The sequence below is a fragment of the Actinoplanes subtropicus genome, assembly GCF_000721705.1.
In the GTDB taxonomy this organism is placed as follows: domain Bacteria; phylum Actinomycetota; class Actinomycetes; order Mycobacteriales; family Micromonosporaceae; genus Actinoplanes; species Actinoplanes subtropicus.
In genome coordinates, this window is the sequence record NZ_JOJL01000008.1 from 225,651 (window position 1) to 283,321 (window position 57,671).

Here is a 57,671-nt window from a genome sequence, read left to right on the forward strand (position 1 = left end):
CAAGGCCGCGTTCGCCAGCGAGGGCGTGCTCACCAAGGACTTCGGCGAGGCCCCGATCGGCAACGGCCCCTTCAAGATGAAGGGCAAGTGGCAGCACGACTCGCAGATCCAGGTGGAGAAGGTCGCCGACTTCAAGGGCACGGTTCCCAAGGTCGACGGCATCACCTGGAAGATCTACCAGGATCAGGGCGCCGAGTACGCCGACCTGGTGGCGGGCAACGTCGACGTGCAGACGAAGATCCCGATCGAGAGCCTGGCCTCGGCCTCCGGCGACCTCGGTGACCGCCTGCAGAAGAGCCCGAGCTCGAGCTTCTCGTTCGTCGGCTTCCCGATCTACGAGAAGGAGTTCGCGAACCGGGACGTGCGCCGGGCGCTGTCCATGGCGATCAACCGCGAGGACATGACCGACCAGATCTTCCTGGGCTCGGAGACCCCCGCGAAGTCGTTCGTCTCCCCGGTGGTCGAGGGCTACAAGCCGAACACCTGCGGCGAGAACTGCGAGTACAACCCGATCAAGGCCAAGCAGTTGTACACCGCGGCCGGCGGCCCCAAGGACATCAAGATCAGCTACAACGTCGACGGCGGCCACAAGGCCTGGGTCGACGCCATGTGCAACCAGATCAAGGGGTCGCTGGGCATCAACTGCACCGGCGTGGGCGAGCCGAAGTTCGCCGACCTGCTCAAGAAGGTCGAGAAGAAGGAGTCGGTCGGCCTGATCCGCCTCGGCTGGGTCATGGACTACCCGCTGATGGAGGACTACCTCGGCCCGCTGTACACGACCGACGGCTCCTCGAACTACTACGGCTACAGCAACCCGGCCTTCGACGACCTGGTCCGCCAGGGCGACGACGCGCCGACCACGGCCCAGGCCGAGAAGCTGTGGGGCCAGGCGGAGACGATCCTCGCGCAGGACATGCCGGTCATCCCGCTCCGCTTCGGCCAGAACGTGTTCGGCCACTCGGAGAAGGTCACCAACGTCAACATGGACCTGTTCCAGAAGGTCGACATTTACAAGATCGAGCTGGCCGAGTAGTCACTTCCGACCCCTAGCGGGTGGTGGCGCCGCGGTTGATCTGACACCGTGGCGCCACCGCATTTCTCGTCCCTGCACAAAGGCCTCACCACATGTTCCGCTTCATCGTGCGGCGTCTGCTGCAGATGGTCCTCACCTTCTTCGGCGCCACCTTCCTCGTGTACGCGCTGATGTTCGCCGCGCAGTCCGACCCGATCCAGGCGCTGGTCGGCGAACGCCCGATCACCGACAGCCAGCGGGCCGCGCTGACCGAGCGCTACCACCTGAACGACAGCTTCCTCCAGCAGTACTGGTACTACGTGAAGGGGCTGCTCACCGGCGACCTCGGCACGTCGCTGACCGGTCGCAGGATCTCCGACATGCTCGCCGACGCCTGGCCGGTCACCCTCCGGCTCTCGCTGATGGCGATCATCTTCGCGGCCACCATCGCGATCGTCGCCGGCGTCGTCTCCGGCATCCGGCGCGGCAGCATCTTCGACAACGCCACGCTGTTCGTCACGCTGATCGTGCTGGCGATGCCGATCGTCGTGCTCGCGCCGCTGGCCCAGCTGATCTTCGGCATCAAGCTCGGCTGGTTCCCGCCGACCGCCGGCCGGGACGCCACGCTGTACCAGTTGCTGCTGCCGGCGGCCGTGCTGGCCAGCCTGGTCGTCGCCACCGAGCTGCGGGTGACCCGCGCCTCGGTCGCCGAGAACATGCGGGCCGACTACGTGCGGACGGCGCGGGCCAAGGCGCTCACCCGGAGCCGGGTGATCGGCGTGCACGTGCTGCGCAACTCGCTCATCCCGGTGGTCACCCTGATCGGGGTCGATATCGGCGGCCTGATGTCCGGCGCGATCGTCACCGAGAAGGTCTTCAACATCCCCGGAGTCGGGTTCAACCTGTTTCGCGGCATCCGCACCGAGGACGGCCCGCTGGTGGTCGGCTTCGTCAGCTTCCTGGTGATCGTGTTCCTGGTCGTGAACCTGCTCGTCGACCTGCTCTACGCCGTACTCGATCCTCGGATTCGCTATGAGTGACATGAACGCCCTGGCCGCGGAGACGCCGGCCCCGCCGTCGCCGGCCGGCCGCAAGTCCCGCAGCCTCGCCGCCGACGCCTGGCACGACCTGCGGCGCAGCAAGATATTTTGGGCCGCGCTGGTGATCATCGTGGTGGTGCTGCTGATGGCGATCTGGCCGTCGCTGTTCACCTCGGCCGATCCGCACGACTGCGTGCTCAGCCGCCGGCACCGGGGCGCGAGCGGTGGCGCGATCTTCGGCTACGACTACCAGGGCTGCGACGTCTACGCCAAGACGGTGTACGGCGCCCGCTACTCGATTCTCGTCGGCGTCTGCAGCGTCCTTCTCGCCGGCGTCATCGGCCTGACCGTGGGCCTGGCGGCCGGCTACTTCGGCGGCTGGCTCGACGCGCTGCTGTCCCGCTTCGTCGACGTGATGCTCGGCGTGCCGTTCCTGCTCGGCGCCATCGTGCTGGGCAAGCGGCTGGCGGCCGAGCCGGGCAACAGCAACGGGGTGCTGGCCGTGACGCTCACCCTGGGCATCCTCGGCTGGACGACGGGCGCCCGGGTGATGCGCTCCTCGGTGATCGAGGCGAAGAACCAGGACTACGTGGCCGCGGCCCGGATGGTCGGTGCCGGGCCGGCCCGGCTGATCTTCCGGCACGTCCTGCCGAACGCGATGGCCCCGTTCACCGTGGTGCTGACCATCCTGCTCGGCATCAACATCGCGAGCGAGGCCACGCTGTCGTTCCTCGGCGTCGGGCTCAAGGGCGACGCGGTGAGCTGGGGCATCTCGATCTCCGAGGCCACCGGGTACGTCCGCGTCGCGCCCGGGCCGCTGATCTGGCCGTCGGTGTTCCTGGCCGCGACTGTGCTGGCCTTCATCATGCTGGGCGACGCCGTCCGCGACGCCTTCGACCCGAAGCTGCGGTGACCGGAGTGACAGACATCAGGGCGCAGATCGACGCGCTGCCGGGCCTCGACCCGAGGGCGCCGCTGCTGCACGTCGAGGACCTGCACGTCGAATTCCGTACGCGCGACGGAGTTGCCAAGGCGGTCAACGGCGCGAGCTTCCACCTGTCGGCGGGCGAGACGCTGGCGATCCTCGGCGAGTCGGGCTGCGGCAAGTCGGTGACCGCCCAGGCGGTGATGGGCATCCTGGACACGCCGCCCGCGCACATCACCAACGGAACGGTCCGCTACCGCGGCGTCGACCTGTTGGGCCTCTCCGAACAGGAGCGCCGCAAGGTGCGGGCCAACCGGATCGCGATGATCTTCCAGGACGCGCTCTCCGCGCTGAACCCCGTCTACACGGTGGGCTTCCAGCTCGGCGAACTGTTCCGCAAGCACCGCGGCCTCTCCCGCAAGGACGCCAAGCGGCGCGCCGTCGAGTCGCTCGACCAGGTCCGCATCCCGGCCGCCGGACAGCGGATCAACGACTACCCGCACCAGTTCTCCGGCGGCATGCGCCAGCGCGTCATGATCGCCATGGCGCTGGCCCTCGACCCCGAGGTGCTGATCGCCGACGAGCCCACCACCGCCCTCGACGTCACCGTCCAGGCACAGATCATGCGCCTGCTCGCCGAGCTCCAGCGCCAGCGCACCATGGGCCTGATCCTGATCACGCACGATATGGGCGTGGTCGCCGACGTCGCCGACCGGGTCTCGGTGATGTACGCCGGCAAGGTGGTCGAGGAGGCGCCGGTCTACGACATCTACGGGCGCCCGGCCCACCCGTACACCCAGGCACTGCTCGCCTCGATCCCGCGACTGGACCTCAAGGGCCGGCCGCTCAACGTCATCCGCGGCCTGCCGCCGGCGCTCACCGACATCCCGAGCGGGTGCGCGTTCCACCCGCGCTGCGGCTACGCCCGGGAGATCTGCCGGCAGGAACAGCCGCCCGCCTACCGGATCGCGCCGCACCGCGAGTCCCGCTGCCACTTCATCCGGGAGGTCCTCGGTGTCTGACGCGTCCGATCTGGTGCTCGAGACCCGCAACCTGGTCAAGCACTTCCCGATCACGCAGGGCGTCGTCTTCAAGAGCAAGGTCGGCGCGGTCCGCGCGGTCGACGGCGTGGATCTCCAGCTGCGCCGCGGCGAGACGCTGGGCATCGTCGGCGAGTCCGGCTGCGGCAAGTCCACCCTGGCCAAGCTGCTGGTCAGCCTCGAGAAGCCGACCAGCGGCGAGGTGATCGTCCGCGGCGAGAACATGGCCCGCCTGTCCGGCCAGAGCCTGCGCCGGGCGCGCCGCAACATCCAGATGGTGCTGCAGGACCCGTACACGTCGCTGAATCCCCGGATGACCGTGGGCGACATCATCGGCGAGCCCTTCGCGGTCCACCCGGACGCCGTCCCGCGGGCCGGCCGCGCCCGGGCCGTGCAGGAGCTGCTCGACCTGGTCGGCCTCAACCCCGACCACGTCAACCGCTACCCGCACCAGTTCTCCGGCGGCCAGCGCCAGCGCATCGGCATCGCCCGCGCGCTCGCCCTCCGCCCCGAGATCATCGTCTGCGACGAGCCGGTCTCCGCCCTGGACGTCTCGATCCAGGGCCAGGTGATCAACCTGCTCGAGAGCCTGCAACACGAGCTCGGCCTGTCCTACATCTTCATCGCCCACGACCTGTCGGTGGTCCGGCACATCTCCGACCGGGTCGCGGTGATGTACCTGGGCAAGATCGTGGAGAGCGGCTACCACCTGGCGATCTACGAGCAGCCGACCCACCCGTACACCCAGGCCCTGCTCTCCGCCGTCCCGGTGCCCGACCCTCGCCTGCGCGGCCGCCGCGACCTCATCGAGCTGGAGGGCGACGTGCCTTCCCCGGCCGACCCGCCGTCCGGCTGCCGCTTCCGCACCCGCTGCTGGAAGGCCCAGCCGTACTGCGCCGACCACGAGCCGCTGCTGCAGATCCGGCAGCGCTCACCGCACCCGAGCGCGTGCCACTACGCCGAGATCCGCGACGTCATCCGCTATTAAAAATCCCATATCGTACGTGTGGCGATGAGTGCCGCTTTCGGGGCTCCGGCTGGGTGCAACACCGGGCCGTACGCCAACGCTGCGGCCCGGCGGCCCTTCCGCTCGCCGCCGCACCGCCGTGCGCCCAGCCCCGCCCCGCTCTCGTGCTGTGCCCGCTCTCGTGCGGTGCCCGCTCTCGTGCGGTGCCCGCTCTCGTGCGGTGCCCGCCCCCCGTGCTGCGCCCGCCCCCCGTGCTGCGCCCGCCCCCCCCGTGCTGCGCCCCCCGTGCTGCGCCCGCTCCCGTGGTACGCCCCGGCTGCTTGTGACGCGCCCGTTCCCGCTGCTCGTGGTGCGCCCGCTGTCCGTGGTGCGCGCGCTGTCCGTGCCGCGCGCCCGCTCTATGACGCACCGCATCGGCCCACGCGCCGCTTGGCGCGCCCCGGCTTGGTGCGCGCCCGCCGTGGTGCGCCCGCGTCTTGGCGCGTGCTCGGGTCGTAGCGCGTGCTCGGGTCGTGGCGCGCGCTCGGCGGCGCGTCCGCTCTGTCGCGCATCCGCTTCGTGGCGCCTGTTCGCGCGTGAGCTCCGCCGATCGAGGAGAGTTCGTGCTCGTGGTGGGCACCAACTCTTCACGCTTGCGGGTGGCCAAGCCGATCTAGGGGAGTTCGCGTTGAGGCCAACGCCAAACCTTCACGCTTGCGAGTGCGTAGCGAGGGGCGGCGGGCATGGCGGGCGCCCGCGCGTGGTGCGGCGCGCGGGTGGGACGGCGTCGGCGTGTGCGCCGGGCGGGGTCAGAGGGGGCCGCGGCCGGCGCGGAGGATCATCAGGGCGATCTGGGTGCCGTCCGGGCCCAGGGCGGCGCGGAAGCGGTCGACGATCTCGCGCTCGCGGGACAGCACCAGGCGGGTGCCGCCGCTGGCCATGCGGGTCTTGCCGACCGCCTGGGAGAGGCGGGCCCGTTCCAGCCAGAGGTCGATGATGGCCTGGTCGATCTCGTCGATGCGCTCACGCATGGCGCGGATCTCGTCGGCGGCCAGGGGCTCGCCCGCGCCGGTCGTCTGGTCCACCAAGTCGGCGGTCATGTCGTGCTCCTCGGGTGCTCGCGCCCCGGTCGACCCGGCCCGGGCAGCATCAAGCCCCGGGCGGGGAAGCCCGGGGCTTGATGTAGGTCTGTCGTTCAGACGCGGCCTACGGTCGCCGGACTCCCGGTGCCGTAGTAAAAAATCGCGCCTGCTGGATCACGCAGCCGAGTATGCCCCTGTCCCGAACCCCACCGCAAGGAAACCGCCCGATCCGTGGGACGCGATCGATCAGCCCGTGGTCAGATGGCCGATGGTGTCGACGCAAGTCTTGCTGACGGTGGTGAATGGGCGGCCGAAGGCGCTGCGGGCCGCGTCGTCGAGTGATTCGCCCAGCCGGAGCCGCTGCCGGACGAACTCCATCGCGCGCGGCTCGCCGAACTGCGTGACCAGGCAGTCGACCGCGAAATGGCCGGCCGCGTAGAAGGCCGCGACCTCCTTGGCGCTCGCGCCGTCGCGCAGCGGTGGTGGGTTCAGCCGGGTGGGCCGGCGCAGGGCGATCTTGCTGTACGTGTCGGCAGCGCGCCGCGGTTGCATTCCGATGTACTCGGCGACCCCCTCGATCAGCCACATGTCCTCGTGCCGGGTGGTCACGCCGCTGATCGTGGCGACGTGCGCGAGCTCGTGCTGGATCACCTCGCGCAGGGCGGTCCGGGTGGGCAGCCGGCTCGGGTTGACCACCACGTCGGCGCCGGCCGGGCCGAGCGGCTGCATGTAGCCGACGGCCCACTCGGTGGCCTTGCCGCCGTACCAGGTGTGCCAGGTCTGGTCGGTGGCCAGGTAGAGGCGGTACCGGGCCTGGCGGTTGCCGGCGTACGCGGCGTAGCGGTCGTCGACCTGCGCGGCCTCGTCGGCGATTCGCACCACCTCGGCGAGTCTCGCCTTGAGGGCCTTCGGCGCTCCTACGGTCACCCGCTTGCCCTGGGCGAAGATCAGGTCGCCCTGCTGCCAGGGGGTCGGCTCGGGGCCGGGTGTGAAGGTGAGCGCAGTGATCTTGCCGCCGCTCGTCTTGAGGGATTGCCCGACTTTTGGGGAATTTTCCGGGCATTTCGCGGCGATGAAGCAGTAGGTCAGCTCGGCCTTGCCGTCCCGGCCGGCGCGATAGTCCACGGTGGCGTGCAGGGCGCGCAGCGTACGGAAGAGGTTCTGATAACGCGGCCGCAGCGGCGGCGTCACCGGGCCCAGCCACCCGCTCAGATCGCCCCGGTTCAGCGCCGCGGCCTGCTTCGTCAGCAACTGCTGAAGGGTGTCGGCCGCCTTCGGGCCCGGCGTGACGGCCCCGGCCGGAATCACCCGGGTGGGATCACCGGTCGAGGTGAACAGCTCCCCGATCGTGATCGCCAGGACGGTGGCCAGCACGAGCCCACCGACGTGCCGAGCCCTCGTGTAGCCCCGCACCGCGCCTCCTCGGCCGGACCGCCGTCGTGGGCCGATTGAAACACAGAGGGACCGCACAGGCGATGCTCAGCGGCGGGATGAGAAGCGGCCCGAAGGTGTAGCCATGACATCCCGCAGGCAGGTCCTCACCGCCGCAGCGCTGACCGCCTTCTCGCTCAGCGCATGCGCCAAAGCCGCCACCTCCAGCACCTCCGGCACCACGGCCACCAACGCGGCCGCCGCGGGCGGTGGGCCCGGGCAGCCGCCGGGCGGCGCCGGCGGCGGCAACTCGGGCACCCAGACCACCCCGACCGGCGCGTACCAGCTCACCAGCGGCAGCGCCACCAAGTCCGGCACCATCACCGCGAGCGGGAAGAACCAGTCCGGGGTGCTGGTGACCGGCGGCTCGCTGACCTTGGACAACGCCAAGGTGGTCACCAGCGGCGCCACCTCCAGCAGCGACGAGAGCAGCTTCTACGGCCTGAACGCCGGGGTGCTCGCGCACAACGGCGGCACCATCGCCGTCAAGGGCGGTTCGGTCACCACCTCCGGGGCCGGGGCCAACGGCGTTTTCGCGTACGGCAAGGGGGTGATCACCCTCAACGGCACCAGCATCAGGGCCACCGGGCAGTACGCGCACGGCATCATGGCCAGCGGCGGCGGCACCCTGACCGCCACGAACCTGACCGTGGACACCACCGGCGGCAGTTCGGCGCCGATCGCCACCGACCGGGGCGGCGGCACCATCACGGTGACCGGCGGGTCGTACACCTGCAGCGGCAACAACTCCCCGGCGATCTACTCCACCGGCGCCATCACCGCCACGGGCGGCACGTTCGCCTCGACGGGCTCGGAGATCGTGGTCGTCGAGGGCGCCAACTCGGTGACGCTCACCGACGCCACGCTGACCACGAGCAAGGCCGGCAAGTGGGGCGTGATGATCAACCAGTCGTTCTCCGGGGACGCCTCCGGCACCAAGGGCCTCTACACCCAGACCGGCGGCTCGCTGGCCAGCACGGCGAGCGACAGCCCGCTCTTCTTCGTCACCAACTCGACCGGCGTGATCAAGCTGTCCGGGGTGAAGGTCGCCGCGGCCGGCGGCGTCCTGATCAAGGCGGCCGCCGCGCAGTGGGGCACCAGCGGATCCAACGGCGGCCAGGTGGTGCTGACCGCGAAGGGCCAGGCGCTCGCCGGCGACGTGGTGGCCGACAAGGTCAGCTCGGTGACGCTCACGCTGACCAGCGGCTCCACGCTGACCGGCGCCGTCGACAACGCGGCCACCGCCAAGTCGGCCGCGCTGACGATGGACTCCTCCTGCGGCTGGACGGTGACCGCCGACTCGCACCTGTCCGCCCTGACCGGCGCCACGGTCAGCGGCAGCGCCGTCCGCAACATCAAGGGCAACGGCCACACCATCACGTACGACTCGAGCGCCGGCGCCAACAGCTACCTGAACGGCAAGACCTACACCCTCTCGGGCGGCGGCACCCTCAAGCCGGCGTGACGCGCGGCGGAATTCTTGTCGGTGGGTGGGCCTAGACTTGCCAGCGCGATGCGAGCTTCCTCTGAACCCCAGAACAATGCCCTCTTCACCATGCCCGCGGTGCGCGAGCCGGAGGAGCGGAAAAAGCGGCGACTCGACCCGGATTCGCTGCTCACGGGTCTCAATGGGCCGCAGCGTGACGCGGTCACCCACGCCGGGTCGCCGCTGCTGATCGTGGCCGGCGCCGGGTCGGGCAAGACCCGGGTGCTCACCCACCGGATCGCGTATCTGCTGGCCGCCCGCGACGTGCACCCTGGCCAGATCATCGCGATCACGTTCACCAACAAGGCCGCCGGTGAGATGAAGGAACGGGTGGCCGACCTGGTCGGGCCCCGGGCCCGGCTGATGTGGGTGTCCACCTTCCACTCCGCGTGCGTGCGCATCCTGCGGGCCGAGCACGACCACGCGGGGCTGAAGAGCACGTTCTCCATCTACGACGCCGACGACTCCCGCCGGCTCATGCAGCTGGTGATCCGCGAGCTCGACCTGGATCCCAAGCGGTACACGGCGCGGGGCCTGGCCGCCCAGGTGTCGAACCTGAAGAACGAGTTGGTCGAGCCGGAGGAGTACAAGAACAAGGCGAAGGGTCCGAACGAACGGGCGCTGGCCGAGGCGTACGAGATGTATCAGCGCCGCCTGCGCGAGGCGCACGCGCTGGATTTCGACGACATCATCATGGCCACGGTGCACCTGTTCCAGTCGCATCCGCACGTCGCCGAGGCCTACCGCCGCCGCTTCCGGCACGTCCTGGTCGACGAATACCAGGACACCAACCACGCCCAGTACACGCTGGTCAAGGAGCTGGTGGGGGAGAAGGGCGGCGAGGTGCCGCCGGCCGAGCTCTGCGTGGTGGGCGACGCCGACCAGTCCATCTACGCGTTCCGCGGCGCGACGATCCGGAACATCCTGGAGTTCGAGCGCGACTACTCCGACGCGCGCACGATCCTGCTCGAGCAGAATTACCGCTCGACCCAGACGATCCTCTCCGCGGCCAACGCGGTGATCGAGCGCAACCCGTCGCGCAAACCCAAGCGGCTCTGGAGCGACCAGGGCGCCGGCGAGCAGATCGTCGGCTACGTGGCCGACACCGAGCACGCCGAGGCCGACTGGGTGGCCCGCGAGATCGACCGGCTGCACGACCGGGCCGAGGTCCGCCCCGGCGACGTGGCGGTCTTCTACCGGACCAACGCGCAGTCCCGCGTCTTCGAGGAAGTGTTCATCCGCGTCGGCCTGCCGTACAAAGTGGTCGGTGGGGTTCGCTTCTACGAGCGCAAGGAGGTGCGCGACGCGCTCGCCTACCTGCGCGCGGTGGTCAACGACGACGACACGGTCAGCATCCGCCGGGTGCTCAACACCCCTAAACGCGGCATCGGCGAGCGGGCCGAGGCGTGCATCGAGGCGCTGTCCTCGCGCGACCGCATCTCGTTCGGGCAGGCCCTGCGGCACGCCAAGGACGCGCCCGGCATCGCCACCCGCGCGGTGAACAGCATCAACGACTTCGTCCAGCTGCTCGACGACCTGCGCGGGCTGTCCCGCACATCCCCGCCGGAGGAGGTGCTGGAGGCGGTGCTGCAGCGCTCCGGCCTGCTCAGCGAGCTGGAGGAGAGCATCGACCCGCAGGACCAGGGCCGGGTGGAAAACCTGCAGGAGCTGGTGAGCGTCGCCCGGGAGTACACCGAGCGGGTCGAGGCCCAGGCCGAGGAGGGTGAGGAGGCTCCGCCGACTGATAGTCCAGGCTTGGGTGGAGGCACAGCCGCCACCCTGGCCGGGTTCCTCGAGCAGGTGGCGCTCGTTGCCGACGCCGATCAGCTGCCCGACGACGACCCGGAAAACCAGGGCGTGGTCACGCTGATGACCCTGCACACGGCGAAGGGCCTGGAGTTCCCGGTGGTGTTCCTGACCGGGCTGGAGGACGGCGTCTTCCCGCACATGCGGGCGCTGGGCGACAACACCGAGCTGGAAGAGGAGCGCCGGCTGGCGTATGTCGGGATCACCCGCGCCCGGCAGCGGCTCTACCTGTCCCGGGCGGTGACCCGCGGCGCGTGGGGGCAGCCGCAGTACAACCCGCCGTCCCGGTTCACCGACGAGTTGCCGCCCGAGCTGATCCGCTGGGAGCGCACGGCCGGGTCGTACACGTCCTGGTCGGGCACCGGCGGCGGGGTGGGCGGCCGCGGCGGCGGGGATCGCTCCCGGGGCGGCGGCTTCGCCGGCGGCACACCGAAGGCGCAGCAGCTGGCCAGCCGGTTGGGCATCGACGCGAGCAAGCTCGCCACGGCCAGCGAGCTGCCGCAGGCGCCGAAGGTCGCGGTGGGCGACCGGGTCAACCATCAGCGGTACGGGTTGGGCCGGGTCCTCGCGGTCGAGGGGCAGGGCCCGGGCGCCCGCGCGCAGATCGACTTCGGCGACCAGGTGATGTGGCTCGTCATGCGGCACGCCCCGATCGAGAAGATCTAGCCTGGGGGTACGCGGGGCGTGGGTGACCTCGCGGCGGCCTTCGGCAGTTCACGGCCGGCATCGGTGCCCGTGCTGCGCCTCTGGCCGGGCGAGCTTCCGACGGGTTGGGGGAGCGGCAGGGCGAAAGCGCCGCGACGCCGTGATGAGGGCCCGGTGCGGGCCGTGCGGAACGCCTGCTGACGGCCGTGTTTGTTGGTTGAGGGCGGCCCGGGGAACTGGCTGGCCGGAACGATCAGGAGGCGGCGGCGGCCATGCCGGCGTACACCGACTCGACCTGAAGCTTGATGTCGACGCCGCGGTCGCGCAGGAACGGGATGGGGTCGGTGGGCTGGCCGTTGACGTGCACCTCGAGGTGCAGGTGCGTCCCGTACGAGGCGCCGGTGTTGCCGACCTCGCCGATGATCTGGCCGGCCTTGACCTGGTCGCCCACGTGCACCAGCAGGCGCCGGGAGTGGGCGTAGATGACCTCGGTGCCGTCCGCGTTCTTGACCGTGATCGTGTAGCCGTAGCCGCCGTAGTAGCCCGCCTGGGTCACCGTACCGGCGTGCACCGCCTTGTACGGCGTGCCCTCGGACGTGGCCAGGTCGACGCCGGCGTGCAGCTTGCCCCAGCGGACCCCGTACGCCGAAGTGAAGGTGTAGTCGTCCAGCGGCAGCAACCAGACGTCGTTCGCGGCCTCGTCGGCGTTGACCTTGGTCTTGCTGAGCGCTCCCCGGTCCTCGCCACGGGAGGCCGCGTTGTTGTTGTCGCGGGCGGCCAGGGCGTCCTGGGCGACGTGCGCGTTCTCCAGGCCCTGCAGAACCTCGGGGTTGACCGCCTTCTGATCCGGCAGGTTGGCGGCGGCGCCGATGGCGACCACTCCGGCGCCGAGGAAGGCGGCGGTGGTGACGACCGCGTAGCGGCTGCGGGGAGGGGTGGGTACGCGGCGTCGGCCGCGGTACCGGTCGGGCTCAGACGACAAGCGCTGGCGCACGAACAACCCTCCGTCGATGGCATTACGTCGGACCCTGCCGTTCCCCAGATAATTGCTGGTGACCGTCGATGGTCCGTGCTGTCGGATCGGCGTTAACCGGTTGACAGCCGGGAGCCACGGTAACGAAATGGCTGCCGGGTCACAAGTCGCAGCGCCAAATCGCTGACAGTTCCTGGTCCGTATTGGACGGCTAATGTCCGAATTGAGGGTTTCTCGGTACACGCTCGGTAATGGTGTGAGAAACGCACCGTCAGATCACTCTGAATGCATTTCCGGTCACCCAAGGTGATCTCGGTTGCCCGGAGTCGACTACCCCGGCACCGGGTTGCGGGTTACCGTTCGTTCAGGACGATGGGGTTCGCCGGACACGGAGGGTCGTTATGCAGGCACGGATCAGGGTGGTCGTGGCCAAGCCCGGACTGGACGGGCACGACCGGGGCGCCAAGGTGGTGGCCCGCGCCCTGCGTGACGCGGGTATGGAGGTCGTGTACACCGGTCTGCACCAGACTCCGGAGCAGATCGTCGAGACGGCCATTCAGGAGGACGCCGATGCGATCGGTTTGTCCGTTCTGTCCGGTGCGCACATGACCCTGTTCCGCCGCGTGATCGAGCTGCTGGCGGAGCGTGACGCAACCGACATCGTGGTATTCGGCGGAGGCATCATTCCGGCCGACGACATTGCCGAATTGGAGGCCCTGGGGGTCGCCAGGATTTTCACCCCGGGCGCGACCACCGCATCCATCATCGAATGGGTACGCGCCAATGTGCCGACGCCGGTCGCATAACGCAAGGGGAGAGGCCGGACGCACCCCTCACACGTCCGGCCTCTCTATGCACGATGCCCCGCCGCCACCCCTCGACCGACAGGGCATCGGCCGTCTCGCATTCGGTTCGCCGTAGCGCTCCGACACCACTCTCAACGACGCCTTACCTGGCCGGTTACGACCGTCGTCCGAGCTTTTTCCGCGAGGTGCGGCTGTGCCCCGCGGGGCCGGTGATGTGCGGTCTTGCACACCGCGTGCCCGTCGCTACACCTGTGGGCCCGCTGGTCGCTAGTCTGCGGATGACGGCCCCTCGGGCCGGACATTCTTCACGCTCGGCGACGCCGACAGGCCGCCGCGCACACAGGTCGGGACGCAATGGTGCGGCTTGCCGGCGCTTGGCGTCGCGAGCGAAAGGAGACACGTGGACCTGTTCGAGTATCAGGGGCGTGACCTGTTCGAACGGCACGGGCTGCCCGTGCTGGGCGGCGGTGTCGCCGAGACCCCGCAGGAGGCCCGCGCGATCGCGGAGCGGCTCGGCGGCAAGGTCGTCGTCAAGGCTCAGGTGAAGGTCGGCGGCCGCGGCAAGGCCGGCGGCGTGAAGCTGGCCGACGGCGCGGACGAGGCCGAGGCGCGCGCCACCGACATTCTGGGCATGGACATCAAGGGCCACACGGTCCACAAGGTGATGCTGGCCGAGACGGCCGACATCAAGGAGGAGTACTACCTCTCCTACCTGCTCGACCGCGCGAACCGTACGTTCCTCTGCATCGCCAGCGTGGCCGGCGGCATGGAGATCGAGACGGTCGCCGAGGAGCAGCCCGAGCGGGTAGCCAAGATCGCCATCGACGCCAGTAAGGGCGTGGACGAGGCGAAGGCCCGCGAGATCGTGGCCGCGGCCCAGTACCCGGCCGAGGTCGCCGAGCAGATCGTCGACATCGCGGTGAAGCTCTGGCAGGCCTTCGTGGCCGAGGACGCCACGCTGGTCGAGGTCAACCCCCTCGCGAAGGTCGGCGACGGCCGGGTGCTGCTGCTGGACGCCAAGATCACTCTGGACGAGAACGCGTCGTTCCGGCACCCCGACCACGATGCGCTGGTCGACCAGTCCGCGGTGGACCCGCTGGAGCAGGCCGCCAAGGCCAAGAACCTCAACTACGTCAAGCTGGACGGCGAGGTCGGCATCATCGGCAACGGCGCCGGCCTGGTCATGTCCACCCTCGACGTGGTGGCCTACGCGGGCGAGCGGCACGGCGGCGTCAAGCCGGCCAACTTCCTCGACATCGGCGGCGGCGCCAGCGCCCAGGTGATGGCGAACGGCCTGGAGATCGTGCTCGGCGATCCGGCGGTCAAGTCGGTCTTCGTGAACGTCTTCGGCGGCATCACCGCCTGCGACGCGGTCGCCAACGGCATCGTCCAGGCCCTCGCCCTGCTCGCCGAGCGCGGCGAGACGGTCACCAAGCCGCTCGTGGTGCGCCTCGACGGCAACAACGCCGAGGCTGGCCGTGCCATCCTCGACGGCGCGAACAACTCGCTGGTCGAGCGGGTGGACACGATGGACGGAGCGGCCGAGCGCGCCGCCGAGCTCGCGGCTGCGGGGAAGTGACGTAATGGCGATCTGGCTCACCAAGGACTCGAAGGTCATCGTCCAGGGCATCACCGGCTCGGAGGGCTCGAAGCACACCCGCCGGATGCTCGCCGCGGGCACGAACGTGGTCGGCGGCACCAACCCGCGCAAGGCCGGCACCACTGTCGACTTCGACGGCACCTCGCTGCCGGTCTTCGCGACCGTCGCCGAGGCGATGAAGGAGACCGGGGCGGACGTCACGGTCATCTTCGTGCCGCCGGCCGGCACCAAGTCGGCGGTCGTCGAGGCGATCGACGCCGAGATCCCGCTGGCCGTGGTGATCACCGAGGGCGTGCCGGTGCAGGACTCGGCCGCGTTCTGGGCGTACAACCTCGACAAGGGGGCAAAGACGCGGATCATCGGGCCGAACTGCCCGGGCATCGCGTCGCCGGGCGCCTCGAACGCCGGCATCATCCCGGCCGACATCACCCCGCAGGGGCGCATCGGCCTGGTCAGCAAGAGCGGCACGCTGACCTACCAGATGATGTACGAGCTGCGGGACATCGGCTTCTCGACCTGCGTCGGCATCGGCGGCGACCCGATCATCGGCACCACCCACATCGACGCGCTCAAGGCGTTCCAGGACGACCCGGACACCGACGCGATCGTGATGATCGGTGAGATCGGCGGCGACGCCGAGGAGCGGGCGGCCGAGTTCATCAAGGCGAACGTCACCAAGCCGGTGGTCGGCTACATCGCCGGCTTCACCGCCCCGCCCGGCAAGACCATGGGCCACGCCGGCGCGATCATCTCGGGCTCGGCCGGCACCGCCGACGCCAAGAAGGCGGCCCTCGAGGCCGTCGGCGTCAAGGTCGGCAAGACCCCGAGCGAGACCGCCCGGCTCATGCGCGAGGTCATGAGCTGATTTACGTACGTGTGAGGTCGGCGCGCCGCCACTCGTTTGGCGGCGCGCCGTCGTATCTGCGTCGCCGCTCGCCGGTCGGCGTGGAAAAGTAGGCGGCGATGCCGATCCCAGCCGACCGTCCCGACGGCTCGGACGACCCGTTCGCGGTCGCCGAGGCGACCCGTGACGTCCGGGAGACGGTGCCGGTCGAGCGGGAGACGGTGCCGGTCGAGCGGAAGACCGAGCCGCTCGACCGGAAGACCGAGCCCCTTGAGCGGAAGACCGAGCCGGTCCAGGTCGAGGACCGCCCGACCGTGCTGGTCGACGACAAGACACTCGGCGAGCGCCCCACGGTCAAGGTGCCCGGCCAGCGCCGCCCGCCGGCTCGCGCCAAACGGGCCCCGCTGCCGGTCGCCGTCGCCTTCGCCACCACCTGGGCCGCGGTCCTCTGCTACCTGCCGGTGGCCGCCGTGATCGGCCTGGCCCGCACCCTCGAGGGGGAGGGCGGGCTCGGCGGCGCCGCGCACGCCGGGCTGGCCGGCTGGCTGCTCGGCCACGGCGTGCCGATCGGCACCTCGATCGGCCCGCTCGGGCTGCCGCCGTTGCTGCTCACCATGCTGATCGTGTGGCGGCTCAACCGGGCCGGCCTGCATGTCACCCGGGCGATCGGGGCCCGGCGCTCCGGCAAGATCGGCGACACGCTGCTGGTGGCGTTCGGCATCGCGCTGACCTATTCGCTGCTCGGCTCCGTGGCCGCGCTCGCCGTCGACGGCAAGGGCACCGAGGTCACCCCGGCCCGCGCGGCGATCAACTTCTTCGTCCTCGGCCTGATCGGCGCGCTCGCCGGGGCGCTGCGCGGCACCGACGCGCTGAGCGTGCTCGCCCGGCACACCCCGGGCATGCTGCGGGCGGGCCTGCGGACCGGGGCCATGGCCGCGCTGTTCGTGCTGGCCGCCGGCGCCGCGATGACCGGGCTGTCGGTGGCGCTCGGCGGCGGGCAGGCGGCGGAGACGATCTCGGCGTACCGGACCGGGGTCGCCGGGCAGGCCGGGATCACCCTGCTCAGCCTGGCGTACGGGGCGAACGCCGCGGTGTGGGCCGCGGCGTACCTGCTTGGCCCCGGCTTCGCGCTGGGCACCGGCTCGGCGATCCGGCTCACCGAGGTGACCGCCGGGCCGCTGCCGACGCTGCCGCTGCTGGCCGGCCTGCCGAACGGCCCGATGGGCGCGGCCGGGGCGGCGCTGCTCGCGGTGCCGGTGGTGGCCGGGGCGGCGGCCGGCTGGCTGCTGACGCTGCGGCTGAACCGGGCCGGCGACAAGAACGGTCCGCCGTGGTCGCTGGTGCTCGGCGGCGGGCTGCTCGCCGGGCCGGCCGCCGGCCTGGTGCTCGCGGCGCTGAGCCGGGCGTCGAGCGGGCCGCTGGGCGACGGCCGGCTCGCCACGATCGGGCCCGACCCGTGGCAGGTCGGGCTGCTCGCGACGGTCCTGCTCGGCGTCGCGGCGGCGATCGGGGCGGCCGCCGCGCGTACCTTCGGGCCCCGCCCCAAGGCGTAGTTACGCCGCTCACAGCGATAAGGTTCGGGGGTGACCGACCCCGCGCCCGCCCGCCTGGTCGTCCTCGTCTCCGGGTCGGGCAGCAACCTCCAGGCTCTGCTCGACGCGACCGCCGACCCCGCCTACGGCGCACAGGTCGTCGCGGTCGGCGCCGACCGGGAGGGTATCGCCGGGCTCGACCGGGCGGCCGCCGCCGGGGTGCCCACCTTCGTCGATTCGGTGAAGGCGTTCGAGACCCGCGCCGCGTGGGATGTCGCGCTCACCGCCCACGTCGCCGAGCACAAGCCCGACCTGGTGGTCTCGGCGGGCTTCCTAAAGCTGGTCGGCCCCGCGTTCCTGGCCGCCTTCGGCGATCGCTACCTGAATACGCACAATGCCCTGCTGCCGTCCTTCCCGGGCATCCACGGCCCGCGGGACGCGCTGGCGTATGGGGTGAAGGTCGCCGGCGCCACGCTCTTCTTCGTGGACGCCGGCGTCGACACCGGCCCGATCATCGCCCAGGTGGCCGTCCCCGTGCTCGACGACGACACGGAGGAGACGCTCACCGAGCGCATCAAGGTGGCCGAGCGTGCCCAGCTGGTCGAGTTCGTCGGCCGCCTGGTCCGCGAGGGCTGGACCATCGAGAACAGGAAGGTCAGAATCCCGTGAGCGTGGCTCCGCCGACTGATAGTCCAGGCTTGGGTAGCGACACAGCCGAAGGCCGTCGCCCGATCCGCAGGGCGCTGCTGAGTGTGTACGACAAGACCGGCCTCGTCGAGCTCGCCCAGGCGCTGCACGCGGCCGGCGTCCAGATCGTCTCGACCGGGTCGACCGCGTCCACGGTCGAGGCCGCCGGCGTCCCGGTGACCCGGGTGGAGGAGCTGACCGGCTTCCCCGAGTGCCTCGACGGCCGGGTCAAGACGCTGCATCCGCGGGTGCACGCCGGCCTGCTCGCCGACCTGCGGCTCGACACTCACCGCGAGCAGCTGACCGGGCTCGAGATCGAGCCGTTCGACCTGCTGGTGAGCAACCTGTACCCGTTCACCCAGACCGTGGCGAGCGGCGCGAGCGTCGACGAGTGCGTCGAGCAGATCGACATCGGCGGGCCGGCCATGGTGCGCGCGGCGGCGAAGAACCACCCCTCGGTGGCCGTGGTGACCGGCGTTTCGGCGTACCCCCTGATCTTGCAAGCGATCCACGACGGCGGTTTCACGCTGCAGCAGCGCAAGCACCTCGCGGCCCGCGCCTTCGCCGACATCGCCGAGTACGACGTGGCCGTCGCCAACTGGTGCGCGACGACGCTCGATCCGCAGGAGTGGCCGGAGTTCGCCGGCGTAGCGCTGAAGCGGGAGAGCACCCTGCGGTACGGCGAGAACCCGCACCAGCAGGCCGCGCTCTACCTCGACCCGAACGCGCCGGCCGGCCTCGCCCAGGCCGAGCTGGTGCACGGCGGCGAGCTGTCGTTCAACAACTACGTCGACGCGGACGCCGCCTGGCGCAGCGCCAACGACTTCGAACAGCCGTGCGTGGCGATCATCAAGCACGCCAACCCGTGTGGCATCGCGGTCGGCGCCGACATCGCCGCGGCCCACCGCAAGGCCAACGACTGCGACCCGGTGTCGGCGTTCGGCGGGGTCATCGCGGCCAACCGCGAGGTCACTGAGGCCATGGCCAAACAGTTGGACGGCATCTTCACCGAGGTGATCGTCGCGCCGTCCTTCGAGCCGGCGGCCCTCGAGATCTTCCAAGCGAAGAAGAAGCTGCGCGTGCTGGTCGCCCCGGCGTGGAACCCGCCGCCCGCCGAGATCAAGCAGGTCGGCGGCGGCGTGCTGGTGCAGATGTCCGACCGGATCGACGCGCCCGGCGACGACCCGGCCAACTGGGAGCTCGCCACCGGCGCGCCGGCGTCCCCGGAGCTGCTGGCCGACCTGGTGTTCGCCTGGCGGGCGATCCGCGGCGTGAAGAGCAACGCGATCCTGCTGGCGCACGAGGGCGCGACCGTGGGCGTCGGGATGGGCCAGGTCAACCGGGTGGATGCGGCGCGGCTCGCGGTCGACCGGGCCGGCGCCGAGCGGGCCAAGGGCAGCGTGGCCGCCTCCGACGCGTACTTCCCGTTCCCCGACGGCCTCGAGGTGCTGATCGCCGCGGGCGTCACCGCGGTGGTGCAGCCGGGCGGCTCGATCCGGGACAGCCTGGTGATCGAGGCGGCCGAGAAAGCGGGCCTGACCGTCTACCTGACCGGCACGCGGCACTTCTACCACTGATGACCGACCTCGTGCAGGACGAGACCTTCTCGGGCGCCGACTGGGCGCTCGAGGAGGTCACCGGCGTCCGCTACGAGGACTGCGCGTTCCACGACGTCGACTGGTCGGAGGCGCGCCTGGTCGGCTGCGTCTTCACCCACTGCACCTTCGGCAACGTCCGGTTCAACGCGGCCACGCTGGACCGGGTGGCGATCCTGCAGTCGACGCTGGAGCGCTGCAACTTCTTCGACGCCACGCTGGCCGGCTGCAAGCTGACCGGCAGCCAGTTCGTCGACTGCGGGCTGCGGCCGCTGACCGTGGACGGCGGCGACTGGGGCTTCGTGTCGCTGCGCGGGCAGAACCTCACCGGGACGAAGCTGGGCGGCCTGCGGCTGCGGGAGGCGGACCTGATGGGCGCCGACCTGACCCGGGTCGACCTGCGCGGGGCCGACCTGTCGAACGCTCGGCTCAAGGACGCCGTATTCAAGGGCGCGGACCTGCGCGGCGCCGACCTCGACGGGGTGGAGCTGCGCGGCGTGGACCTGACCGGTGCCAAGATCGATCTGGCGCAGGCGGCCCTGTTCGCATCGGCGTACGGGGCGATTGTCGCGGAGTGACGAGTGGCTTACTTCGCCTTGACCCGACCAGCGGGAAACCCCGCGTAAACCGACTGATACGGTCCGGAAAACTGGCCCGGAACCTGGGAGTGAGAGAGCTATGGGCAAGAAGGTAACCGTCGTAGGCGCCGGTTTCTACGGCTCGACGACCGCGCAGCGCCTGGCCGAGTACGACATCTTCGACACCGTGGTGCTCACCGACATCATCGACGGCAAGCCGGCCGGCCTCGCCCTCGACCTCAACCAGTCCCGGCCGATCGAGGGCTTCGAGACCACGGTCGTCGGCGTCACCACCGGCCCGAACGGCGAGGGCTACGAGGCGATCGAGGGCTCGGACGTCGTGGTCGTCACCGCCGGCCTGCCGCGCAAGCCGGGCATGAGCCGGATGGATCTGCTCGAGGTCAACGCGAAGATCGTCCGCCAGGTCGCCGAGAACATCGCGAAGTACGCGCCGAACGCCGTGGTCATCGTGGTGTCCAACCCGGTCGACGAGATGACCGCGCTGGCCCAGCTGGCCACCCAGTTCCCGAAGAACCGGGTCTTCGGCCAGGCCGGGGTGCTCGACACCGCCCGCTTCACCAACTCGATCGCCGAGACCCTCGCGGTGCCGGTCAAGAGCGTCAAGGCGCTGACCCTCGGCTCGCACGGCGACACCATGGTGCCGGTCCCCTCCCGCTGCACGGTGGACGGCAAGCCGCTGGCCGACCTGCTCCCGGCCGAGAAGATCGAGGAGCTTGTCGTGCGTACGCGTAACGGCGGCGCCGAGGTCGTGGCCCTGCTCAAGACCGGCTCGGCGTACTACGCCCCGTCCGCCGCGGCGGCCCGGATGGCCAAGGCGGTCATCGAGGACTCCGGCGAGATCCTCCCGGTCTGCGCGTGGGTCGACGGCGAGTACGGCATCTCCGGCGTGTACCTGGGCGTCGAGGCGCAGATCGGCCGGGACGGCATCAAGCGGGTCGTCGAGGAGAAGCTGACCGACACCGAGATCGACGGTCTCAAGGAGGCCGCCGAGGCGGTCCGCGCCAAGCAGGCCGACGTCGCCAATCTCTGACGTTGCCGGAAGGGGCCGGGGTTGCACCCCGGCCCTTTTTTGTGACAGTTACTACCCAGTAGATCGATGCATTGACCTGCGTCGCATGATCACCCTAGGGTGACTTTCGCTCTGTCTGAGCGCATTTCACGGGGGAAGGCGACTGCCATGCGGGCTGCGCGCTGGGTAAATTCGGTCGCGGCGGCACTGGCCGCCCTCACCATCACGGTCCTGGCGCCGGCCCATGCCGCGCACGCCGACACCGGCGACACCTGGGTCTATCCGAACCGGCTCGACGACGGGCAGACCGCCCCGCGGCTCGACCGCTGCCGCCTCGGCTTCGTGCTGCAGGCCGGCGGCCCCGAGATCAAGAAGGTCGCGCAGGCCGGGCTGGTCGGCACCGACGCCCAGATGCACACCGCCGCCGACCCGAGCTATTGGAACAACACCCCTCTCTCGGCCGCGTACGACAAGGACCAGGCCAGCCGGTCGGCCGAGTGGGACACGCTCTACGCCCGCAAGAACGTGTGGAGCCAGTCGATCCCCGCCCGGTTCACCATCCCGACCGAAACGGTGACCGGCTTCCAGTGGGCGCCCGACTTCTACGGCGACCTGGGCATCACCGGGTTCTATGTGGACCAGTTCTTCTCCGGCGAGGACAAGCTCTACACCGACCTCGCCCCGATCGCGTCCGCTGACGCCGTGGCCCAGGGCAACCAGCTCGCCGACCAGCAGCATCTCTACAACGGCGAGGACACCGCGCCGCACTCGACGCAGGAGTACATCTCCTGGGGCGCGCTCGGCGACCAGGACGCCTTCGGCAACGGCAGCATCTCCACCGGCAACCACCACGCCGACGACCTGCGTGAGTTCCTCCAGTTCGGCGGCTTCCCCAAGACGGCCCTGACGCCGGGCACGGCGGAGTACCGGTTCGAGGTCGAGGCGCTCAAGCAGCGCTTCTCGTCGTGCGACGCGGAGAACCCGCTCGACCCCAACCACGTGCTGGCGAATGTCACGAAGACCGCGGGCGCCGAGTGGCGGGCCGAGCTCGACTCGCAGGCCACCCAGCGCGGAGCGATCGTCGACGCGCAGGTCAAGGCGTACAACGATCTGGAGAGCGCGGCCATCGCCATGGGCGAGGCGGTCGGCCAGTCCTGGATCGCCGGGCAGCTCAGCAAGTGGCAGGCCTGCTACACCGCCGGCGGCTACTGCTGGGCCGGCTCCGGCCCGATCACCTTCAAATACAAGTCCGCGACCACGCTCTGCATGGACAACGCCGGCGGCTCGTCGGCGAACAACAACAAGATTCAGCTGTCCGCGTGCAACAACGGCACCGCACAGAAGTTCCGTCCGGGCGTCATGGCGAACTACCTGGACGGCACACTGATCAACACGGGTACGAACCGGTGCCTCGACCTCAACGGCAGCAACGTCGTCCTGAACGCCTGCACCAGCGGCAAGGCGAACCAGCACTGGCAGTGGCAGAGCACGACCGGCAACACCCGGCTCTACAACGTGGGCGCGAAGAAGTGCCTGAACTTCGCGACGGCGACCAGCGGCCTCCAGGCGACCGTGCAAGCCTGCAGCGGCGGCACCACCCAGCAGTTGGTGTCCGCGCAGGACAACACCAGCACCGGCACCGGGAACGACCAGCTGGACTGGCCGAAGGCGGCCGACTTCACCTACGCGGCCAACGAGATCAAGAACGCGCAGACCCGGGCCGCCGCCCAGCTGACCATCGCGAACAACGCCTCGGCCGACGCGCAGACCCAGGCCACCGCGGTCACCACCGCGCAGAACGCCGCGGCGGCCATCGCGACCGCCAACGACTACCCGGTGGGGCGGGGCCTCGCGTACGCCCAGCAGTCGGCGCAGGTCACCAAGGCCTCGGCGGCCGGCGCGGCGGCGGCCGCGAAGGCGACCGCCACCGCGCTACAGGCCACCAAGGCGGCGGTCGCCGACTCGGCGACGCTGATCTCGCTGGCCCAGACCCAGGCCAAGGCCATGCAGGCCGAGTACGCGAAGAACGCCGCGCAGGAGGCGGCCCGGCAGGCCAAGGCCGAGGCCGACTCGGCGGCGGCCGAGGCCCAGGCGGCGGCGGCCGACGCGGCCACCGCCAAGGCCAAGCGGGCGGTTGCCGAGCAGGCCCGGGCCACCGCCCAGGTCGCCGCGGACAAGGCCGCCGCGCAGCGCCAGATCGCCGAGCAGCAGCGGCAGGTCGCGGCCCAGCAGCGGGCGATCGCCGAGCAGAAGCACGCCGAGGCGTCGGCCGCCGACGCGGACGCGCAACGCCAGCAGGGGATAGCCGCCTCCGCGCGGCAACAGGCCGAGGCCGACGCGCAGACCGCCGCCGACCGTGACTTCGACGCGCAGAGCGCGGCCAACCAGGCCCGGATCTACCGGGAGACCGCCGAGAACGCGGCCCGCCAGCGGGACGCGCTCGCCTCCCGGGCGGCGGCCATGCAGTCGCGGGCCAACGCGGACGACGGCACCGACGACGCGGCCGCGTCCCGGCAGGCGGCCAACGACGCGCAGGCCGCGGCCGATCAGGGCAAGGCCGCGGCGGACAAGGCCCAGCAGGACGCCGACACCGCCACGGCGGCGGCCGAGGCGGCTCGCGAGGCGGCCACCCGGGCGCACGCCGCGGCCGCCCGCTCGCTGGCCGCCGCGAACGAGGCCGACAAGCAGGTCGCGGTCACCCGGGCGGCGATGCTGACCGCGCACTCGGCGGCGGCCGACGCGCTGGCCGCGGCCAAGGACGCCAAGACGCACGCGGACAACGCCGACGCCGATGCCGCCGCGGCCGCCGCCGACATGCGGGCCGCGGCCCAGCAGGCGGCCGCCGCCAAGACGGCCGCCGACGCGGCGGTGGCCCAGAGCGCGATCACCGCGGGCCGGGCGTACGCGACCGCCCAGGCCGCGGTGGCCGCCCGCGACTCGGCCGCCCAGGTGGCCGCGCCCGCCAACACCGCCGTCGGTCTCGGCGCGCCGTTCGTCGACCGGGACTCGGCCGCGGCGCTGGCCGTACTGGTCGGGCAGGGCGCGCTGACCGTCGCCCAGCAGCAGGCCGCGGCCGCGCAGGCTCGCTCCGACGAGGCCAACACGGCCGCCGCCAACGCCTCGGCGCTGGCCGCCGCGGCCACCGGCGACGCCAAGATCGCCGCGCAGGCCGCCGCGGACGCCGCCACCAGCGCGGCCGCCGCGGCCAAGTCCGCCCGGGACGCCCGCGCCTCGGCGGCGGCCGCGGCGAACGACGCGGCCGCGGCGGCGACCGCGGCCGCGGCGACCTCGACGCTGAACGCGCAGGCCGAGCGGGACGCGGCGGCGGCCCACGCGGCCGCCACCGCGGCGGAGGGGGACGCCGACGCGGCCGACTCGGAGGCCGACGCCGCCGAGCGGGACGCCGCCTCGGCCCGGGCCGCCGCGGCCCAGGCCCGGTCGGACGCCGACGCCGCGCAGAAGGCGGCCGACGCGGCCGACAAGTCCGCCGACGACGCCGAGGCGGCCGCGGCCCGTGCCCGCGCCGACGCCGAGGCCGCGGAGAAGGCCGCCAGCGACGCCGAGAAGGCCGCCCAGGACCAGGACGACAAGCGGCAGCTGATCGGCAGCTACGACGGCGGCTACATGTTCCTGGAGATCGCCCCGGTCGGCGACATCAACGTGCAGACCGGCCAGTTGACGTGCACGGCCAAGCCGACCTGCGACGTCGACGTCCCGGTGCACATGACCGGCACGCTCGCCTACAACGTGGTGGTCTGCCAGTACCAGGGCACGACCGGTGCGCTCTGCGAACGGGTGCAGCTCGACACCAAGCCGTTCGACGCGAACATCACCAAGCACGTGCACCTCGACGTGCGCGAGGTGATGGCCTCGTCGCTGCGGAACGTGGTCAACATGGCGGTCGGCGACTTCATCGGCTGCGGCAAGTACATCTGGCAGAACCACGGGCTCAACGGCGACTGCGCGTGGGCGGCGGCCAACTTCATCCCGTACGAGAAGCTGTTCGCCTGGGCCAAGGCGATCTTCGCGGTCAAGGTCGCGGCGCGGACCGGCGAGGGACTGGGCGAGGCGTTCGACGGTCTCAAGGCCGCCGACTTCGACATCAACTCGCTCATCAAGATCGAAAACGACATCGACGCCGACATCACCAAGGCGTGCGCGACGCAGAGCTTCGACGCGGCGACGCCGGTGCTGATGGCCGACGGCAGCCGGAAACCGATCGAACGGGTCGCGGTCGGCGCCCGGGTCGCCGGCGGCGTGGTGACCAAGACGTTCCGTACCCACGACACCGACCTGGTCGATGTGGTGGTCACCGGCGGCGCGGTCATCCACACCACCAGCAAGCACCCGTTCTGGAGCGCGTCGGACGACCGGTGGATCGGGGCGGCCGCGCTCGCGCCCGGCACGGCGCTGCGATCCGACGACGGCGCGCCGGTCACCGTCGCGGCCGTCTCGCCGGTCCCCGGCGGCCGGGACATGTACGACCTGACGGTCGAGGATGCGCACACGTTCTACGTGTTCGCCGGCGACCACGCGATCCTGGTGCACAACGTCAGCTGCGACGCCATCGACCTCGGCGACGGGCTGTACCAGTACCCCGACGGCTCGATCCGGGACGCGGCCGGCCACTTCGCGAGCAGCGACGGCACCCGGGTCGGCGCCGCGGCCGAGCGGAAGGTGATGGACGACCTCGAGGACGAGGGCCACACCGTGATCCGCAGTCAGGTGGCGGTCCGCGGCAACGGCAACCAGCTGCGTTACTACGACTGCGCGATCGACCTGGGCAATGGCGAGATCATCGGCATCGAGGTGAAGAGCGGCACGGCGACCCGGGGCCCCGCGCAGCGGGCGTTCGACGACTGGGTCCAGGCGGGCAACCATCCGACGACCGTGGGCAAGTACGCTGGCCAGTACAAGGTCGTCGGCGTCCAAGAGATCAAAGTGCCGTGAGGTTCCGCTGCCATGACAACTGACCGTGCGACGGCCGCCGCCTGGCTTCGCGAGGTGGCCGCTGACCGGTGGGATGCGCTGCTCGCCGCCCAGGGCTTCAGCCGGTCGGCCACCGGGCTGGATTATGTCCGCAAGGTGGCCGACGGCGGCCGCCAGCGCCTCCACCTCGATCTGGAGAGGCGCGCCTGGGGCATCCACCTGTCGCTGCGGGCGACGGTGGCGTTCCCCGAGGTGGCGAAGCTGGCGATCCGCCTGCTCGGGCCGGCGGCGGGCGCCTTCGGCAGGTCGAACGTGGTCGACATGGGCCTGCTCGACACCCTCGACCCGAAGGCTCCGATGTGGACGTTCGAGACGCGGGAGGGCCTGGCGGCGCTCGCGCCGGAGGTCGACGGTTACCTGCTCGACCCGATGGTGCCCTTCCTCGAGGCGCGGGCGACGGTGGCGGCCTTCGCCGAGGCCAAGCGCGCGGCCTGGCTGGCGTCCGCGCGGCCCGGCGGGACGGGCAACCACGCGGTCGTCGTGGCGGCCGCCGATCTGGTGCTGGGCGAGGCGGGGAAGGCGCTGAGCATCCTCGAGCAGGCGTATCCGCCCGGCACGCCAGGCCGCGAGGTGTATGCCGAGGCGTTCACCGTGCTGCGCGAACTGGCCCCCGACGCCGAGCCGCCCGCGCCGGCCGCGCCGGCGACGCTGCGGTTCGAGCTCTCCACGGCGAACTCGCTGGTCGGCGTCCCGGTGCCGAACCCGGGGCCGGAGCAGATCGAGCGGGTCGTGCGCAACCTCAACGAAGACCGGTTCTATACGCTGCTGCAGCGCTCCGACGGCGTCTACGCCCAGGTCGGCGTCGGCCCCAAGGCGGCGGCCGGCCCCGGCGAGTACGCCCTCGAACACCGCGACGGCCCGGCCGGCGAACAGCTCCGCGCCGACACGACCAACCAGGACGAGGCGGTCCGCTTCCTACAGAGCTTCCGATCCGGCGAGGACTGGCGCGGCGCCCACACCTGGCGCCGCCTCGACCTGTAGCCCCCGCGCCGGTCTGCGCCGCGTCGGGTCGTGTCGGGCCGCGCCCGTGTCGGGCGGGCTGCGCCTGTGCCGGGCGGCCCGCGTCGGATCGCGCGGGTCCGCGCCGCGCCCGTGTCGGGCCGCGTCGGATCGCGCCCGCGTCGGACCGCGCCGGTCCGTGTCGGGCCGCAACGCCGGGCCGCAGCGCGCCGGGTCGCAACGCCGGGTCGCGACGCGCCGGGTCGCGCCCGGATCGCGCCGCGTCGGACCGCGCCGGTCCGTGTCGGGCCGCAACGCCGGGCAGCAGCGCACCGGGCCGCAACGCCGGGCCGCACCCGGATCGCGCCGCGTCGGATCGCGCCGCGTCGGATCGCGCCGCGTCGGATCGCGCCGCGTCGGATCGCGCCGCGTCGGGCCGCGCCGCGTCGGACCCGTGTCGGGCCGGGCCACGTCAGCCTGGGCGAGGGCCGCGACGGGATTGGGCGAGGGCCGCGACGGGATTGGGCGAGGGCCGCGACGGGGCTGGGCGAGGGCCGCGACGGGGCGTGGGAGACGGCCAGTGTGGTGCCTCGGGCGATCACCTCCTCGACGACGCGGCGGCGGGTTGCGCGGGCCTGGTCGGGGGCCATGTCGCTCGCGTACGCCAAATCGGGGTTGAGCAGTTGAATGATGTGGACGGCCAGATCGCCGGCCACCAGGAGACTCTCGGTGCCGTCCTCGGCGAGGACCGACTGGTGACCTGGGGTATGGCCGGGCGTCGCCACGACGCGGACGCCCTCGCCCAGCTGTGCGTCGCCGGACAGCACCTGGAGGCGGCCCTGGGCCAGGAGCGGCTCGATCAGCACGTCATACTGCCCGGCCTTGTCGCGGTTGGCCTTGTACACGTCGACGTCGGCCTGCTGCACCACGACCCGGGCGGCGGTGAACGGCGAATCGCGCGGGACGGCCCAGCCCACGTGGTCGTTGTGCAGGTGGGTCAGGACGATCGCGGTGACCTCGGACGGGTCGATGCCGGCCGCCGCCAGCTCGGCGGGCAGGTGGCCGGGAACCGGCGCCCAGTCGGCGGCCAGCGAGCCGGCCGGCCCGATGCCCGCGTCGACCAGGGTGACCGGACCCGCGCCGTACCGAATCGCGTAGCTCCGGAAGCGCAACCACCACTCCCCGCCGGAGGTCGCGGCGGCCGGATCGGCCGCGTCGGCGGCCGCCCACTGAGCGGGCGACGCGTCGGGGAACGCCTCGGCGCGGGGCAGGAAGAACGGGCCCGAGGCATCCTCGAGCGCGACGATCGTGAGGTTTCCGACCCGGTGCGTCAGTGGCATGGGGAGATTTCTATCGCGTGCCCGGGTCGCCGCGCGTGCCCATTTGCCAAGCTGTGGATAACTCCAGGTCGGGGGCGGTCGACGATCTTCTCCGGTCGGGCAGTACGCTCGTACTGCTAAACACGGTTTTCGGGAGAGGAGCGCCGGCCGATGGCGAAAATCAAGGTCACAAACCCGGTCGTGGAGCTCGACGGCGACGAGATGACCCGGATCATCTGGAAGCAGATCCGGGAGCAGCTGATCCTGCCCTACCTCGATGTCCCCCTCGAGTACTACGACCTGTCGATCCAGCACCGCGACGAGACCGACGACCAGGTGACGATCGACGCGGCCAACGCCATCAAGCGGCACGGCGTCGGCGTGAAATGCGCCACGATCACCCCCGACGAGGCCCGCGTCGAGGAGTTCGGCCTCAAGAAGATGTGGCGCTCGCCGAACGGCACCATCCGCAACATCCTCGGCGGCGTGGTCTTCCGTGAGCCGATCATCATGCAGAACGTACCGAGGCTCGTGCCCGGCTGGACCAAGCCGATCATCATCGGCCGGCACGCGCACGGCGACCAGTACAAGGCGACCGACTTCGTGGCCCCGTCGGCCGGCAAGTTCACCATGACCTTCACCCCGGCGGACGGCTCGGCACCGATCGAGTTCCACGTCGCCGACTTCCCGCAGGGCGGCGTCGGCATGGGCATGTACAACTTCGACGAGTCGATCCGCGACTTCGCGCGCGCCTCGTTCCGCTACGGCCTGGCCCGCGACTACCCGGTCTACCTCTCCACCAAGAACACGATCCTGAAGGCGTACGACGGCCGGTTCAAGGACCTGTTCGCCGAGATCTTCGAGACCGAGTTCGCCGACCAGTTCGCCAAGGCCGGCCTCACCTACGAGCACCGGCTGATCGACGACATGGTCGCCGCCGCGCTGAAGTGGGCGGGCGGCTACGTCTGGGCCTGCAAGAACTACGACGGTGACGTGCAGTCCGACACCGTGGCCCAGGGCTTCGGCTCGCTCGGCCTGATGACCAGCGTCCTGATGACGCCGGACGGCAAGACCGTGGAGGCCGAGGCCGCGCACGGCACGGTCACCCGGCACTACCGCCAGTGGCAGAAGGGCGAGAAGACGTCGACCAACCCGATCGCGTCGATCTTCGCCTGGACGGGCGGCCTCAAGCACCGCGGCGTGCTCGACGGCACTCCCGAGGTCAGCCAGTTCGCCGAGACGCTCGAGCAGGTCTGCGTCGAGACCGTCGAGGGCGGCCAGATGACCAAGGACCTCGCGCTCCTGATCTCGCGCGACGCCCCCTGGCTCACCACCGACGAGTTCATGAACGCCTTGGACGAGAACCTGGCCCGCAAACTCGCCTGATCTTTTGCCGGCCGCCGGCTCACCCGAGCCGGCGGCTTGACGGCGAGATCCTCGTCGTTGCTCGCCGAGGTCGGGCTCCTGACCGGCGCAAAGCCGCCACTCACTGGCTTACTGCGAGCTGGCTTACTGCGAGTTGGGTTACTGCGAGCTGGCTTACTGCGAGTTGGGTTACTGCGAGTTGGGTTACTGCGAGTTGGGTTACTGCGAGCTGGGTTACTGCGAGCTGTCTTCTGCGAGCTGGCTTACCGCGAGAATCGTGACCTAGTTGTCCGACTTTATGCTTATGCGGCAAATCGCATGTTTAAAGTAGTAACCGGTGGTAATAGGCGCTCGTTCTTCCCAGCGAAACACGGACGCTGGTCGTGTCGCCGAGGGCTTCGCCCAGCCGATGGCCGCCTTGTCCCGGGCGCCCCGGTTCCCCCCGGTCAAAAGGCGCGATCAGCACCTTCCTCGCGGGGGGCCTTGTCCCGGGCCCCCCGCCCCTAATGAGCACTCGTCGCGCGCAGTGGGCCAGCCGTTCCAGCTCATGGGCATGCGTCCCGCATGCTGAGGGCCTACTGACCGATGCGGCCGTCGATCCGCTCGCGGAGGAAGTCGGCGTGGCCGTTGTGCCGGGCGTACTCCTCGATCATGTGGACGAGCACCTCACGCAAGGCCAGTCCGCCGTCGCCGAGGTAGCCGAGATCGTCGATCGAGTCGACGTAGTCCTCGGCGAACGCGATCTCCGACCGCCACCTGTCGAAGGCATCCTTGACCACCTCGGGATCGGCGGTCGCGCCATGGAAGTCGAAGTCGCGGTCATCGGAAAGGCGGTAGTGGCGGGGCACCTGGAAGCCGGCCATGTGCACCCGGAACCAGCTCTGCTCGACGCCGGCCATGTGCCGCACGAGGCCAAGCAGCGAGACCGGCGACGGCTCGACCGACCTGGCCGCCAGTTGCGAGGCGTCCAGGTCGGCGCACTTGAGCTCGAGCGTCAGCCGCTGATCGCGCAGGTACCCGATCAAGGTGTCCCGCTCGCCGACGAACCCGCCGTCGGTGCGCGGGTCCTCGTCGGGCGGGACGAACATGTTGGACCAGGCGAATCCCATAACTCCTACCCTCTAGCAGGGAATCGCGCAAAGCAACCACGATCTCACAGAGAGCGCAGGGTCTCCGCCGCCTTCTCCGGGACGACGTCGTTGACGAAGGCGCCCATCGCGGACTCCGAACCGGCCAGGAACTTCAGCTTGTCGGCGGCCCGGCGGATGCTGAACAGCTGCAGGTGCAGGTAGCCCAGCTCGCGCCCCTCGCCGACCACGGCCTGGTGCCAGGCCGAGATGTACGGCATCGGCTTGCCGAACAGCGCGTCGAAGCGCCGCAGCACGTCCAGGTACAGCGGCCCGAACGCGTCCCGCTCCTCGTCCGAGAGCGCCGGAATGTCCGGCACCTTGCGGTGCGGGGCCAGTTGCACCTCGTACGGCCAGCGGGACGCCGCCGGCACGTACGCCGTCCAGTGCTCGTTGGCCGCGACGACCCGGGCCCCGGACGCGCGCTCGGCCGCCAGCACGTCGGTGTACAGGTCGCGCCCGGTCCGGGAGTTGTAGCGGCCGGCCGCCCGCAGCATCTGCTGGGTGCGCGGCGGCACCGTCGGGTACGCGTAGATCTGCCCGTGCGGGTGGTGCAGGGTCACGCCGATCTCGACGCCCCTGTTCTCGAACGGGAACACCTGGGCGACGCCGGTGAGCGCCGACATCTCGGCGGTGCGGTCGGCGAGCACGTCGATCACCGTACGGACGCGGGACGGCGGAAGCTTGCCGAACGAGCCGTTGTGGTCGCTGGTGAAGCAGATGACCTCGCAGCGGCCGACGCCGGCGCGCACCGGCACCATGTCGGTGATGGCGGTGACCTCGTCCGGCTTGACGCGGTCGCTGAACGACGGGAACTGGTTCTCGAAGACCACCACGTCGTAGTCGGGCGCCGGGATCTCGCTGGCGAACGCCGGGCTCGACGGGCAGAGCGGGCACGCGTCGCTGGGCGGCAGGAAGGTGCGGGTCTGCCGGTGCGCGGCGACCGCCACCCACTCGTCGACCAGCGGGTCGTAGCGCAGCTGGGAGGTGGGTGGCGGGGGCGGCAGGTGCCGGGTGTCCGGATACTCCGCCCGGTGGGTCTGCGCCTCCTCGTTGAAGTAGATCAGCTCCCGGCCGTCGGAGAGGCGGATCGCCTGGCGGCTCTTGAAGGTCACTGCGCGCTCACCATCACGAGTTCGGGCACGGTCTCTTCCAGCAGGGTGCGGGCCTGGTCGTCCAGGCCGTCGTCGGTGATCAGCACGTCGGCGCGCTCCAAGGGGACGATCGAGGAGATGCCGACCGTTCCCCACTTGGTGTGGTCGGCGAGCACGACCAGGCGCTCGGCCGCCTCGACCAGGGCGCGGTTGACGTCGGCCTCCATCAGGTTGGGGGTGGTGTAGCCGGCGCGCTCGCTCATGCCGTGCACGCCGAGGAAGAGCATGTCCAGGTGCAGGGTGCCGATCGCGGCGACGGCGACCGGGCCGACCAGGGCGTCCGAGGGGGTACGCGTCCCGCCGGTGAGCACCACGGTCTGATCGGGGCGGCCGGCGCGGTAGAAGACGTCGGCGACCGGGATCGAGTTGGTGACCACGGTCAGCGAGGGCACGTCGACCAGCCGCTGCGCGAGGCCGGCCGTGGTGGTGCCGGCCGAGAGCGCGATCGCGTCGCCGGGGGAGACCAGCGTGGCGGCGTGCATGGCCATGGCCGCCTTCTCGGCGCGCTGGCGGACGGACTTGGCGGCGAAGCCGGGCTCGTGCGCGGAGCCGGGGCTCACCGTGGTGGCGCCGCCGTGTACCTTCGCCAGCAGGCCACGGTCGGCCAGCGACTCGAGGTCGCGGCGGATGGTCATGTCGGAGACGCCGTATTCGGTGGCCAATTCGCTCACCCGGACGCCGCCGGCGGCGCGAACCCGGTCGAGGATGGCGGCCTGGCGTTGTTGGGCTAGCACTAGAGGATCCGCACTATTTCGAACACGCCCGAACATTACCTTGCGGTCGGCCGTGAGGGAAAGGGCGTACTCAGATACCTCGGCCACGCTTGTGCAGCGCTGAAAGAACATTCTCGACCTTGACCGCACCCGTCATGGCCGCCAAGGCGATCGCGGTCCGCGGCTCCTTCCAGTTCGCGCGCACCGCCTCCTTGCTGAACTGCCAGGCCTGACTGCGGTTCCCGCTCGCCGCCGACCAGCAAGCCAGCTGCCCGTACACCCGGGCCGCGCCGGGCTTGCACCCGCTGATCTCCGGGTGACGCTGCATCATCCATCGCAGCGACGAGATCTTGGTCGCATACTCGTACGCGTAATGCGAGGTCCGCCCCCAGAGCACGCGCACCAGCGGCTCGTCCAGGTGCACGATCGGCGCCCGCCGCGCGGCCCGCAGCAGCAGGTCCCAATCCTCGTTCTGGCTGCCCGGCGCGTCCTCGGCGACCAGCCCGATCGCCTCCTCGGCCAGCGCCTGGCGGCGGATCAGGAACGACGACGAGTGCAGCATCGCCATCCGGGAGCGGGCCAGCTCCTCGAGCGTGACCCGGCTGCGCCCGGCCAGCCGCGGGTTGCACCGGCCCTCGTACTCGACCTCGATCGCACACGTGGCCATCTCGGCGTCCGGGTCGGCGAGCAGCGCGGCCACCTGCCGGCGCAGCTTGTCCGGCAGCCAGCGGTCGTCGTCGTCGCAGAACGCCACATACTCGGTGTCCAGCGCCAGGATGCCGGTGTTGCGGGCGCCGGCCAGCCCCGCGGCCCGCCAGTTGGTCAGCACCAGCACCCGGACGCCCTCGGTGGCGGCCAGCAGGTAGTCCGGCTCGGCCTGGTCGTACACCACCAGGATCTTCAGCTCGCCGGGGTAGCGCTGCTCGCGCACCGCGGCGATCGACTTGCGGACCAGCTCGGGCCGGTTGCGGGTGGGGATGACCACGCCCACCGATGGCCAGTTCACCGCGCCACCTCCAGGGCGGGCGACGGGTTCAGCGGGTAGCCGTACGCCCGGAGCATCGGCCCGCAGACCGCGCCGACCAGGCGGCGCTGGCGCGGCGGCAGCGCGCTCACCCAGCTGTCGTCCCGGCGCAGCGCCAGCCGGCCGACGGTGAACCGCATCGGGTTGCCGGCCGCGCTGTGCCCCACCTTCAGGTCGGCCTGGCCGTCGTGCACGAAGTCCAGGTCGGCCGGGCCGACGTCGAGGCCGGCGAAGGTGGCGATGCCGGCGAGCGCGGCCCGCGGGTCGGTCACGAACTCCTCGTAGCGGATCCGGCGTACCGCCACGCCGCGGCGGGCGAGCAGGCCGAACGCGGCGTTGTGCGCGTTCCACAGCAACGCCGAGCGGCCGGGTGAGTAGCGGGTCATCTGCTGCGTGCCGTCGGTCTCCGGCCGGTCCACCGTCTTGGTCCACGAGTACGCGACCCCGCGCGCGTCCCGCACCACGTGCACCACCCGCAGGTCGAGGTCGCCCGACCAGCGCAGCACGTGGGCCAGTGCCGAGTGCTTGGACGAGTCCACGACGATCCGCGCGCCGGAGACCTCATGCGCGGCCGAGTAGATCCGGGAGTAGTACTCGGCGTACTCGTGCACCTCCTCGGGGGCCTCGACGGCGGTGGCCAGCCGCGGGATGTGCCGGGTGCGCTCGACGGCGTCGCGCAGGTAGTGGACCCGGTCGACGTCCACGTTGTGCCAGCCGTTGAAGGCGAGCGCGCCGACCCGCCGCCAGAAGCCGCAGGCCGAGAACTTCGCGCCGCAGCCGCAGCGCTCGTCGTCGCGCAGGTCGCGTTGCCAGAGGTGGACCACCTCGCCGAGCGCGCACACGCCGGGAAGTTCGCCGAGCAGACGCTCGACGAGCGTTGTCCCGCTACGTCCCAATCCGCCCAGAAATAACACCCGTGCCACTTTGGCCCACCTTCGCTCGTTTCGCTCCTATAACGAGGCAAACACCGTGAAGGAGGCGACAGGTGCCCATCGAGGCTTTCGAGCGGGTCGACCTGGATGGAACGGGTATCGACCGGATCACCGAGGCCGAGGTCGTGGCCGTGGTGCGGGATGCGCTCACCCATGGCCGGGGCGGGCGGATCGTCACGCCGAACATCGACATCCTGCGCCGGGCGCAGACCGACGACGAGGCGCGCGAGCACCTCGACGACGCCGACCTGATCGTGGCGGACGGCATGCCGCTGATCTGGGCGAGCAAGCTCGGCGGCACCCCGCTGCCGGAGCGGGTGGCCGGCAGCAGCCTGATCTGGTCGCTGTCGGCGGGCCTGGCGCTCGACAAGCGGTCCATCTTCGTGATCGGCGGCTCGCCGGAGACCGACGGCGCGGCCCGCGCGGCCGACAAGCTGGAGCGGGAGTGCCCGGGCCTGCGGGTGGCCGGGACGCTGTGCCCGGACTTCGGTTTCGAGGACGATCCGACCACGTACGAGCAATTCTGCGCCAAGGTGATCGACGCGGAACCGGACCTGGTCTTCGTCGGTCTCGGCTTCCCCAAACAGGAGCGGATGATCGCCCGGTTGCGGCCGGGGCTGCCGGCCGCGTGGTTCATCGGCTGCGGCGCGGCGGTCAACTTCGTGGCCGGCGACGTGGCCCGGGCGCCGCGCTGGATGCAGCGGACCGGACTGGAGTGGGCGCACCGGCTGGGCAACGATCCGAGGCGGCTGGCCGGGCGATACCTGCGGCACGACGCGCCGTACGCGCTGAAGCTGCTGGCCCGGGCGCCCGGGCAGCGCGTCAGATCAAAATAGGTGCATGACGTTCACCTTCGAGGACCTGCACCACGTCCAGTTGCTGTGCCCGCCCGGTGGGGAGGGGGAGGCCCGTGCGTTCTACGCGGGGGTGCTCGGCATGACCGAGTTGGCGAAGCCGCCGGTGCTGGCCGCCCGGGGCGGGTGCTGGTTCCGCGGCGGCGGCTGGGAGGTGCACGTCAGCCCGGTGCCGGGCTTCGTGCCGGAACGAAAGGCGCATCCCGGCGTACTCGTGCATGGTCTTGATCTTTTGGCGGCGCGCCTGGAAGCCGCCGGTCACCCGGTCGAGTGGGATCCGCACTTCCCGGGTCACCGGCGGCTCTACGCGCACGACGCGCATGGCAACCGGCTCGAATTCCTGGAAGAGATCAAGGGTTGAAATAGCGGTCGCGGACCAGGCTCTGGAAGGCCTTGAACGCGGGTTTGTCGCCGGTGAGCTGGAACTGCCTGGTCGGTCCGCTGCCGTCCGGGTCGGAGTCGAAGTAGGCGACCGCCTTGATCTGCGGGTTGGCCTTGAAGGTGCGCTCGGCGTCCTTCAGCCAGGCGGCCCGGCGCTGCGACCCCCATGCCTTGGCCACCCCGAACTCGCCGATGATGATCGGCTTGGGGTGGCCGGCCGCGAACCGCAGGAACGGGCCCATGAGCTGGCCGATCGGCTGGAACGTCTCGCCGGCGTAGACGTCCACACAGGTCCAGTCGACCTGGTCGTCGCCCGGGTAGAAGCTCGGCGCGTCGCCCCGGATGAACCCCTCCGCGGTCGGGCACCACACCCAGGAGACGTTGTCCGCGCGCTCCTCCCGGAAGATCCCGCGGACGTACTTCCAGGCGGCGATGTAGTCCTCGGCCGACCACATGGTGGCCCGCAGGTTGGGCCGGTCCATCTCCCAGCGCATCCGCAGCAGCACCGGCCGATGGATCTTCCGGATCGCGACGGCCTGCTTGCGGATCAGGTCGTCGTAGTCGCCGTCCAGGATGGACCGGTTGTCGCCGGTGGCCCAGCTGATCATCAGGGTCGCGCCGTCGGCGAGGAACTCCTGGTCCGAGGCGGTGCCGACCGGCTGCTCGAAGCGGCGGTACGTGTTGATGATGCTCAACCGCCGGCCGAGGTCGTTCTCCAGGCTGTCGACCGCGGCGAGCCGGCCCACGTGGGTCAGCTCCTCCGGCTTGATCCACGCTCCGACCAGCGCGCCCTCGGACGGCGCGCGGACCGGGCCGCTCTCGAACGGCCCGCGATCGAGCGCGATCGCCGCGGGTTTCCCGGACAAGTCGGAGGGCGGCGGCGCCTTGTCCTTTTTGTCCGCGGCGGAGCAGCCGGCCAGCAGCAAAAAACCGATAAAAGCGACGAAACCCCTACGCATGGGTACGCCGAGCCGTGTAGAGCACGTTCACCGCATACCCATCGCTCCCGGGCAGCCGCCGCACCGCCGCATCCGCCACCCGGACCAGCGGATTCCCGTGCCAGCCCGGCGTGATCATCGAGAAGCCGCGGCGCTCGACGATCTCGAAGCCGTGCCGGCCGAGCAGCGACTCCACCTGGTCGTGGGAGAGCTCGGCGAACCAGCGGTCGCCGCGGTGCCGCCGGGCCCGCAGGTGCCGCAGCGAGCCGGCGTTGCCGTGGTTCTCCACCACCAGAACGCCGGACATCGGCTCGGGCAGCGCCTTCGCGGCGAACGCCAGCGCCCGGTCGCGGACCGCCTCGTCCACATTGAGCAGCAGCCGGAACATGGTCACGATCGCCGGGGAGCCGGCCTCGACCGGGGACGGCGCCGGGCCGTCCGCGGCGACCCGGTGCCAGTGCGCGTGCGAGCCGACGTCGGCGGCCTTGACCATCATCGCGGCCGACGTGTCGTACCCGTGCGCCTCCCGGACCAGGCCGTGCAGCGTACGGATGGCCCGCCCGGTGCCGCAGGCGAAGTCGTGCTGCACCGGCGCGCGTGGGCCGAACTCGCGCCGGACCAGCGTGCGCAGGTAGTCGCGTTGCCGTTGGTTGATCTGCGACGCGTAGCTGTCCGGCGCGTACGTGATGGTCTCGTACTTCTCGACCGCCGCGGTGTCCTGGAACACCTTGGTGTAATCCGTGCTCATCTGCTCCTCCGTTGGCTGGTGAACGCCTCCAGCGCGAGCGGGCCGCGGAGCAGCCAGACCCCCGCCAGGAAGGCCGGTACGGCAAGTGCGGGACCGGCCACCGGGCCGGCCAGCAGGGGAAGCGCGCCGAAGCAGGCCAGCGACAGCAGCGCGGCGGCCCGGGTGCCCCGGCCGAAGGGGTGCAGGCGGGCGACCCGGCCGACCTGGATCAGCGGCAGCACGTTGTTCGCGACCATCGCGCCGGCCAGCCCGATCGCCGCGCCGAGCGCCCCGAACCGGGGGATGAGCAGCACGTCCAGCCCGATCGTGACACCCAGCGCGATCAGGACGTTGACCAGGTTCCACGAGGTACGCCCGGCCATCGCGAGGACCATGTCGACCATGCCGCAGCCGGTCGCGACCAGCATCGCGCTCGCCAGGATCACCACCACGGTCCGCCCGGCCGTGTAGCCCGCGCCGAACAGCCGCAGGTAGAGCGGCGCCAACTGGATCACCAGCAGGTTGATCGGCCAGGTCACCAGCACCAGCCAGCCGGTCGCGGTCTGGTAGAGGTGATTGGCCCGCTCGCGGTCGCCGGTGGCCAGCGCCTCGGCCAGCCGCGGCTGCACCGATTGCGAGATGCCCTGGTTGGCGAACTGAATGAGCACGACGAATCGCCCGGCCACCGCGTAGACCGCCGCCGGCGTCAGGCCACCCAGGGCCGCCACCAGCAGCACGTCCACCCGCTGCAGCGCGAGCTGGGCGACGCTGGCGAGCGCGCGCGGCCCGGTGAAGCGCCAGAAATCCCGGCGCATGCCGCGCCGTTCGACCCGGCGGGTGGTCACCCCAGGCGGTTTGCTCGCGAGATAGAGCTTGCGGATGGCGTACGCGGAAAGCACCGTCACCGGCAGGTAGGGGACCGCCCACGCGAACGCGAACATCGGCAGAACCGAGCCGGCCAGCGAGGCGGCCGTCCACAGTGCGGCCACCCCGGCCGCGGCCACCAGCAGCAACTGCAGCGCGCTGCGGAGGATGCGGTCGTAGAGCACGGTCGGGCGCATCGCCCGGTAGCCGCGGGTCGCCGTGAGCAGCGCGTCGGTGAGCGCCTGCAACGGCATGAACAGGGCCAGCACCCGCAGCCCGGCGGTGTGCGTGCCGACCGCGGCCGCCGCCTGGTGCGCGGTGGTGCGGGCGATCGCCGGCGCCGCCAGCCACATGCCGGCCGCCAGCAGCAGCGACATGCCGATCACCGGGGCGAGCCCGGTGCGCAGGCAGGCCCCGAGCAGCTCGGTGCGGCCGGTGGCGCGCAGCCGGGCCGGCCAGTAGACCAGGCCGGTCTGGGTGCCGAGCTTCGCCAGGCCGCCGGCCAGCACGAAGGCGGCGGTGGAGGCGAAGAACGCGCCGGCCTGATCCGGGCCCAGCGAGCGGGCGACGATCCAGGTGACCGCGAAGCCGGTGCCGCCGGCGAGCGCCGAGCCGACCATGTTGGCCAGGCCGCCGCGCGCGACGGCTTTCGTGCCGTTTTTCTCCAATAAATCAGTCATGTGCGGCGCCAGACCGGTGTCCGGCCCAGCCAGCGGGCCAGCGCGTCGTCGTGCGGCTGGTAGTGGCCGGTCAGCTCGCGGCGCAGCCCGGGGTCCATGTCGGCCTGCCGGGGGCGGGCGTTGTGCCGCTCGAACGGCGGCCGTTCCAGGTAGGTGGGCAGGCCCAGGAACGAGCAGACCTCGTCGTACACGTCCTCCGGCTCGGTGAAGAACCGCTCGCTCTCCACCACGTGGATCCGCTCCCGGCCGACGTGCTGCGCCATCACGCTCAGGTAGCGGGCGTACTCGCCGCGCGCCCGGTAGGCGTGATGCTGGTGCGCGAAGCTGTAGTACGACGGGTCGGCGGCCAGCCGCTCCTCCTGCCGGTGCAGCCGGGCCGGTTCGAGGGCGAGCGCCGCGCCGAAGTCCCGCTCGGTCTCGAAGCCGCGGGCCACCTCGTGGTGGTGCTGCGAGTACGCCCGCTCGACCGGGTCACGGACCAGCACCAGCAGCCGGGCGCCGGGCAGGTCGAGGGCGATCCGGGCGGCCGCCTGCGGGTGGTACATGTAGTACGGGCTCGACTCGAAGGTCTGCGCGGCCACGCCGTACCGCTCGCTGACCTTGTCGGCGCTGCGTACCAGCGGGAAATGCGCCTTGTACCAGGCCGGCCCGCGGTCGTACGAGGTGTCGAAGTAGTGCACGCCCTTGTGCAGCACGGCCTTGAGCACGACCGGGTGCGCGGCCAGCGCCCGGTACATCGAGGTCGTCCCGCAGCGCTGGCCGCCGCAGATGAGGAACGACGGGTTCATCCGGCCCGGCGAGGTGAGCCGGCCGTACGACCAGGTGCCCAGGTGCACGACCCGTTTCATCGGGGCCGGCATGTTGCGTACGTCCATCGTGCTCTCCTCAGAGCTCCTCGACCCGGCGGATGAGCACCGGCAGCAGCCACGTGCCGAGGACGCCCAGCCGGGCGCCGGCCTCGGCCTGGCGGTCGGTCAGGTAGCGGGCGGCCAGGTCGACCAGGTACAGCAGCGCGGTCACCTCGCGGCCGGCCGGCGGCACCCCGAACGGCGCCAGCAGCTCGGCGGCCCGGCGCACGGTCCGCTCGACCGCGTCGGTGGCGTCGCCGGTCGCCTGGACCCGCCGCTGGAGCTCGTGGTGCACGGCGTCGAAGCCCATCGGCACGCCGGTGGCGAACCGCTCCCAGTCCCAGACCAGCAGCCCGTCGGCGAGGTTCGCCATGTTCCAGGGCGCCCAGTCGCCGTGCCAGGCCCCGTACCGGAAAAGGGTGTCGCCGGCGCGCTTCACCAGCAGCTCCGCCGCCGAGCCGAGACAAGCCCCCTCGGGCCGGTCGCTCACCGCGGCGAGCCGGCTGCGCAGTTGCTGCCAGTACCCGCTGGAGTCCAGCGGCCCGGTGGTGTAGCCGCAGCAGCCGGCGATGTCGAGCATCGCGCCGACCAGCCGGCGCTGGGTCAGCGGCGCGCGCGGGAACCAGACCGGCAGCGCCGACTGGACCATCACCGCGAGCCCGCGCCACTCGCTCGCGTGCAGCACCCGCGGCACGGTCAGCTTGGTCAGCCCGCTCCCGCCGAGCGTGGTCAGCGCGGCCGTCTCGGCGCGTACCAGGGCGCGGGTGAGCGGGCCGGTGCCGAGCTTGCCGAAGCCGAAGGTGTCCCCCTCCGGGCCGATCAGCTGCAGCACCGGCTTGCGGTTGGCCCGCGCCGGTCCGATGTGGATGCTGACCGACAACTCCCGGCCGAGCTGCTCGCTCAGGTAGCCGTCGATGCTCGCCGAGAACGGGCCGGTGACCCGGACCCGGTCGCGCAGCAGCACCGCGGACGCGCCGGTACGGACCGCGGCGACCACCGCGTCCCGCTTCAGCCGGGCGGCCCGGGACTGCGGCTCGGCGTACCGGCGGACCGCGGCGGCGGCCACCCGGCGGGAGGCGGACGGGACCAGCAGGCGGGGGCGGCGCGCGTCCGGGACGACCAGGTACTCGGCGATCGGGGTGCCGGGCGACCCGTCCGTGCGGCAGGGCCAGGGGTAGAGCAGGTCGAGCACCTCGGTCAGGTACTGGGTACGCAGCGCCGCGTCGCCGGCGGTCAGCTCGGCGGGCGCCGTCCTCACCGGACTCATGTCGGATCCCCCTCGATCGAGTTGCGCCAGAGCAGCGCAACGGCCAGAACCATGAAGGCCAGGGGGGTGACCAGCGAGTTGTACCAGAGCATCGCGGAGAACGAGGTGACCAGCGCGGCACTCCCGGCGACCCCGATCGCGCTGCGATCCCGGCGGAAACGCCACAGGACGTACGTGAAAAAGCCCAGGTAACCGGCCGTGCCAACGATGCCGTGCGAGTAGAGCAGCTGCCACAGCTGGCCGTTCCCACCGACCGTGAAGTTCCCGCAGCGCTCGCAGCTCGACGTCTCGCCGACCGCGATCGACTGCCGGCCGCCGGCGGTGTTCCGGGTGCCGCCGTAGCCGACGATCGGCGAGCCGCCGATGCCGTCCATCGCCCGGTCCACCAGGAACGAGCGGACGCCGTTGGACTTGCCGTTGTCCAGCCGGGCGCTGACCACGCCGCCGAGCGGGGTGGCCATCAGCGCCAAGCCGAGCAGGGCGCCGGTCACCGCGAGCAGTCCAATGATCCACATCTTGCCGGCCAGCACGTACCGGGCGGCGATGTAAACGATCAGGAGACCGAGCCCGATCCAGAGCCCCCGGTTGAGGGAGACCACCGCCGGCAGGATCGAGACCAGCAGGCAGACGATCGCCCAGAATTTGTTGCGGCCCTTGCCGCTCTGCCAAGCCGCGACCACCAGCCAGCCGGCCAGCAGGCAGAAGTTGTTGCCCCAGGTGTTGGTGTACCCCCAGGGCGCGGCCGGGCGCGGCCGGTCCCCGCCGACCAGGTCCATGATCTGCGCGGCGTACGGGTGCACCAGCGACTGCACGAAGCCCTTGCTTCGCACGCTCCCCGGCAGCAGCATCTCGACCGGCGAGGTGAACTGGAAGTGCCCGGCCACCATGCCGAGCAGGCCGCCGGCCACGGTCACCACGAACAGCCAGCCGAGGTACCTGACCAGCCGCCGCTTCGGCAGCTCGGCCTCGGTCAGGTTGCCGGCGTAGAGCAGCAGGACGGTCAGCGACGCGTACATGGTGAGCTTGTAGGCCGCCCCGGGCAGCCGGCCGACGGCGTGCTCGGCGATCGTGCCCGGCGGGTCGACACCCAGCGCGCCGAGGCTCACCACCACCGCGGTCAGAAACAGTGCCCACCACAGGAAACCGGGCGGCAGGCGCAGCGACCGGCCGGCCGCGCGGCGGCGCAGCAGCAGGAACAGCATGGGCACGGCCATCACCGCGAAGATCAGCACGCCGAGCCCGAGCGCCCACCACAGCGGATAGAGCGCCAGGATGCCCGCCACCGGCCAGGCCGGCAGGGTCCGGGTCTTGGGCGCGCCGTGTGCGGGACCGCCGGTCCGTCCGGGTGCGGCGGCCGTGGCGGCCGGCGTCACTTGCCGTCGCCGTCCTTGACCATCCCGGACATGTCGATCACCGCGGTGATCTCGTCGGCCGCGTCCGCCGTGCGCGGGCGCACCTGCGGCTTCTCCGCGGTCTTCTCGGCCGCGGCGGTCGCCACCGCCTTGGCGGCCTTGGCCTTCTCCGCCGCCGACATGGTGTTGGTCGGGAAGCGCATCGGCTGGGTCAGGTCGGAGTCCGCGACCGGTCCGTCCAGCCGGACCGCCTTGCTCTCCTTCTCGGTGGCCGGCAGGGTGACCGCCGGGCCGTTCGGCTCGCCGCCGCGCAGGTTGGCGAGCCGGGGGAGGACCACGGCGCCCAGCAGCGGGGTGCCGACCCGCTGCAACTGCTCGGCCGCGTCCAGCAGGGCGGGCCGGCGCGACTTGCGCAGCTCGACCGCGAGCAGGGCGGCGTCGGCCAGGCTGGCCAGCCCCTGCGCGTCGGCGCTGCTGCTGGTCGAGGGCGCCTCGATCACCACGTAGCCGCCCTGCCGGCGCAGCGCCTCCAGGGTGTCCTTGAGCCGCTGCGACTGCATCAGGCCGGCCGCGGTGGCCGCGCCGCCCGTGGTGATCACCCGCAGCGACGGGATGCGCGGGGTGCGCTGCAGCGCCCGGGCCAGGCCGACCCGCCCGGCCAGCAGGTCGGAGAGGCCCGGCACGGCCGAGACGCCGAGCATCCGGGCCAGCGGCGCCACGTCCACCACGCTGTCCGGCAGGTGGGCGCCGATCAGAACCACATCGCTTCCGGTACGGGCGAGCGCGGCCGCCAGGTTCGCGGCCACCAGCGTCGCGGCCGACCCGCGGCTCGTCCCGGTCACCACGATCACCTGGTCGCTCGGGCTCAGCGTCGCCAGGATCTCGTTGCGCAGCCGGTTGAAGACCCGGCCACCGGCCCCGTACGGCTGGAGCACGTCGTCGAAGTGCGGGGTGGTGCGCTCGTCCAGGGCGGCCAGCACGTGCACCTGGCCGCGGTCGCGCACGTCGGCGGCCGAGCGCAGCCGCCGGTCGAACCGCTCCCGCAGGAACGCCAGCGCCACCCCGAGCAGCAGCCCGGCCATGCCGCCGGTGGCCAGGTTGACCATCGGGTTCGGGCTGGTCGGGGTGTCCGGCAGACGGGCGTCGCTGATGATGTCGCCGGCGCCGACCGTGGTCGTGGTCAGCTCGTTCAGCCGGCCGGTCAGCCCGTTCAGCTGGTTCTGCGAGTTGCTCCGCAGGCTCATCAGGTTGCTCTGGTCCGGGCTGCCCTTGGCCGCGTTGGCCAGCCGGCTGTTGATCCCGGAGAGCGTGCTGGTGAGCTGCTGGACCTTCGCGGTCAGCGTCTTGATCTGCTGGTTCAGCGCGCTCTGCGCGGTGTCCTGCCGGTTCTGCAGGTACGCCTCGGCGAACGCGTGCGCCCCCGACTGCGCGTCCTGCGGCGTGCCGGCCTGGAAGGTGACCACCAGCACGGTGGTGTTGGCCGGCACCTCGACCGAGACGTCCTTGGCCAGGTCGATCGGCGAGCGCGTGGTCCGCAGCAGCTTCGCCGCGCCGGTGGCGACCGCGCCCGAGCGCACCAGCTGCGCCTCGGTGTCCAGGTTGACCGCGCCCTTGGTGCGGCCGCCCTGCGCGTTGGTGTCCTGGTCGAGCGCCTGCACCAGGACCGAGGCCGACGACTCGTACGTCTTGGGCAGCGCCCTGGTCAGCGCGACGCCCGCCCCGAGACCCGCGCCCGTCGCGATCAGCGCGATCCACCAGTGACGGCGGAAAACGCCGAGATAGTGCGAGACGTCGGCGGGGCGAGAGGCTTCCATCGGTCGGCGGCCCTTTCGGGGGTGGAGTGAGTTCGGGCGTTTTGCCCCCAGGGGCTAAACGGCTGACTCCCGCCTAACGTGATGGCTCTACGTCAGTTTCGGCTCCACCCAGCCGTTCTCGACGAGGTAGGCGAGCACGAGCTCGATCGCCTCCGGCACGGTGATGGTGGTGGTGTCGATGGTCAGCTCGGCGTTCGCCGGCTCCTCGTACGGGTCGTCGATGCCGGTCATGCCGCGCAGCTGGCCGGCCCGCGCCCGGGCGTACAGGCCCTTGCGGTCGCGCTGCTCACAGACCTCGAGCGGGGTGTTCACGTGGACCAGGACGAAGCCGGCGCCGGCGTCCTGGGCCATCCCGCGCACGGCGGCGCGGGCCGACTCGTAGGGCGCGATCGGGCAGGCCACCGCCATGCCCCGATGCCGGCCCACCTCCGCCGCGACCCAGCCGATCCGGCGTACGTTGCGGTCCCGGTCTGCTTTCGAGAAGCCCAGCCCCGCGGAGAGCTCGCGCCGGACCACATCCCCGTCCAGCAGGGTGATCGTGCGCTCGCCGGACTCGCGCAGCGAGTCGGCCAGACCCCGGGCGATGGTCGACTTGCCCGAGCCGGAGAAGCCGGTGAAGAACACCACCAGACCGCGGTGCCGGCGCGGCGGACGGGCCCGGGTCAGCTCCTTGGCCACCGCGGGCGGGGTGTGCCACTCGGGCAGCGGGAAGCCGCGGTCCAGCACGTCGTTGATCTCGGCGGCGGTCATCGCGAGCCGGCGGTTGCGCGGCGGGATGTCGTCCCGCCAGCGCCACTGGCCGTCCCGGTTGTCGTAGGCGAGCTCGCGCGGCACCAGCACCCGCAGGCCCCCGCCGGAGAGCATCTCGCCGGTGGAGAGCACATGCGTGACGCCGTACGCCCCGGCCACCCGCGCCCGCAGCAACGCGTCGCGCATCTCGTCGCCGCGGTTGAGCAGCGGGACCGCGACGATCGTGGCCGGTGGCATCCGGTCGCGGGCCGAGAAGATCGCCCGGACCAGCGCCTCGGGCGGCAGCCCGTCCGGCCCCGGGCCGGTCACCGGGATGAGGATCAGCAGGTGGGCGGCGAGGGTACGGGCCGCGTGCGCGATCTGGGCCAGCTGCGGGCGGTGCAGCGGCCGGTCGGCGATCACGCCGAGCACCCGGCCGGGTGGCAGCAGGGCCCGGACCTCGGCCGGGGTGCGCCGCAGCCGCTGGAACGGGCCGTGGCCGCCGTCGCCCATCCGGCGGACCGTGCCGCCCACGCCGTACGTCCGCTCGCCGGTCGACCAGGCGTCGGTGACCTCGAGCGCGGCCACCGGCGCGCCCTCCGGGTCGGTCAGGATGATCGTGCGGTGCAGCGGGTCCTCGAGCACCAGGTCGCTCGCCAGCTCGGCGGGCACCTCGAGGGTGACCGGGACGGGCCACTGCGTGCCGTCGGCGAGCCGGCCGCGGCGCCGCAGCGAGTTCAGATCGGCGCGGCCCAGGAACCCGGTGAGCGGCGCATACGCGCCGGAGAGCAGCAGTTCGAGGTCCGCGAGCTCGTGCGCGTGCGGCGTGTATGACGGGGCGTCGCGCAACACGTCCTCGGGAAGCACCGAACCACTCACCTTCGCATCCCCCTGCGGCCGATTAGGGGACAGTTTCGCAGCCCGCCGGATCGTGGTCGAGACGGGTCTCCACTCACCCATTTTGTCCGATTATTCCGCGTCAGATGTTGGACAAATCGGATCTTCATCACAATACTGGCACCTCGTGAGTCGACGCCCGCGCCGCTTCCGGCTTGTCCACCTCGCCGCCGTACCGGCGGCCTTCGTCCTCTCCGTCGTGACCACGCTCGCCTGGGCCTGGACCGGCGGGGTCGATCAGCTGGGCCTGCCGCTCGGTGCGGTGGGCGATCCGACCGTTTCGCTGCCCGTGCTCGCCACGCCGGAGCGGCCCGTCCTCAGCGGCCGGCTGCCCGCCTTCACGACTCGCCCGTCGCCGCCGGCGTCCCCTCCCCCTACCCCGGCAAGCACCCGAGTCACCGCCGACGCGGCCTATACCGCGCCGCCGCCTCCGGCCTCTCGGCAGGCCCCTTGTCGCACCGGGCGGAAGCTGATCCCGACCTGCGGCATCCTCTGGGGGGTCGCGCCGGGCGCACACACCGCGAGCCGCGGCGCGTACGCGCTCGCCGTGTTCGAGCGCAAGACCGGGCGTACGCAGGCGATCTTCCACGCGTACCACGGCGGGATCCGGCAGTTGTTCCCGACGCCGCAGGAGATCGCGATCGCCCGCCAGCCCGGCCGGCACCGCATCCTGTTCCTCAACTGGAAGCCGGAGGCGGCCTCCTGGGCGGCGATCGCCCGCGGCGACCGGCGCACCGACGCGTTCCTCGACCGGCTCGCCGCGCACATCCGGCAGACCTTCCCCGAGCAGTTCTTCCTCGCCATCCACCACGAGGGCGAGAACGACGTACGGCCGCGGGCCGGTTCCGGCTACACCGCCCGGGACTACGCCGCGATGTACCGGCACGTGGTCAAGCGGCTGCGGGCGCACGGCGTGACCAACATGGTGACGGTGCTGGTGCACATGACGTACGTGCCGCACGCGACGCAGAGCTGGTTCAACCAGATGTATCCCGGCGACGACGTGGTCGACTGGATCGGCTTCGACACGTACGCGTACAGCGACCCCGGCTACGGCCACGGCGACTTCACCGAGGTCGTCAACCGCAAGATCGAGGGCGCCGGCAAGCACAGCTGGCCCGGCTTCTACACCTGGGCGGTCACCCGCCACCCTGGCAAGCCCATCATGATCGCCGAGTGGGGCGTCTGGTCCTCCAACCGCAACCGGGCGTACAAAGTGGACTTCTACCGGCAGCTGGGCTCGGAGATCCGCCGCTTCCCGAAGATCCGGGCGATGGTCCAGTTCGAGACGCCGCACAACCAGAAGGGCCAGGACTCCTCGGTGGACAGTACGCCCGCGGCCCTGCAGGCGTACCGGAACCTGGGCAAGCTCCCGATCTTCCAGGTGGCCGTCACGTCGTAGGCTGCGCTCATGTCTTTGCTCGTCGCCGCCGGCGCCCTCGTCCGGGACGCCGGCGGCCGCGTGTTCCTGGTCAAGCCGCACTACAAGCCGGAGTGGGACATCCCCGGTGGCATAGTGGAGCCGGGCGAGACGCCGTCCGAGGCGTGCGCCCGCGAGGTGGCCGAGGAACTGGGCCTGACCATCACGGTCGGCCCGGCCCTGGTGGTCGACTGGGCCCCCGACCCCGACCGCCTCCTGTTCGTCTTCGACGCGGTGCCGCTCACCGAGGCCGACCTCGCGAAAATCCACTTCGCCGACGGCGAGATCACCGCTTGGGAGTACGTCGCACCGGCCGACCTGGACAGCTACGTGGCGCCCGGCTTGGCCCGCCGCTTGCGAGCCGCCCGGCCGGGCGAGACCCGCTACCTCAATCACGGCACCCCATCGCGCTGACGCGGTGGCGCTGGGCGGGTCGCACGATGAGTGCGTGGTGGTGCGGTCGTTGCCTGATGTGGTCATGGGTGGGCCGAGGGCCTCCGTGGCGGGCGGAGACCCTCGGCCGGCTGAAGCGGTGGCGTGGTCGGGACTAGCTGGTCTCGCCGGCCATGCTGAACGAGCCCAGGCGGTTGATGGCGTAGATCGTGCCGCCGATCGCGAAGATCGCGCTCATCACGATGGCGACCGTCAGGTTCACCTTGCCGGGGAGGATGTCGGTCGGGGCGATCTTGTCGGCGATCGCGATGACGTACTGCTCGATGGAGAGAACCCTCGTGCCGCTCACGAACCGGCCCAGCAGGCCCTCCCACACCAGGATGTAGACCAGCCCGAGCAGCACCGGCCGCCGGGTCAGCAGGCTCAGCAGCAGGAACAGCGCGGAGTACGCCACCGCGCCGACCACCGCCGCGACCGCCAGGGCCAGGCCGAAGTGGACGTTGTCGGCCAGGACGCCGGTCACGAACAGCGGCACCGCCGAGACCACCGCCGAGACGCCCGCCGCGACCAGCAGCTTGGCCAGGATGATGTCGCGCCGGGGGAGCGGCTTGGTGAGGATGTGGATGATCGTGCCGTCGTCGACCTCGGAGCCGAGCACCCCGGTGCCGACGATCAGGCTGGTCACCGGCAGGACCACGGCGAAGCCGAGGCCGACGATCACCGCCTGGCCCCACTGGTTGGGGTCGACGCCGTACGCGTGGCAGAGCAGCGCCAAGCCGGCCAGCAGGAGCGGCAGCGGCAGCAGCAGGAGCACCCGGCGGCGGCCGAACAGGCCGCGGGCGGTGATGTAGGCGACCGTGGACATCATGCCTCCAGCAGGTAGGAGAAGACGCTCTCCAGCGACTCGTCGGACGGCAACAGGCGCCGCAGCCGGATGCCCGCGCCGAGGGCGATGCGCGGCAGCGCGCGAGTGAAGCTGCCGTAGTCGGAGGCTCGTACGGTCAGGCCGCCCGGCTCGATCTCGACGCCGCTCACCGATTTCTCGCCGATCAGCGCGACCGCGAGCCGCCGGTCGTCCGAGCTCTGCACCGCGAACACGTGCGGCCGGTTGGTCATCAGCCGGCGGATCCGGCGGTAGTCGCCGGAGGCCGCGAGCCGGCCCGCCACGATCACCTGGACCAGGCCGGACAACTGCTCGACCTCTTCCAGGATGTGCGAGCTGAACAGGATGGTGTGGCCCTGGTCGCCGAGGCGGTGCAGCAGGTCCATCATGTGCATCCGCTGCCGCGGGTCCATGCCGTTGAACGGCTCGTCGAGCAGCAGCACCTGCGGCTCGTGCACGAGCGCGCCGGCCACCCGGGTGCGCTGCCGCATGCCTTTCGAGAAGGTCTCGATCCGGCGGTCCTGCGCGTCGGTCATCTCGACCATCTCCAGCGCCCGGGCCGCGGCGGCCGCCGGGTCGGGCAGCTTCTGCATCTTCGCGCAGGCGGTCACGAACTCGCGGGCGGTGAGGAAGCCGTGCACCGCCTCCCGCTCGGCGACCAGGCCGAGCGCGCGGTAGATCGACGGGTTGCGCCAGGTCGGCTTGCCGTCGATCGTGACGGTGCCCTTGGAGGGGGAGAGGAAGCCGGCCATCATGTGCAGCACCGTGGTCTTGCCGGCGCCGTTCGGGCCGAGCAGGCCGGTCACCCCGGGCTGCAGGGTCATGCTGATGTCGTTGACCGCCACCACGTTGCCGTACCAGCGGGAGACGTTCTGCAACTCGACGACGCTCACAGCGAGGCCACCTTCCGGTACCGGGCCAACAGCAGCAGCAGGCAGGCGGCGATCAGACAGAACGCCTCGATCCCGTAGATCGGGCCGAAGTCGCCGATGTCCAGGCCCAGGTCGGTGCGGTTGCGCAGCCAGATCTCCACGCCGTTGACCAGCGCGATCGGGCTCGCCAGCCCGGCCAGGTGGTGGGCGGTCTCCGAGGGCAGCGAGCTGAGCACGCCGACCACCGGCGCGGTCATCAGGAACACCGCGACGATGCCGCCGGCCGCGAACGCGCGCTTGCCGGTGAGCGAGGCGACCAGCAGGCTGATGCTCGTGAAGATCAGCGCCCAGAGCAGGCTGTAGCCCCAGCCGGGGATGAGCAGCCCGAGTTCGTGCCAGACTCCCTTCATGCCGGTCTTGGTGGTGAAGGCCCCGGTCAGGAACATCACGAATTGGGGTACGCCGAGCAGCAGCCAGACCGCGGTGACCAGCGCGGCCACCTTCGCCATCACGTAGTCGGCGGCGCGCAGCGGGCGGCTGAAGTACAGCGGCAGCACGCCTGAGCGAATGTCCCGGGAGACCAGCTCCGGCGCCACGATCGCGACGAAGAAGATGACCAGCAGGCTCATCGTGTTGGCGAACTCGTAGTAGTCGAAGAGCCAGCGACCGATCTGCGAGCGTACGCCCGCATTGATCACCGCGACGAGCAGGACGATGCCGGCCACGCCCCACGGGAAGATCTTGGATTTCGCGCTGCGGCCCAGGCCGAACGCCGACCGCAGGCCGTGCGTGTAGAGCGCGCCCAGCAGCGCGGCCCGGCCCAGGCGCGGGCCCTGATACCGCTGGTATCCGATGTCATGGATGACGCCGGCCTCAGACATCGACGGTCTCCTTCACGGTGAAGAGCTCGGCGACGCGGTGACGCCGCTGGTCCAGGCGGTGCAGCGGAAGGTCCAGCTCGGCGACGGCCTGCAGGATCCGGTCGTACGCCGCATCCGAGTCGAGCGGCACCAGGAGCAGCCGGCCGTCGGGGGTGACCTCGAACCCGAGGTCACGCAGCCGGGCGGCGAGCTCGTCGGTGCCCTCGCTGACCTCGACGGCGAGCACGTCGGACGCCGCGGTCATCGACGAGATGCGGTCGGCGCGCAGCAGGCGGCCGCCCTCGATCGCGATGAGCGAGTCGCAGATCCGCTCGACCTCGCCGAGCAGGTGCGAGCAGACCACCACGGAGATGCCGAACTCGTTGCCGATCCGGTGCACCAGGGTCAGCATCGCGTCCCGGCCGGCCGGGTCGAGGCCGTTGGTCGGCTCGTCGAGCAGCAGCAGGTCGGGATCGTGCACGAGCGCCTGGGCCAGCTTGACCCGCTGCTTCATGCCGGTCGAGTAGCCGCCGATCTGCCGGTACCGCTCCTCGTAGAGCCCGACGTGGCGCAGCGCCTCGGAGGCCCGCTCGCGCGCCGCGACCTTGGGCAGCCCGCTGAGCCGGCCCACGTGGGTGACGAACTCGGAGGCCGAGACATCCGGCGGAAGGCAGTCGTTCTCCGGCATGTAGCCGACCCGGGCCCGCACCTTGTCGGTCTCGGCGATCGGGTCGAGGTCGAACACGCGCACACCGCCCGAGCTGGGGGCGATGAGCCCCAGCATGATTTTGATGAAGGTGCTCTTGCCGGCGCCGTTCGCCCCGACGAGCCCGATGACGCCCTCGTCGACCTCGACGGTGAGGTCGGACAGGGCCGTCACCCCGCCGCCGTAGGTCTTGGTCAGCGCCTGAGTCGCGATGATGGTCACGGGCCCAGCCTAGGAAGTTCACGCACCTGTGCGGATCCGGAGGATCCCTGAGGACCCTCTCGGGGTTCCTCAGCCCGCTCTCAGCTTTCTCAGCCGGTGTTGCGCATGCCGGCGGCGATGCCGTTCACCGAGGTGAGCAGGGCCCGCTCCAGCGCGGTCGAATCGGACGGCGCCCGCCGCGCGCCCGGCGCGGTGGCCGGCTGCCGCTCGGCCTCGCCCAGCTCGCGGTACTGCCGCAGCAGCGCCACCTGCAGGTGGTGCAGCGGCAGCAGGTAGGTGTCGCGCACCCCGAGCGTCCGCTTGAGCTCCGGCTGCGAGGCGAGCAAGTCCGTCCCGCCGGTGATCGCCAGGACCTCGCGGACGGTCAGCTCGTACTCCGCCACGATCTTCTCGAAGATCGGGTGCAGCTCGGCCGGCACCAGCGTCTCGACGTACCGGCGGGCGATCTCCAGGTCGGTCTTGTTCAGCATCATCTCGACGTTCGACAGGAACGTCTTGAAGAACTGCCAGCTGGAGTACATCTCGCGCAGCGCCTCGGTGTGCCCGGCCGCGCGCGCCGCGGCGAGCCCGGAGCCCACGCCGAACCAGCCCGGCACGATCTGCCGCGTCTGGGTCCAGCCGAACACCCACGGGATCGCCCGCAGCCCGCCCAGCCCGGCGTCGGCGTTCGGCCGCTTGGCCGGCCGCGAGCCGATGTTGAGCTGGCCGAGCAGCTCGGTCGGGGTGGCCGCCCAGAAGTAGGCCGGCAGGTCCGGGTTTTCCACCAGCGACCGGTACGCCGCGAAGGCCGCGTCCGAGGCCGTGTCCATCGTCGCGTCCCAGCGCTCGAGGTGCCGCGAGTCGACCGACGGAGTGGTGTGCAGCAGCGTCGCCTGCAGCACCGCGGCCACGGTGAGCTCGAGGTTCTCCCGGGCCAGGGCGGGCAGCGTGTACTTGTCCGAGATGACCTCGCCCTGCTCGGTCACCTTGATCGCGCCGTCCAGCGTGCCGTACGGCTGGGCCAGGATCGCCTCGTGGGTGGGGCCGCCGCCGCGCCCGACCGTCCCGCCGCGGCCGTGGAAGAGGCGCAGGCGTACGCCGTGCCGGGCCGCCACGTCCCGCAGCGAGCGCTGCGCCTTGTGGATCCGCCACTGGCTGGTGGTGATCCCGGCCTCCTTGTTGGAGTCCGAGTAGCCCAGCATGACCTCCTGCACGTCGCCGCGGGCCCGCACGATCTCCCGGTAGGCCGGCAGCGACAGCATCTCGTCCAGCAGGTCGCCGCCCGCGTCCAGCTCGGCCGGCGTCTCCAGCAGCGGCACGATGTTCACCCGCGCGCGGCCGGTGTGGATGTCGACCAGGCCGGCCTCGCGGGCCAGCACCGCGGCGGCGAGCACGTCGTCGACGCCGAGGGTCATCGAGATGATGTACGTCTCGATGACGTCCATCCCGAACCGGTCCTGCACCTCCCGGATCGTGTTGAACACGTCGAAGGTCTTGCGCGCCGAGTCGGTGAGCGGGGTGTCGGCGCTGGCCAGCGGCCGCCGCCCGGTCAGCTCGGTGGCCAGCAGCTTGGTCCGGTCGGGCCGGTCCAGCGCGGCGTAGTCCTCGACCTCGCCGACCTGGGCGTACATCTGCTGGAGCACTTCGTGGTGTTTCTCGGCATGCTCGCGTACGTCGAGGGTGGCCAGCTGCAGGCCGAAGGCGGAGACCGTCCGGATCGCCGAGGCCACCACGCCGACGGCGGTGAGCTGGCCGGAGTTGCGGGCCAGCGAGGCGCGGATCAGCTCGAGGTCGCTGATCAGCTCGTCGTTGCCGAGGTAGTCGCGGCCCGGCACGTGCGGGGTGCCGGCGCCCAGCCGCTTGCGGGTGTTCGCCAGCTTCGCCTTGATCGCCCGGACCTTCAGCCGGTACGGCTCCTCGGCGTTGGTCTTGCGGAACCGGGGCGCCACCTCGGGCAGGTTGTCCAGGTCCTTGGCGAGCGAGGCGGACAGGTCGAGGGAGACCCCGCGCAGCCGCCGGGAGACCGACAGCTCGTCGATCAGCCGGTCCATCGCCCGCTCGGTGGCCTGGATGCCCTGCTCGTGCTGGATCATCAGGACGTCGCGGGTCACCTTCGGGGTGACGAACGGGTTGCCGTCCCGGTCGCCGCCGATCCACGAGCCGAAGGTCAGCGGGCGGGCCGTGGGCGCGGTCTCCACGCCCAGGTTGCGCAGCGTCTCGGCGAGGTCGGTGAGCACCTGCGGGGCGGCCTCGGCGTACAGGTCGCGCAGGTAGTAGACGGCGTTGCGGGCCTCGTCGGTCGGGTCCGGCCGGTCCAGCCGCAGCTCGTCGGTCTGCCAGAGCAGGTCGATCAGCTCGGCGAACCGGCGGGTCGAGGCGGTGGTGTCCGAGGCGCCGTAGAGCACCTGGGCGGCGGCCTCGTTGTCCAGCTCGTCGGCGACCTGGCGCAGCTTGGAGAGGATCGAGCGGCGGGCCGCCTCGGTCGGGTGCGCGGTGAAGACCGGGCGCACCGCGAGCCGGCGGGCGGCCGCGGCGACCTCGTCGGCCGGCACGCCGCGCTCGGCGATCCGCTTGGCCGCCTGGTCCAGCCAGCCGCCGTCGCGGGCCCGGCGCCGGCGCAGGTCACGGGCGCGGTGCACCTGCTCGGTGATGTTCGCGAGGTGGAAGTAGGTGGAGAACGCCCGGGCCAGCTTGGTGCCCGTGGTGACGTCCATCGCCGCGAGGCGCTCGGCGGCCGCCGGCGCGTCCTGCCGGACCAGGGCCCGGACCTCCTCGACCAGGTCGAGCAGGGGCCGGCCCTCCTGACGGGCCAGAGTCTGACCCAGCAACGTGCCGATGCGGCGGATGTCGGCGCGCAGTGCGGCGTCCGGCCCGTCGGGATCGAGGTGGCCGTGCTGGTCGGTCATCGGGGAGCTCCTTAAGCCTTGAGTGCTCCAGGACGGCGCTGTCCCGACCCGCCGATGGTATCGGCGTCACCCGAAGACCGGGTGAATTGAGGCAAGTCTCACCTCATCCCCCGGGAATGATCATGCGGACACCGGTACGGCCGGGCGCAGGACCGTGGCCCGGCGGCGCGGCGCGGTCCCCTTGAAGAGCAGCCGGGGCGGGGTCGCGGCCGGTTTCACCTTGCGGACGAAGGCGTGCCGTTCGCGGGCGAACCCGGACCGGTCGGCGTACATGTCGCGGCTCATCTCGGCCAGCTCGCGTGCCTCGTACACCTCGAGCGGGACGCGTTCGGCGGCGAGCCGCCGGGCCTTCTGCTGACGGCGGTTGCGCGCCGTGCGCCCGTCGCTCTCCCGTTCGGCGAGGGCTTGCAGCCATTCCCCGTACGCGTCGGGATCGCGCGGCCCGACCTCGTCCACCAGGCCGATCGCCCGCGCCGCCGGGCAGCTCAGCGGGACCTTGTCGTCGAGCAGTTGCTGCGCCCGCTCGGGCCCGACCCGCCGAGGCAGGGTGAAGGTGTGCAGCTCCGAGCCGTACAGCCCGATGTCGTAGTAGGGGTTGAGGACGATCCCGTCGCGGGCGGCCACGATGTCGGCGCCGAGCCCGAGCATCACGCCGCCGGCGCCGGCGCTGCCCGCGTATGCCGCGATCACCACCTGCCGGGTGCACATGATGATCTCCCGGCACACCTCGTTCATCGCCCGGATGTTCGCCCAGGCCGCGCTGGCCGGGTCGGGCGACGCCTCGATGACGTTGAGGTGGATGCCGTTGCTGAACGCGTCGGTGCCGCCGCGCAGCACCAGCACCTCGGTGTCCTGGCCGGCCGCGTGCCGCAGCCCGGCTGCCAGCCGGCGGCAGTGCCCGGGGGCCATCGCGCCGTTGTAGAAGTCGAAGGTCAGCCAGCCGACCGGGCCGGCACGCCGGTAGCTGATCTGCCGGTACGCGGCCGGGTGCTCGGGCTCGGCGCCGGGCGGCAGCGGCGAGTGCGGCACCCCGCGCAGCCGGGCGCCGAGCAGCGTGGTGGCCGGCAGCTTGATGCCCGCGCGGCCGTGGCTCGGATCGGCGGCCCGCACGTGGCCCAGCCAGACGCTGCCGTCCCCGGTGCCGACCAGCACGGCGCCCTGCCGGCGGCTGAGCAACTGACCGGGTCGGCCGGCCCGACCGAGGCCGGGCACAGCGTCGTACCCGAAAATCGGCAGTCCGCCCAGCTCGGCGCGGACGCCCGGCGCTCCATCCGCGGCCCGGATCTTCCGGACGATCTGCTCGGTCGGATCGCCCCAGTCGAAGGCCCGGTCGGCCTGGCGCATCGGCGGCCGCGGCCGCGCCTGGTCGGCCGGCACCGGGGTGAACGCCGGGTCCTGCGCCTTCTCGACCACCTCGAAGACGCACTCCAGGGCGGCGTCCGCGACCGGCCCGCCGTACAGCGAGGACTTGCGCGGCGGCTCGTCCGGCACGGCGAATGTGCGGGTGGCCCAGATCGGCCCGGCGTCCATCTCCTCGACCGCCTGCAGCGCGGTCACGCCCCAGGAGCGGGCGCCCTCGGTGATCGCCCAATCCAGCGAGGACGGTCCCCGGTCGCCGACCGGGCCGGGGTGGATGATCACCGTGCGCCACCGCTGCCAGACCCGGGCCGGCACCCGCTCCTTGAGGAACGGGCAGATGATCAGGTCGGGCTTCGCCGCGGCCACGCCCTTGATCGTGTCCCCTTCGCTCGTGGCGAACAGCACGCCGACCTCGTGCCCGGCCTCGCGCAGGGCGCACCACGTGCGTTGGCTCAATCCGTTGAACGCCGTAACGAGCAGCAGGATCCGCACGTTAGCCCTCCGGGGGATCGATAGTCGGCACGGGTCCTGAGATTCTTCTCCCTTTATCGGTGCCTATGTCGGACATGTTGTCCGCCCCGGTTTCTGTCGGTGGGGCGGACTAGACTTTGTCGCATACCCCCGCCCGTCTGGGCGCTTGGGGTTATTCGACGTGGGGTGACCATGCAACTCTCCGGCCTGATTCCCGCCGCCCTCCGCGACCGGGGGCTCGCGCGTGCCCGCGACCTCGCGCGGAAGGGCTTCGTCGACTCCGACTCCCTCGACCTGACCGCTCCGGCCTCGCTGCGCCCGTTCGTGGTGGCGACCGTGGCCGGCGCCGGTGACCTGGGCGGCGCCGCCCGGCCGGTGCTCGCGGTCACCGCCACCAGCCGCGAGGCCGACGACCTGGCCGACGCGCTGGGCTGCCTGATCGACTCCGGCCGGGTGGCGGTCTTCCCGTCCTGGGAGACGCTGCCCCACGAGCGGCTCTCCCCGCGCTCCGACACGGTCGGCCGCCGGCTCGCCGTGCTGCGCCGGCTCGCCCACCCCGAGGGCCGCCCGCTGCAGGTGGTCGTGGCGCCGGTGCGCAGCCTGCTCCAGCCGCAGCTCAAGGGACTGGGCGACCTCGAGCCGGTCGAGCTGGTCACCGGCGGCGAGGCCGAGCTGGAAGGGGTGGCGCGCCGCCTGGCCGACATGGCGTATGCCCGGGTCGACCTGGTCACCAAGCGCGGCGAGTTCGCGGTGCGCGGCGGCATCCTCGACGTCTTCCCGCCGACCGACGAGCACCCGTCCCGGGTCGAGTTCTGGGGCGACGAGGTGGAGGAGATCCGCACCTTCGCCGTCGCCGACCAGCGCACTATCGACCCGGTCACCCGTCTTTGGGCGCCCCCCTGCCGCGAGCTCCTGCTGACGCCTTCCGTCCGCGCGCGGGCCGCCGAGCTCGCCGCCGCCCATCCCGAAATTTCCGAAATTCTGGACAAGTTGGCAGAAGGTATCCCGGTCGAGGGGATGGAGTCGCTGGCGCCGGCCCTGCTGCACGGCACCGACAGCATGGAGTTGCTGATCGACTGCATGCCGGCCGGCACCCACGTGCTGCTCTGCGACCCCGAGCGGATCCGCACCCGGGCGCACGACCTGACCCGCACGTCGGACGAATTTCTCGAGGCCTCCTGGGCGGCGGCGGCCGTCGGCGGTCAGGCGCCGATCGATGTGGGGGCCGCCGCTTTCAAAACCCTTGCTGACGTACGGGCACACGCGGCCACCCTGTCGCAGCCGTGGTGGACGGTGTCCCCATTCGGGCTGGCCTCCGCCGACGACGCTCCGCCGGTCGATGATCAGCCCTGGCTCGAGCCGGTCCCGGCCACCGAGGTCTCTCCTGATCTTGGCGATGCGATTGCCTTGTCGGCGCAGCCGGTAGCTCTCTATCACGGCGACACCTCGCGGCTCGTTTCGGACATTTCCGAATGGTCCGGCGAGGGATGGGCGATCGCGCTGGTCTTCGAGGGCCACGGGACCGCCCAGCGGGCCACCGAGGTGCTGCGCGATTCCGGCCTGGGCGTGACCCCGGTCGACTCGATCGAGAGCCCGATCGAGCCCGGCCAGCTGCTGATCACCTGCGGC

At 71.5% G+C, this 57,671-nt stretch carries 45 protein-coding genes and 1 pseudogene (2 of these 46 cut by a window edge); 23 read left to right on the forward strand and 23 right to left on the reverse strand.

The genetic code is table 11. From position 1 onward, the window contains the following. The 5 genes from IH26_RS0113955 to IH26_RS0113975 all read left to right on the forward strand — a co-directional run. A protein-coding gene (locus IH26_RS0113955; RefSeq protein WP_245665170.1) for a peptide ABC transporter substrate-binding protein crosses the window boundary here: on the forward strand, nt 1-1,033 show its 3' portion. The gene continues 602 nt to the left of window position 1, outside the view; the window shows 1,033 of its 1,635 coding nt (coding positions 603-1,635); its start codon lies off the left edge, out of view; its stop codon occupies nt 1,031-1,033. Nucleotides 1,034-1,125: 92 nt separating this feature from the next. Further along, nucleotides 1,126-2,052: an ABC transporter permease gene (locus IH26_RS0113960; RefSeq protein WP_030436595.1), complete on the forward strand. Its 927-nt coding sequence runs from the start codon at nt 1,126-1,128 to the stop codon at nt 2,050-2,052. Beyond that, on the forward strand, nt 2,045-2,965 hold the full coding sequence (locus IH26_RS0113965) for an ABC transporter permease (RefSeq protein ID WP_030436596.1): 921 nt from the start codon (nt 2,045-2,047) through the stop codon (nt 2,963-2,965). The genes IH26_RS0113960 and IH26_RS0113965 overlap by 8 nt, the downstream gene beginning before the upstream one ends. A 5-nt stretch (nt 2,966-2,970) precedes the next feature. Beyond that, on the forward strand, nt 2,971-3,999 hold the full coding sequence (locus tag IH26_RS0113970; RefSeq protein ID WP_030436597.1) for an ABC transporter ATP-binding protein: 1,029 nt from the start codon (nt 2,971-2,973) through the stop codon (nt 3,997-3,999). After that, entirely contained in the window at nt 3,992-5,005 is a 1,014-nt protein-coding gene (locus IH26_RS0113975) for an ABC transporter ATP-binding protein (RefSeq protein ID WP_051808087.1), read from the forward strand. The genes IH26_RS0113970 and IH26_RS0113975 overlap by 8 nt, the downstream gene beginning before the upstream one ends. Nucleotides 5,006-5,772: 767 nt before the next feature. Here the strand turns inward: IH26_RS0113975 and IH26_RS0113980 are convergent. Together IH26_RS0113980 and IH26_RS0113985 are read right to left on the reverse strand one after the other, a co-directional pair. Then, a complete protein-coding gene (locus IH26_RS0113980; protein ID WP_030436599.1) occupies nt 5,773-6,063 on the reverse strand; it encodes a chorismate mutase in 291 nt (96 codons plus the stop codon). A gap of 228 nt (nt 6,064-6,291) precedes the next feature. Continuing rightward, nucleotides 6,292-7,458 carry a hypothetical protein gene (locus tag IH26_RS0113985; RefSeq protein WP_157437178.1) on the reverse strand — a complete coding sequence of 389 codons (1,167 nt, stop codon included), beginning with the start codon at nt 7,456-7,458 and terminating at the stop codon, nt 6,292-6,294. 103 nt (nt 7,459-7,561) lie between these two features. Here IH26_RS0113985 and IH26_RS0113990 point away from each other — a divergent pair, with 103 nt between their 5' ends. After that, nucleotides 7,562-8,941 carry an autotransporter outer membrane beta-barrel domain-containing protein gene (locus IH26_RS0113990; RefSeq protein WP_030436601.1) on the forward strand — a complete coding sequence of 460 codons (1,380 nt, stop codon included), beginning with the start codon at nt 7,562-7,564 and terminating at the stop codon, nt 8,939-8,941. Nucleotides 8,942-9,031: 90 nt separating this feature from the next. After that, nucleotides 9,032-11,434, forward strand: coding sequence for a DNA helicase PcrA (gene pcrA / locus IH26_RS0113995; RefSeq protein WP_051808090.1), 2,403 nt, complete (start codon nt 9,032-9,034; stop codon nt 11,432-11,434). Nucleotides 11,435-11,666: 232 nt separating this feature from the next. Here pcrA and IH26_RS0114000 read toward each other — a convergent pair whose 3' ends face one another. Next, a complete protein-coding gene (locus IH26_RS0114000) occupies nt 11,667-12,407 on the reverse strand; it encodes a M23 family metallopeptidase (RefSeq protein WP_030436603.1) in 741 nt (246 codons plus the stop codon). Between the two features lie 380 nt (nt 12,408-12,787). On the opposite strand from IH26_RS0114000, the gene icmB reads away from it, so the two are divergent. The 10 genes from icmB to IH26_RS55805 all read left to right on the forward strand — a co-directional run bounded on the left by icmB (nt 12,788) and on the right by IH26_RS55805 (nt 27,028). Beyond that, nucleotides 12,788-13,192, forward strand: coding sequence for a coenzyme B12-dependent isobutyryl CoA mutase small subunit (gene icmB / locus IH26_RS0114005; RefSeq protein WP_030436604.1), 405 nt, complete (start codon nt 12,788-12,790; stop codon nt 13,190-13,192). Between the two features lie 400 nt (nt 13,193-13,592). Then, nucleotides 13,593-14,771: an ADP-forming succinate--CoA ligase subunit beta gene (sucC, locus tag IH26_RS0114010; RefSeq protein WP_030436605.1), complete on the forward strand. Its 1,179-nt coding sequence runs from the start codon at nt 13,593-13,595 to the stop codon at nt 14,769-14,771. 4 nt (nt 14,772-14,775) lie between these two features. Further along, nucleotides 14,776-15,657 carry a succinate--CoA ligase subunit alpha gene (sucD, locus tag IH26_RS0114015; RefSeq protein WP_030436606.1) on the forward strand — a complete coding sequence of 294 codons (882 nt, stop codon included), beginning with the start codon at nt 14,776-14,778 and terminating at the stop codon, nt 15,655-15,657. Nucleotides 15,658-15,755: 98 nt separating this feature from the next. Continuing rightward, complete coding sequence (locus IH26_RS0114020) at nt 15,756-17,189, forward strand: cell division protein PerM (RefSeq protein ID WP_030436607.1); 1,434 nt, start codon at nt 15,756-15,758, stop codon at nt 17,187-17,189. Between the two features lie 30 nt (nt 17,190-17,219). Next, nucleotides 17,220-17,837, forward strand: coding sequence for a phosphoribosylglycinamide formyltransferase (gene purN / locus IH26_RS0114025; protein ID WP_030436608.1), 618 nt, complete (start codon nt 17,220-17,222; stop codon nt 17,835-17,837). A gap of 29 nt (nt 17,838-17,866) precedes the next feature. Continuing rightward, on the forward strand, nt 17,867-19,432 hold the full coding sequence (purH, locus tag IH26_RS0114030) for a bifunctional phosphoribosylaminoimidazolecarboxamide formyltransferase/IMP cyclohydrolase (RefSeq protein ID WP_030436609.1): 1,566 nt from the start codon (nt 17,867-17,869) through the stop codon (nt 19,430-19,432). Further along, entirely contained in the window at nt 19,432-20,028 is a 597-nt protein-coding gene (locus IH26_RS0114035) for a pentapeptide repeat-containing protein (protein WP_030436610.1), read from the forward strand. The genes purH and IH26_RS0114035 overlap by 1 nt, the downstream gene beginning before the upstream one ends. Nucleotides 20,029-20,128: 100 nt before the next feature. Continuing rightward, on the forward strand, nt 20,129-21,079 hold the full coding sequence (gene mdh / locus IH26_RS0114040) for a malate dehydrogenase (RefSeq protein ID WP_030436611.1): 951 nt from the start codon (nt 20,129-20,131) through the stop codon (nt 21,077-21,079). A gap of 147 nt (nt 21,080-21,226) precedes the next feature. Continuing rightward, complete coding sequence (locus IH26_RS55800; protein ID WP_051808092.1) at nt 21,227-26,008, forward strand: ricin-type beta-trefoil lectin domain protein; 4,782 nt, start codon at nt 21,227-21,229, stop codon at nt 26,006-26,008. 12 nt (nt 26,009-26,020) lie between these two features. Further along, nucleotides 26,021-27,028, forward strand: coding sequence for a hypothetical protein (locus tag IH26_RS55805; RefSeq protein WP_030436613.1), 1,008 nt, complete (start codon nt 26,021-26,023; stop codon nt 27,026-27,028). Nucleotides 27,029-27,714: 686 nt separating this feature from the next. Here the strand turns inward: IH26_RS55805 and IH26_RS57895 are convergent. Further along, nucleotides 27,715-28,326 (reverse strand): annotated as a pseudogene (locus tag IH26_RS57895) (MBL fold metallo-hydrolase); the annotation flags it as partial. Nucleotides 28,327-28,476: 150 nt separating this feature from the next. Here IH26_RS57895 and IH26_RS0114060 point away from each other — a divergent pair. Continuing rightward, the gene (locus IH26_RS0114060; RefSeq protein ID WP_030436615.1) at nt 28,477-29,691 is read left to right on the forward strand and encodes an NADP-dependent isocitrate dehydrogenase; all 1,215 of its coding nucleotides are present in this window, start codon (nt 28,477-28,479) and stop codon (nt 29,689-29,691) included. Nucleotides 29,692-30,245: 554 nt separating this feature from the next. Here the strand turns inward: IH26_RS0114060 and IH26_RS0114065 are convergent. The 5 genes from IH26_RS0114065 to IH26_RS0114085 all read right to left on the reverse strand — a co-directional run bounded on the left by IH26_RS0114065 (nt 30,246) and on the right by IH26_RS0114085 (nt 34,611). Then, complete coding sequence (locus tag IH26_RS0114065; RefSeq protein WP_051808094.1) at nt 30,246-30,779, reverse strand: DinB family protein; 534 nt, start codon at nt 30,777-30,779, stop codon at nt 30,246-30,248. 44 nt (nt 30,780-30,823) lie between these two features. Then, complete coding sequence (gene galT / locus IH26_RS0114070; RefSeq protein WP_030436617.1) at nt 30,824-31,912, reverse strand: galactose-1-phosphate uridylyltransferase; 1,089 nt, start codon at nt 31,910-31,912, stop codon at nt 30,824-30,826. Then, nucleotides 31,909-32,685, reverse strand: coding sequence for a DeoR/GlpR family DNA-binding transcription regulator (locus IH26_RS0114075; protein WP_030436618.1), 777 nt, complete (start codon nt 32,683-32,685; stop codon nt 31,909-31,911). The genes galT and IH26_RS0114075 overlap by 4 nt, the downstream gene beginning before the upstream one ends. A gap of 70 nt (nt 32,686-32,755) precedes the next feature. Then, complete coding sequence (locus IH26_RS0114080) at nt 32,756-33,670, reverse strand: glycosyltransferase family 2 protein (RefSeq protein ID WP_030436619.1); 915 nt, start codon at nt 33,668-33,670, stop codon at nt 32,756-32,758. Beyond that, nucleotides 33,667-34,611, reverse strand: coding sequence for a sulfotransferase (locus IH26_RS0114085; RefSeq protein WP_030436620.1), 945 nt, complete (start codon nt 34,609-34,611; stop codon nt 33,667-33,669). The genes IH26_RS0114080 and IH26_RS0114085 overlap by 4 nt, the downstream gene beginning before the upstream one ends. Before the next feature lie 62 nt (nt 34,612-34,673). Between IH26_RS0114085 and IH26_RS0114090 the strand changes: the two genes are divergently transcribed. Together IH26_RS0114090 and IH26_RS0114095 are read left to right on the forward strand one after the other, a co-directional pair. Beyond that, the gene (locus IH26_RS0114090; protein WP_030436621.1) at nt 34,674-35,456 is read left to right on the forward strand and encodes a WecB/TagA/CpsF family glycosyltransferase; all 783 of its coding nucleotides are present in this window, start codon (nt 34,674-34,676) and stop codon (nt 35,454-35,456) included. A 4-nt stretch (nt 35,457-35,460) separates the two neighbouring features. Next, nucleotides 35,461-35,835 (forward strand): VOC family protein, encoded by a 375-nt coding sequence (locus IH26_RS0114095; protein WP_030436622.1) that lies wholly within the window; start codon nt 35,461-35,463, stop codon nt 35,833-35,835. Here IH26_RS0114095 and IH26_RS0114100 read toward each other — a convergent pair. From IH26_RS0114100 to cysC, 8 genes are all read right to left on the reverse strand, one after another. Beyond that, nucleotides 35,825-36,814: a glycoside hydrolase family 26 protein gene (locus IH26_RS0114100; protein WP_030436623.1), complete on the reverse strand. Its 990-nt coding sequence runs from the start codon at nt 36,812-36,814 to the stop codon at nt 35,825-35,827. The genes IH26_RS0114095 and IH26_RS0114100 overlap by 11 nt on opposite strands. Continuing rightward, nucleotides 36,807-37,541, reverse strand: coding sequence for a class I SAM-dependent methyltransferase (locus IH26_RS0114105; protein ID WP_030436624.1), 735 nt, complete (start codon nt 37,539-37,541; stop codon nt 36,807-36,809). Before IH26_RS0114105 ends, IH26_RS0114100 begins: the two co-directional genes overlap by 8 nt. Then, nucleotides 37,538-39,064, reverse strand: a complete 1,527-nt coding sequence (locus tag IH26_RS0114110) for a lipopolysaccharide biosynthesis protein (protein WP_030436625.1) — start codon at nt 39,062-39,064, stop codon at nt 37,538-37,540. The genes IH26_RS0114105 and IH26_RS0114110 overlap by 4 nt, the downstream gene beginning before the upstream one ends. Then, nucleotides 39,061-39,939 carry a sulfotransferase domain-containing protein gene (locus tag IH26_RS0114115; RefSeq protein WP_030436626.1) on the reverse strand — a complete coding sequence of 293 codons (879 nt, stop codon included), beginning with the start codon at nt 39,937-39,939 and terminating at the stop codon, nt 39,061-39,063. The genes IH26_RS0114110 and IH26_RS0114115 overlap by 4 nt, the downstream gene beginning before the upstream one ends. A gap of 10 nt (nt 39,940-39,949) precedes the next feature. Further along, complete coding sequence (locus tag IH26_RS0114120) at nt 39,950-41,179, reverse strand: hypothetical protein (protein ID WP_030436627.1); 1,230 nt, start codon at nt 41,177-41,179, stop codon at nt 39,950-39,952. Continuing rightward, nucleotides 41,176-42,552 (reverse strand): O-antigen ligase family protein, encoded by a 1,377-nt coding sequence (locus tag IH26_RS0114125; RefSeq protein ID WP_030436628.1) that lies wholly within the window; start codon nt 42,550-42,552, stop codon nt 41,176-41,178. Before IH26_RS0114125 ends, IH26_RS0114120 begins: the two co-directional genes overlap by 4 nt. After that, nucleotides 42,549-44,345: a Wzz/FepE/Etk N-terminal domain-containing protein gene (locus IH26_RS0114130; RefSeq protein ID WP_030436629.1), complete on the reverse strand. Its 1,797-nt coding sequence runs from the start codon at nt 44,343-44,345 to the stop codon at nt 42,549-42,551. Before IH26_RS0114130 ends, IH26_RS0114125 begins: the two co-directional genes overlap by 4 nt. An 87-nt stretch (nt 44,346-44,432) precedes the next feature. After that, on the reverse strand, nt 44,433-45,953 hold the full coding sequence (cysC, locus tag IH26_RS0114135; RefSeq protein WP_030436630.1) for an adenylyl-sulfate kinase: 1,521 nt from the start codon (nt 45,951-45,953) through the stop codon (nt 44,433-44,435). Between the two features lie 145 nt (nt 45,954-46,098). Between cysC and IH26_RS0114140 the strand changes: the two genes are divergently transcribed. After that, nucleotides 46,099-47,373 carry a glycosyl hydrolase gene (locus IH26_RS0114140; protein ID WP_030436631.1) on the forward strand — a complete coding sequence of 425 codons (1,275 nt, stop codon included), beginning with the start codon at nt 46,099-46,101 and terminating at the stop codon, nt 47,371-47,373. A 9-nt stretch (nt 47,374-47,382) separates the two neighbouring features. Further along, nucleotides 47,383-47,805: an NUDIX domain-containing protein gene (locus IH26_RS0114145; RefSeq protein WP_030436632.1), complete on the forward strand. Its 423-nt coding sequence runs from the start codon at nt 47,383-47,385 to the stop codon at nt 47,803-47,805. Between the two features lie 133 nt (nt 47,806-47,938). Here IH26_RS0114145 and IH26_RS0114150 read toward each other — a convergent pair whose 3' ends face one another. The 6 genes from IH26_RS0114150 to IH26_RS0114175 all read right to left on the reverse strand — a co-directional run bounded on the left by IH26_RS0114150 (nt 47,939) and on the right by IH26_RS0114175 (nt 56,063). Continuing rightward, on the reverse strand, nt 47,939-48,649 hold the full coding sequence (locus IH26_RS0114150) for an ABC transporter permease (protein WP_030436633.1): 711 nt from the start codon (nt 48,647-48,649) through the stop codon (nt 47,939-47,941). After that, on the reverse strand, nt 48,649-49,560 hold the full coding sequence (locus tag IH26_RS0114155) for an ABC transporter ATP-binding protein (protein ID WP_030436634.1): 912 nt from the start codon (nt 49,558-49,560) through the stop codon (nt 48,649-48,651). The genes IH26_RS0114150 and IH26_RS0114155 overlap by 1 nt, the downstream gene beginning before the upstream one ends. Next, on the reverse strand, nt 49,557-50,420 hold the full coding sequence (locus IH26_RS0114160; protein WP_030436635.1) for an ABC transporter permease subunit: 864 nt from the start codon (nt 50,418-50,420) through the stop codon (nt 49,557-49,559). The genes IH26_RS0114155 and IH26_RS0114160 overlap by 4 nt, the downstream gene beginning before the upstream one ends. Beyond that, entirely contained in the window at nt 50,413-51,327 is a 915-nt protein-coding gene (locus IH26_RS0114165; RefSeq protein ID WP_030436636.1) for an ABC transporter ATP-binding protein, read from the reverse strand. The genes IH26_RS0114160 and IH26_RS0114165 overlap by 8 nt, the downstream gene beginning before the upstream one ends. Before the next feature lie 89 nt (nt 51,328-51,416). Continuing rightward, nucleotides 51,417-54,212: a phosphoenolpyruvate carboxylase gene (gene ppc / locus IH26_RS0114170; protein WP_030436637.1), complete on the reverse strand. Its 2,796-nt coding sequence runs from the start codon at nt 54,210-54,212 to the stop codon at nt 51,417-51,419. A gap of 120 nt (nt 54,213-54,332) precedes the next feature. After that, nucleotides 54,333-56,063: an enoyl-CoA hydratase-related protein gene (locus IH26_RS0114175; protein WP_030436638.1), complete on the reverse strand. Its 1,731-nt coding sequence runs from the start codon at nt 56,061-56,063 to the stop codon at nt 54,333-54,335. A 171-nt stretch (nt 56,064-56,234) separates the two neighbouring features. Between IH26_RS0114175 and mfd the strand changes: the two genes are divergently transcribed. Further along, nucleotides 56,235-57,671 carry the start of a transcription-repair coupling factor gene (mfd, locus tag IH26_RS0114180; RefSeq protein WP_030436639.1) on the forward strand. Its footprint extends 2,184 nt past the window's final position, so the window shows 1,437 of its 3,621 coding nt (coding positions 1-1,437); its start codon is at nt 56,235-56,237; its stop codon lies beyond the right edge, outside the window.

Bases quoted from the DNA above. Each gene is read 5' to 3' on its own strand.
- IH26_RS0113960 (WP_030436595.1), top strand. From the start codon at position 1,126: ATGTTCCGCTTCATCGTGCGGCGTCTGCTGCAGATGGTCCTCACCTTC.
- IH26_RS0113965 (WP_030436596.1), top strand. From the start codon at position 2,045: ATGAGTGACATGAACGCCCTGGCCGCGGAGACGCCGGCCCCGCCGTCG.
- IH26_RS0113980 (WP_030436599.1), bottom strand. From the start codon at position 6,063: ATGACCGCCGACTTGGTGGACCAGACGACCGGCGCGGGCGAGCCCCTG.
- IH26_RS0113990 (WP_030436601.1), top strand. From the start codon at position 7,562: ATGACATCCCGCAGGCAGGTCCTCACCGCCGCAGCGCTGACCGCCTTC.
- pcrA (WP_051808090.1), top strand. From the start codon at position 9,032: ATGCCCGCGGTGCGCGAGCCGGAGGAGCGGAAAAAGCGGCGACTCGAC.
- icmB (WP_030436604.1), top strand. From the start codon at position 12,788: ATGCAGGCACGGATCAGGGTGGTCGTGGCCAAGCCCGGACTGGACGGG.
- sucD (WP_030436606.1), top strand. From the start codon at position 14,776: ATGGCGATCTGGCTCACCAAGGACTCGAAGGTCATCGTCCAGGGCATC.
- IH26_RS0114020 (WP_030436607.1), top strand. From the start codon at position 15,756: ATGCCGATCCCAGCCGACCGTCCCGACGGCTCGGACGACCCGTTCGCG.
- IH26_RS0114035 (WP_030436610.1), top strand. From the start codon at position 19,432: ATGACCGACCTCGTGCAGGACGAGACCTTCTCGGGCGCCGACTGGGCG.
- mdh (WP_030436611.1), top strand. From the start codon at position 20,129: ATGGGCAAGAAGGTAACCGTCGTAGGCGCCGGTTTCTACGGCTCGACG.
- IH26_RS55800 (WP_051808092.1), top strand. From the start codon at position 21,227: ATGCGGGCTGCGCGCTGGGTAAATTCGGTCGCGGCGGCACTGGCCGCC.
- IH26_RS55805 (WP_030436613.1), top strand. From the start codon at position 26,021: ATGACAACTGACCGTGCGACGGCCGCCGCCTGGCTTCGCGAGGTGGCC.
- IH26_RS0114060 (WP_030436615.1), top strand. From the start codon at position 28,477: ATGGCGAAAATCAAGGTCACAAACCCGGTCGTGGAGCTCGACGGCGAC.
- IH26_RS0114065 (WP_051808094.1), bottom strand. From the start codon at position 30,779: ATGGGATTCGCCTGGTCCAACATGTTCGTCCCGCCCGACGAGGACCCG.
- IH26_RS0114095 (WP_030436622.1), top strand. From the start codon at position 35,461: ATGACGTTCACCTTCGAGGACCTGCACCACGTCCAGTTGCTGTGCCCG.
- IH26_RS0114100 (WP_030436623.1), bottom strand. From the start codon at position 36,814: ATGCGTAGGGGTTTCGTCGCTTTTATCGGTTTTTTGCTGCTGGCCGGC.
- IH26_RS0114105 (WP_030436624.1), bottom strand. From the start codon at position 37,541: ATGAGCACGGATTACACCAAGGTGTTCCAGGACACCGCGGCGGTCGAG.
- IH26_RS0114110 (WP_030436625.1), bottom strand. From the start codon at position 39,064: ATGACTGATTTATTGGAGAAAAACGGCACGAAAGCCGTCGCGCGCGGC.
- IH26_RS0114115 (WP_030436626.1), bottom strand. From the start codon at position 39,939: ATGGACGTACGCAACATGCCGGCCCCGATGAAACGGGTCGTGCACCTG.
- IH26_RS0114120 (WP_030436627.1), bottom strand. From the start codon at position 41,179: ATGAGTCCGGTGAGGACGGCGCCCGCCGAGCTGACCGCCGGCGACGCG.
- IH26_RS0114130 (WP_030436629.1), bottom strand. From the start codon at position 44,345: ATGGAAGCCTCTCGCCCCGCCGACGTCTCGCACTATCTCGGCGTTTTC.
- IH26_RS0114145 (WP_030436632.1), top strand. From the start codon at position 47,383: ATGTCTTTGCTCGTCGCCGCCGGCGCCCTCGTCCGGGACGCCGGCGGC.
- IH26_RS0114150 (WP_030436633.1), bottom strand. From the start codon at position 48,649: ATGTCCACGGTCGCCTACATCACCGCCCGCGGCCTGTTCGGCCGCCGC.
- IH26_RS0114160 (WP_030436635.1), bottom strand. From the start codon at position 50,420: ATGTCTGAGGCCGGCGTCATCCATGACATCGGATACCAGCGGTATCAG.
- ppc (WP_030436637.1), bottom strand. From the start codon at position 54,212: ATGACCGACCAGCACGGCCACCTCGATCCCGACGGGCCGGACGCCGCA.